Origin of the sequence: Gilliamella bombicola (genome assembly GCF_900094945.1) — a bacterium.
In the GTDB taxonomy this organism is placed as follows: Bacteria; Pseudomonadota; Gammaproteobacteria; order Enterobacterales; family Orbaceae; genus Gilliamella; species Gilliamella bombicola.
In genome coordinates, this window is sequence record NZ_FMAQ01000014.1 from 1,771 (window position 1) to 51,065 (window position 49,295).

Consider the following 49,295-nt stretch of genomic DNA (forward strand, 5'->3'; position numbering starts at 1 on the left):
CGCTCCCGGCGAAGCATAGCCTCGCCAAACATCCTTGTTTGGCGTGCTAACCTCACTCTGTTGTCGGCACATTCTGACGCCGAAATAGGACAAATAACATAATCTTAGGTATTTTGGGTAAATTGTTTTTTTGTTAAAAAGCAATGCAATTACATCCAAAAAGTGGTCAGAAAAGATATTGATTTTATTGAAGTTTTTGTTTTGCCGTTTTCAAGCTAAATCAATCACTTAAACAACCTAAGCAAAGCGCCGACATACAACAAATCAACAAAACCACAAATAGCGCCCTAATAAAAACAATTTAACCGCTCAAACCCTTTTTTTAACAACAATTTAAAATTAAATAAAATCAATAAATTATAAAACACCTTAAAAAAAGGGTTTTCAAAACCAAAATTGTTGTTTATCTTTATACAGCAAGATTTATCAAATCTTGAGTTCTACCTTAACGCCGTATAGGCGGTTTAGAAATAGTAGCCGCCAACGATTGATTGGTTTAGCGACCTTAACGCCGTATAGGCGGTTTAGAAAAGGGGATTGTCAATCATTTTGTCACAGTGAACCCTTAACGCCGTATAGGCGGTTTAGAAAATTACGTCATCAGTGTATGTAACTAGATTAATCCTTAACGCCGTATAGGCGGTTTAGAAAATATAATTCTTGCGTAACTTTGTAACGTCGCCCCTTAACGCCGTGTAGGCGTTTAATCAAAATAAAATCAACGATATAATTATAAAAACACAACAATCTTTCCCAAAAACGATGGTTATGTTGTTTGTCCTATTCCGGCATCAGAATGTGCCGACAACAGAGAGAGGTTAGCACGCCAAACAGGGATGTTTGGCGAGTTTGTGCTGCGTCTGGAACGCATCACAAACGGTGCGTCAAGACCGAGCGACGGCGGAGGGTAGCCGCAGGCCACATTCTGCAGCCAAAGCGTGGGTTGTCAGGGAATTCGCTTTAATTCCCTGACTCGGACGTGGTCACTGTAGCTATTTTATTCACCCAAGGTCAAAACGTCCGAAACCTGCGCACCCAATTTATTCTATTCACCAACCCAAAAAAGGCCTGATTTTCCGCCCAAAAATCAGTCAGAAAAGGTATTGATTTTATTAAAGTTTTTTTTGAGTGTTTTTTCTAAAAAAAACAATCTCCCCCCCACATTACAATTGGTTTTCATTTTGCATCTTGCCCTAATTATCGGTATAGTGACATCATCATTATTGCTCGGCTATCAATCACAAATACAACACCATGTCCATTTATCAAAAAATTGCAATTATTGTTCTTGTGGGGTTAATGAAAGTTAACTTTTCATACGCTGATGACAATCAGCTACTCCAATCCCTACGTCATTCGATCGAAGAACAAGAAAAACGCCTAGCACAGCAAAAAAAAGAACGTACCGAGCTAGTTAATGATCTTAAAGAGCAAGAAACCGAAATCGCGAAATTGTTAACTTCGATTGAAAAAAACGATTTATCACTTAGAAAACTTGATCAAGACATCAATAGCTTAGTTAAACAAATTGATTTACTAACAGTAAAACAAAAACAGCAACGAGCTGTGCTGGCCAAACAGTTAGAAAGCGCATTTAAACTGGGTAATGCGACGGGATTTGAGCTTGTTTTTTCGGGCGAGAAGAGTGAGCGTAATGATCGCATTATTACTTATTTCAGTTATATTAATAATGCACGACAACAACTGATTGCTGAGCTTGAAGATACGCAAACCCAATTGGCCAATAAAAAGCAAGAATTGCAAAAAAAACAGGAAACCCATAAAGCTTTGCAAAGCAAGCAAAAAGAACAGCAAGCTGGGCTTGAAAAGAACCGTCAAAATCGGCAAAAGACAATATCTTCGCTTGAATTGTCAATGCAAGAAAATCAACAAAAATTAGCCAGTTTGCGTAACAATGAAGCCAAATTACAAGCCAAAATTGCCCAAGCAGAAAAGGAAAGCCGACGCATAGCAGAAGAAGAAGCAAGGCAGGCAAAACATATTGAAGAAAAGCAAAAAAATACAAGCTATACCCTTAACCCTGATGAGCGGGCATTGATGGCGCGGGTGAGTGGTATTGGTAAGCCGAAACATCAGTTTAATTGGCCTGTTAGCGGTAGTGTTGCTCACCGTTTTGGCGAATCGCTTCAAGGTGAGTTACATTGGAAGGGGATGGTCATTAATGCTAAAGATGGTGCTCAGGTGCGAGCTATTGCCGATGGACGGGTGATATTGGCGAGTTGGTTGCAAGGTTATGGTTTTGTTGTGGCGCTTGAGCATGGTAAGGGTGATATGAGTTTGTATGGCTATAATCAACGTATTTTGGTTGAGGTGGGCGATAAGATTCAAAACGGGCAAGCCATTGCGTTGATTGGTTCGAGTGGGGGGCAAAATACGCCTGCTTTATATTTTGAAATTCGCCGTGATGGTAAGGCACTTGATCCAAGTGGGTGGTTAAAGTAATGCGCTGTTTTATTGGTCTGCTGGTTATTAGTTTGTTGGTGCTAAATTCGCCCGTTTTATATGCGGGGCAGTTGGTGCTGGTTATTGATGATTTTGGCTATCGTCAACATAATGAGGAGCAGATTATTGGGTTTTCGCCCTTGATTACCATTGCTGTTTTGCCACACTCTCCTAATGCTAAACGTATTGCTACGATGGCTCATGAGCATGGTAATGATGTGATTATCCATTTGCCTATGGCGCCAATGAATAAACAACCGTTAGAAAAGGATACTTTGTTTCCTTCGATGAATGAAAGCGAAGTTAAAGTCATTGTCGATAATGCTGTTGAACGGGTGCCTTATGCCGTTGGGGTTAATAACCATATGGGTAGTTTGATGACTTCGAATCTAAGCGGTATGATAAATGTGATGAAAGCGTTGAGTCGTTATTCAATGTTTTTTTTGGATAGTAAAACTATCGGTAAAACCCAAGTTAAAAAAGCTGCTCTGGACTATAATATACCGGTGTTAACGCGTGATGTTTTTTTAGATGATAAGCAAACCGAAAGCGCAATTAGTCAGCAATTTGATTTGGCCGTGAAATTGGCTCGTAAAAATGGTGTGGCGATTGCTATTGGTCATCCACATCCGCAGACGGTTAATGTGTTAAGAACTAAGTTAGCTAATTTACCTGCAGATATTGAGTTGGTTAAACTCAGTCAGCTAATTACGACGGTGTCAGATTCTGTAAACCATAAACCTAAAATAACGTTGAAAGAAATTATTAAAAAATGTAAACACCGACTTGAGGAAATAGTAAACCTTAAGCTGGTTGATGAGTAGAACTGTTTTTTTAGCGCTTTTCTAACGTTCGGTGACGTATTTGTACTTGTTTGTTTTGTGCTTTAAAAAACGATGCTAATTGTTCAACAATAAAGACTGAACGATGTTGTCCACCTGTACAACCAATGGCGATGGTTAAGTAGCTGCGGTTGTTTTTTTCTAACAATGGTAGCCATTGATTTAAGTAATTGGCTGTTTGGTAGATGAAGTGGGATACTTCGTCATGTTTTAGTAAGTACTCTTTGACAGGTGCATCGAGACCTGTTAGTGGGCGCAAACTAATATCCCAATGTGGGTTGGGTAAAAATCTGACATCAAAGACAAAATCAGCATCAACCGGTAAGCCATGTTTAAAGCCGAATGATTCAAATATGATGGTTAATTCGCGCTCTTTTTTACCTAAAATACGTGATCTTAAAATATCGGATAGTTCATGGACTGAAAGGTTGTCGGTGTTGATGATGAGGCTTGCGTGCGATTTTAATGGCTCTAGGTAAGCTTCTTCAAGGTCGATGGCTTCTTCAAGGGAGTAGTGTTGATTGGTTAATGGGTGGATGCGCCTTGTTTCGCTATAGCGTCGAATTAGGGTGTTGCGACTGCAGTCGAAAAAGATGATCTCTGGGGTTACTGATTGCGGTAAGCGTTGGAAAATGTCGTTATTGAAGTCAAAATTTTCAGGTAAGTTCCGTATGTCAATGCTAATTGCCACGGGTGTGTTGTTGTCTTTTAATGAATTGGCTAATTGTGGTAATAACGCAACAGGGATATTATCAACACAATAAAATCCCATATCTTCTAGCGCTCGTAGGGCTATTGATTTGCCCGAACCGGAGCGACCACTTACTATTAGTAGAATCACAATATTAACTCCACGCCCATTGATGCATTAATTATATACTGTTTGTTTCTTGATATACAATTTTGAATATAAATAATATTGTTAATCATTAATAATCAGTTTTAATTTTGGTAATAAGTTGCTTAAGTGCTTGGCCTCGATGTGAGATTTGGCTTTTTTGTTCTTTGGTGAGCTGTGCTGCGGTGCAGCCTAATTCTGGGATATAAAAAAGTGGATCGTAGCCAAATCCGCCTTCACCTTGTTCTTCATTTAAGATAAAGCCATTCCATTTGCCTAGACAGACGATGGGAGTTGGGTCGGCTTCGTGTCTCATAAAGACAAGTGCGCAATAAAAGTAGGCAGTGCGGGCTTCTTTGGGGACGTTTTGTAATGCTGTAAGAAGTTTTTGATTATTGTTTTTGTCGTTGCCATGTTCACCCGCATAACGTGCAGAATAGATCCCCGGTTGTCCACCCAGCGCATCGACCGCTAAGCCTGAGTCATCAGCAATGGCCGGCAGTCCTGTTAATTTGGCAGTATGCCTTGCTTTTAAAATGGCATTTTCAATAAATGTTAATCCTGTTTCATCGGCATCAGGTACGTTAAATTGGCTTTGTGCAATAATATCAAAACCGGCATCGGCGAGTAATTTTTGCAATTCATTCACTTTACCTTGGTTGTTTGTTGCTAATACAATTTTTTGCATTTTAATTTCCTTTATTTTAATGAGTTTTAGCCATTGGTATAAGCCGGTTTTGTATTTCAAAAATCTGGCTCAGTGCTAAACGTCATACTTTCGCCTGTTTTTGGGTGATTAATCGTGAGTAATTGAGCGTGTAATAGCAGTCTTTTAGACATCGCAAATGCTTCGGGATGTGCATAAAATTTATCGCCTAAAATTGGGTGACCAATGGCTTGCATATGAACACGCAATTGGTGCGAGCGTCCGGTAAAAGGAAATAATTTTACTCGTGTTGTATTGTCGGGATTGCGGGCAATAACTTGATATTCAGTCAGTGCATGTTTTCCATTTTCTAAATCGACCATTTGCCTTGGGCGGTTGGGCCAGTCGCAAATTAGGGGTAATTCAACACGGCCAGTGTCCTGCTCAAGGTGCCCATGAACAACGGCGATATAGGTTTTTTTGGGAATGCGTTCCCGAAACTGTTTTTTTATTTCACGATCGGCAAGTTTCGATAAGGCGGCAACCATGATGCCACTGGTTGCCATGTCTAGTCGGTGTACGGATTCGACATAGCTATATTTTTGTTGCAAACGATGAATAATACTATCAATAAATTGAGGTTTATTCCCTGAAACCGATAAGATACCGGGTTGCTTGTTGACTACGACAATGTGATCATCTTGATATAAAATAGACAGCCAAGGTTCAATAGGTGGGTGATATTCCAAAAGCATTTGTGTGTGACAATTTGTAAAATAAAATTGTCACACATTCTAACAAAATCAACAAAAAGTGCTAGCTTTATAAATAGCGTTACTTGCTCCACATTGAGCTTTTAGGGGCTGAAAATAGCTGTGATACTAATATGGCTAAACCGACAATAAGGTAGCAAGCAAAGATGATGATCATCCATTGTGACATTTCGATAGTTAAAAATGTCCATATCTTATCAGCGCAAGATCCGTAAGCATTAAATAAACTAGGTAACCATGAGTCTAATGGTAACCAAGCTGGAAACTGAGGACTGAGTGAGCAAGTGTCACTTAAGTTTGGTTCGAATTGTAGGTGGGCATGAAATGTTGCTAAAGCAAATCCTTTATAGGCGCTAAAAAGCCAAATTAAAACGGCCGCTAACCGTGCAAGTATGTTTTTAGGTGCAATTAGTCCTATGATGCTAGCTAGCATGATGCCAAATATGGCACAACGTTGGTAAATACAAAGTGTACAAGGTGCTAGCCCTAGACCATGTTGAAAATAAAGTGCGGTTATTTCAAAACTAAGCGTGGAAAAGAACAATAAGAACCAAGCGAATCTGCTTTGTGAGTATTGATTAAGCAGTGACAACATACTATTTTATTCCTCCATATTCCGTTATAATCATTTTTCTTTAATTATATTGGATATCATCTATCGTGATTCTTTAATGTCGATAGTGTAATTTATTTTTGAATAATGTAAACGACTTTATTTATTGATGGCGGATTAATCATTTTTTATGGACTCAAATGCTCCACAAACCAAGTTACAAGTCTCATTTGTTACCATTTCAGAGGAAAATGCGACACAACGAATTGATAACTTTTTAATCACCTATTTAAAGGGTGTGCCAAAAAGTATGATTTATCGTATTTTAAGAAAGGGCGAAGTTCGTGTTAATAAAAAGCGAATTAAACCTGAATATAAATTAAATATTGGCGATGAAATTCGTATCCCTCCTATTCGCGTGGCTGAAAAAGCTACATCAGAAATTTCAACCAAGCTTAATAAAGTCGCTGATTTAGAAAAGGCCATTATCTATGAAGATGATGTCTTATTAGCGATTAATAAACCATCAGGTATTGCCGTGCATGGCGGTAGTGGTTTAAGTTTTGGTGTAATTGAAGGCTTACGCGCGCTAAGACCCGATGCCAAGTTTTTGGAGTTGGTGCATCGTATTGACCGCGAGACATCGGGTGTATTGTTGATCGCTAAAAAACGCTCTACATTAAAAGCGTTACATGAACAGTTGCGCCTTAAACAAATGCAAAAAAATTATTTGGCGCTTGTTAAGGGGAATTGGTCTTCTGAATGTAAGGTGATTCAGGCGCCATTACTTAAAAACGTATTGAAAAGCGGCGAGCGAGTGGTGAAAGTCGATAAAGAGGGTAAGCCATCAGAAACACGGTTTAAAGTTGAAGAGCGTTTTGATTTTGCCACTTTGATTAAAGCCAGCCCTGTGACTGGACGTACCCATCAAATCCGTATCCATACGCAATATGCTAATCATCCAATTGCTTTTGATGATCGTTATGGTGATAGGCAGTTTGATGTATTGTTAGCTGGTACTAAGCTTAATCGGTTGTTTTTACATGCCGCTAGCGTCAAATTTATTCATCCTAAAACTGGGCAAGAGATGCAATTAAATGCACCTATGGATGATGCTTTACAGGGCTGTTTAACCTATCTTAGAAAAGATAAATATCAGCCTACAGAATTTTAAATAGAAAAGGTAGTGAGTACGAATGAAGGATTTAAATTTATATTTAATTAGACATGGTCAAACGCAGTGGAATGTTAAAGATCAGATGCAAGGGTCAAAAGATTCTCCGTTAACCGAACAAGGTATTTCAGGTGCTAAATTAACTGGGCAACATTTAAAAGATGTGCCTTTTATGCAAGCTTATTCTAGTCCTCAAAAACGTGCAATGGATACGCGTAATTATATTGTGAATGAAAATAATATGGCTATTCCTACTTCTGAGCTTGCGGATCTGCGCGAAATGGATTTTGGCCTTTGGGAAGGTAAGCATGTGCCTACTTTAAAACAAGATGTGCCGGAATTTAATGTCTATTTGACTGATCCTGCTAATTTTGATTCATCTGTTAGCCAAGGCGAAAGTTACCCCGATATTTTAGCGCGAATGAAGCAAGGGCTAAATACTATTGTGCAAAATGCCCCTCAAGATTCTGGGAACATTTTAGTTGTGTCACATGGTACGGTATTGCGTATATTGCTTTGTGTTTTAAATGGTGGCGATTGGCGTTTACATCGTGATGAGGATTATTTTCCAAGGATGTTGAATACGAGCATTAGTGTAGTTAACTATAAGCAAGATGATGACCAGTCAGTTGGCAAATTTACGGTGAAATTCTATAATAACGTAGATCATTTGACCCAAGAATAAAGGTCTTTTATACCTCGACTGATGAGTATTTTTATCATGAGTCGAGGCGATATTGTTACAATTTAACCCCGTTATCGTGCGTAAGCTGCATAACGTTTTTGCAGTTGTTGTAATTGGTTGATTCTTGCATCAATTTTCGAAACCATCGTTTGATTACCTTTGGTTTGGTTTTTCGCATTTTGTAATATTGTGATTGCTTGTTTAAAATTTCCTCTTAATGCGCTGATTTCTGCTTGTGCACTCATTTCTTGCGCTCTTGAACGTATTCCTCCATAAGCAGTAACAAGTAAATCCCAACCATTGATATCGTCATTATGGTCGAAAGTGTAACGATGCAATAAACTCACCGCTTGTTGATAATTTTGGTTTTTTATGTACGCATTTGCTAGATTTAATTGCAATGCCGAGCTATCGGGTGCTTTTTTTAACGCCGCTTGTAGGCGAGCAATGGCTGCATTGTTATTATTGAGCGCTAAATCAATATCTGTCATTAAGTCGATATACCAAATATTATTAGGATCACTGTCTAGTAACGGTTGTAATTGTTGTTTAGCTTTTTGGTTATTACCGCTTACGTTGTCAGTTAATGCGTTGCCATAAATAGCGGCAATATTACTTTGTTCATTGTTTAGCTTTTTGTAATCCTGTATGAGTAGTTTACCGGCATTTTTTTTGTTATTGATTAAAATTGCTAATCGTGCTTTTGCTAAATAATAGTTTAATGAAGGTGTTACGTTCTTTTTGTCGTATTGTAATGTGCGGTTGCGAATGTCGGTTATTCGGCTGTTAGGGAGTGGGTGAGTGAGTAATATTTCGGGTGGTTTGCTACTAAAACGACTTTGATCGGCTAGTTTTTGTAAAAACTCCGATGAAGCATAAGGATCAAATCCTGCTTTTGATAGCGTTCTAAGACCAACTCGATCGGCTTCTTGTTCGTTACTTTGTGTAAAGCTAATCATATTTTGCGCCGAACCTGCCATAGTACTTGTTATTGCAGCCATTCCCGCTTCGGGATTTGCTAAAGTCAGTAAGATAGAACCTAATGTTGCTCCCCATACATAAGGGCTGTTGCGGTTTTGGTTTTCCATTGCTCGGGCTAAGTGGCGTTGGGTGACGTGTCCAATTTCGTGCGCCATGACTGAAGCTAATTGACTTTCGTTGTCGGTATCTAATATCAATTGTGAATGAATGACGACATTCCCACCAAAGAAAGCAAAGGCGTTAAGTACATCGCTTTTCATAATGTAAAATTGAAAAGGGGTTTTTACTGATTCTGATTTAGTGACTAATTTTTTGCCTAAGTCATTAATATATTGGTTTAAAACTGGATCGTTAATAATTGGTGCACTGGCACGTAACATTCGTACGTAGTAATCGCCCATTTCCATTTCTTGGCCAATGCTGAGGGTTGTGGCCGCGGCAGTACCCATGTCTGGTAGGTTGATGTTATCAGCATAAACGATAGGTGTGCTTTGTAATAATAACGAGGCAGATAGAGTAAATGCCATGACTTTTTTTAACATTATTTCAACCCATTGAGATAAGATTTATTTTGATTTATTTTAGCTGAAAAAAAACACAATATCACTTTGAATTTGTAATCGAATTTAGCTTTTTAGTGGTTGCTTAGGTAATGATGGTTTGGGGTACGATAAAAAATGCAAAAGCACAACAGTAATTGGTTTATTGCAGTTGTGCTTTTAGGCTGTTTAGTAAGTTATTTGAACGTTAAACTAATTGAGTGCGATGTTTGATAAAGTCGATAATATTATCTGTTTTTACCATTTGTTTGTCGCCACCAGCGCGATGTTTGTATTCAACCTCGCCGTTTTCAAGGTTACGCTCACCAATGACAATTGTGTGTGGAATACCAATTAGTTCCGCATCAGCAAACATTACTCCTGGGCGCTCTTTGCGGTCGTCAAAGAGAACTTCAATGCCAGCAGCTTGTAGATCAGCGTAAAGTTTTTCGGCCGTGGCTTGGACTTTTTCTGATTTGTGCATATTCATTGGAATAATTACGACACTAAATGGCGCAATGGCTTCAGGCCAAACAATACCACGTTCATCATGGCATTGTTCAATTGCTGCTGCCACAATTCGGCTAACCCCAATACCGTAGCAACCCATGATCATGACGTGATTTTGCCCATCTTCGCCTTGTACAGTGGCTTTCATTGCTTGTGAGTATTTTGTACCAAGTTGGAAGATATGCCCAACTTCAATCCCTCGTTTGATTTGTAATGTTCCTTTGCCATCAGGACTAATGTCACCTTCAACCACGTTGCGGATATCTTCAATACGTGGCAGGGCAACGTCGCGTTCCCAATTAATATTGAAGTAGTGTTTGTGGTCAATATTTGCACCCGCACCAAAGTCGCTCATGACTGCAACATCACGGTCGATGATGATTGGCATATTTAAGTTAATTGGTCCTAATGAGCCTGGCCCTGCATTCACAATCGCACGGATTTCTTCTTCGGTTGCAAATTCTAGTGGTGAGGCTACGATATCAATTTTTTCGGCTTTGATTTCGTTTAAGGTGTGGTCTCCACGGACTAATAGCGCAACAAGTTTGTGACCGCTTTCTTTTGTGGCTTTCACCATTAGGGTTTTCACGGTTTTTTCAATTGGTAAATTGAATTGTTCAACTAATTCTTCAATCGTTTTGGCGTTTGGTGTCTCAACCAGTTCCATTGCTTTAGTCGGCGCTGAGCGTTTTTGTGTTGGCGCTTGTGCTTGGGCCATTTCGATATTAGCAGCATAGTCCGATTCTGTTGAAAACACGATGTCGTCTTCACCACTGTCGGCCAATACTTGGAATTCATGTGACCAGTTACCACCAATCGATCCTGTGTCAGCTCGCACTGCTCTAAAGTTTAAACCTGCGCGAGTAAATACAGCGCTATAGGCTTTGTACATATCATCATAAGTTTCTTGCAATGATTCTTGTGTGGTATGGAAAGAGTATGCATCTTTCATAATAAATTCACGCGAACGCATCACACCAAAACGTGGGCGTACTTCATCACGAAATTTAGTTTGAATTTGATAGACATTAAGTGGTAATTGTTTGTACGAACTTACTTCATTACGGAGTAAGTCAGTAATCACTTCTTCATGGGTTGGACCCAACACAAAATCACGATCACCGCGGTCTTTAATCCGCAGTAGTTCTGGGCCATATTGTTCCCAACGTCCACTTTCTTGCCAAATATCAGCAGGCTGCACGACCGGCATTAATACTTCTATTGCTCCTGCTTTGTTCATCTCTTCACGAACAATATTTTCTACTTTTTTTAGTACTCGGTAACCAGTGGGAAGCCAAGTATATAAACCCGCAGCCACTTTACGGATCATGCCGGCACGTAACATTAATTGATGGCTAATGACTTCTGCATCAGCGGGGGTTTCTTTTAACGTTGAAAGAAGATATTTACTGGTTCGCATAAATTTATCCCGAAAATAATTTATTTATAAATATAATAAAAATGTGAGCTAGTTTAGCAGTACCCAACGCAACACTAAAGCAATTTTATTGATAATTATTGTGAATCATAAAGATTAATTGTAAATTATCAGCATGAGTAATAAGAAAAATCGATATGAATAAATTAAATTTATCACGCTTAGTGGCAGCCTTTTTTGTGGTTTTGGTATTATACCAACCAGTTAAATTTATTATCTATTATTTAACTGATTTTAGTTATGAAGAAATGATGGATCTTATGTGGGTGAATGAGCATGAATGTTATTACCCAGGTGAGTTGGACAGCGGCAAGTATCATTATGGCAAAGATTGTTCTATTTGCGAACAAATGAATCCATATAAAAGTAACGGTATTTATATCAAAGATGGGAATGGCTATATTATTGGTAGTGATCTGATGAAAAAAGTTTATTTGAAAAGAAAACCTGATTACATTCCTTTAGAACGATTTACTGGTGGGGAACTGTACGTTAAGGATTTTGAATCAGGCATTACCTGTACCTTTTATTCATATAAGTAATTTAGTAATAAGTAATAAGAAAATAATGAAACTAAAAAAATTAAAAATATCGCATATTATTTATGTGCTATTAGTCTTTGCTATACTCTATTATCCTGTGAAAATAACCAAATATTATTTAATGGATTTAAGTTATGATGAAATTTTGGATTTTGGCTGGCGAGGAGATGGGTGCAAAACTAAAGATGGTAATTGGGTTGATTCTATCGATTGTCCTTGTGGCAGAGGATTGATGGAATCGGATGATCCTTATAATAAAATTAGTGATGAAGGGTATTTTTATTACAATGATGAGCTTTTGGGAAAAGTGACCCTAAAAAGAAAGCCAAGTTATTTTTCTGGTGATGAAATTTTAACAGGTGGCGAGTTAGAAATTGAGCATTTAGAAACAGGAATAATTTGTTATTATGATTCAATTCTTGATTGAAATGCAATCTTTAATAATTAAGCTTTTAAAATTAGTTATTTTATAATTTTGGGATTTTCAACATTATTTTTTGTGCTATAAAGTCTTAAGTTTCAATAGGTTTAATCGCTATATTGTTTATGTCTTTTTTAATAAAAGATACTTTTTATTTGAAATTTCTCTTACTCGTTTTTTGCCAAAATTATTTAAATATTCATTCCAAGCTTAATTATGTTATGGTGAAGTGCATAGTGTTTTCCTGTTATGAATAGATGTTTATTTACTTTAAAAATAAAAGATAATAATTTCAAGGAGTAAAATGAGCTCAGTATTTGAAATATTTAAAATTGGTATTGGTCCTTCAAGTTCGCATACAGTTGGACCAATGAGAGCTGGGAAGGCGTTTGTTGATCAACTAATTAGCAATGATATGATGTCATCGGTTACTAAAATTGTTGCTGATGTTTATGGTTCTTTGTCGTTAACAGGTAAAGGGCACCAAACTGATATTGCTATTATTATGGGGTTAGCCGGTGAAAAACCTGATACTGTTGATATTGATAATATTCCTATTTTTATCGAAAAATTAAGACAAACTCACCGTTTACCGATTTATCATAATCGTTACGAAATCGACTTTCCTTTGGATAGTTGTATGGTGTTTCATTCCAAATTTTTGCCATTACATGAAAACGGCATGACGTTGAGTGCCTATAATGGTGATACATTACTATTTCAAAAAACGTATTATTCCGTGGGCGGTGGTCAAATTGTTGAAGAGGAGCAATTTGGTTTGCAAAAACAAGACTCCGTAAAATTTCCTTATCCATTTTCTTCAGCCGAACAGTTACTAAAACATTGTGAAGATAATTCATTGTCAATTTCTAGTATTATGATGAAAAATGAGCTGCAATTACACACTTATGAAGAAATTGAAGATTATTTTTCGCGAGTTGGGAAAACTATTTTGGAATGTATCAAGCGTGGAATGAATACAGAAGGATTATTGCCTGGACCTCTAAAAGTCCCTCGTCGTGCGTTTTCGTTATATCGTCAATTATCTACAACCAAAGATAAAATTATTAGTGATCCTATGGTGGTTATTGATTGGGTAAATATGTTTGCGCTTGCCGTTAGTGAAGAAAATGCTGCTGGTGGTCGAGTGGTGACGGCGCCAACAAATGGAGCGTGTGGTATTATCCCAGCGGTGCTAGCTTATTATGATAAATTTATTAACGAAGTGACACCAGATATTTATATTCGATTTTTTCTAACTTGTGGTGCGATAGGGCAACTTTATCAAATCAATGCGTCTATTTCTGGTGCTGAAGTTGGATGTCAAGGAGAAGTGGGTGTTGCTTGTTCTATGGCTGCAGCAGGGCTTGCTGAGCTTTTAGGGGGTAATCCTGAGCAAGTTTGCATGGCTGCAGAAATCGCGATGGAACATAATTTAGGATTGACTTGCGATCCTGTCGCTGGTCAAGTTCAGGTACCTTGTATTGAGCGTAATGCCATCGCTGCTGTAAAATCAATTAATGCAACGAGAATGGCTTTAAGGCGAATTACTGCGGCAAAAGTATCGTTAGATAAGGTGATTAAAACCATGTATGAAACAGGAAAAGATATGAATGCAAAATATCGAGAAACATCACGGGGTGGGCTAGCAATTACGGTTCACTGTAATTAATTGGGTGTTATCAGATAAACTTTTTCAATTCTTGCCAATTTTATTCTGCGACATAATATAGCTATTATGTCGATTGCTTCATTCATGATATATTCTGTTTATATGATATGCCCTGTGATAGGCATATCATATGTTGCTATTAATATATCGTTATTAAATTAATGGTTGATCTTCTTGATCTTTTATTTGTTTTTTTTCTAGACTTTCTACAATTTTGTTATGGATGCCATTAAAGCCACCATTGCTCATAATTAAAATTGCATCTGTTGGTCGGGCTGATTTTGTGATCATTTCAACCAGTAAATCAAGGTCGCCAGTCCAGTAAGCCGGTTGAATACAAGCATCTACCACATCAGCAACTAACCAAGGCAGTTGTTCTGGTTGGAAGATGAAAATTTCGTCTGCACGTCCAAGCGATGGGGCTAGCTCATCTTTAGATATGCCTAATTTCATTGTGTTTGACCGGGGTTCGAGAACTGCTAAAATGCGGCGATTAGAGCCGATTTTGCTACGTAAAGCCTCTAATGTTGCTAAAATGGCTGTTGGGTGGTGTGCAAAGTCGTCATAGATTTCGATGTTATTAACTTCACCATAGAGCTCTAAACGTCTTTTTGCATTAATAAACGAACCTAATGCTAAGCAGGCGTCAGCCGGTTCAATACCCACATTATGAGCAGCTGCAATCGCCATTACTGCATTATGCATATTATGTTCGCCTACTAATGAATATTTGACTTCACCTACTTTTTTATTCTTATAGAGAACAGCAAAATGGCTTGCATCATTGCTGATGCGTTGGGCTAACCAACCTGTTTCTGATTCAGTAAATACTTGTTCGCTCCAATAGCCTTTAGCCAATACTTGTTTTAAATTTACATCTTCTTGTGGCGAGATGATTAGTCCTTTACTTGGTACTAAACGAACTAGATGGTGAAATTGTTTTTGAATTGAACTTAAATCATCAAAAATATCTGCATGATCAAATTCTAAATTGTTCATGATCAATGTTTTAGGGCAGTAGTGCATGAATTTTGAACGTTTGTCAAAGAATGAACAGTCATATTCGTCCGCTTCAATAACAAAAAAATTACCTTCACCTAATCTTGCTGAAACATCAAAGTTGCCAGGTACGCCACCAATCACAAAACCTTGTTTATAACCTTGTTTTTCCAAAATCCAATTAACCATCCCTGCAGTTGTGGTTTTGCCATGTGTTCCAGCCACAGCAATCACCCAACGATCACGTAATACATTATCATGTAGCCATTGTGGTGCTGAAATATAAGGAATGTTATTGTCCAAAATATATTCAACGCAAGGATTCCCTCGTGATAGGGCATTGCCGATGATGACTAAATCTGGTGTAGATGTTAGTTGTGATGGTTCATATCCTTCAATGATATCAATATGCTCTTTTTGTAAAAGTGTGCTCATTGGTGGGTAAACATTTTTATCTGAGCCTGTTACTTTGTGACCTAGAGAACGGGCTATTAATGCAATCCCAGCCATAAATGTGCCACAAATTCCAAGAATATGAATGTGCATTTTGTATCCTTAATGTTGTATAAATTTTATATTGATGACATTGGGTACTATTGTCGATCTGGTCAGCAATTAGATGAATATTCAGCGCAACTTTGCAATTATAATCGATCCTAGTTGCTTATGCGATAGGCCATAGATGCTTAATGACTAAATTTAGTGCTTGGTTGCCGCGAAATTCATCAACATCTAAATGATAAATTATTTTTACATTTTTTATTGATTGATCAGGCCATTGCTGTCTATTTACATTAAAACATATCCCCTCAATAAGTGGACCTCCATTTTGGGGCTCTAATACCAATTTAAGGTGTTTGTCGGCCAATAATCGTTGTTGATGAATAATAAATTCACCATCAAAAATGGGAGTACAAAACCCTTCGCCCCATGGGCCCGATTCTTTTACTTGCTTGGCAATTGCGTAAGTAAAATCTTGGCTATCTATTTCACCATCAGTTTCAATAACCTGTTTTAGTAAATCAGGTTTTAATCGTGTGTCTAAGAGTGCTTCAATGCTGATTTTAAAACGTTCTAAATCTTCTTCGCGAATAGTTAATCCAACCGCCATTGCGTGGCCACCAAAGCTGGTTATTAAATCAGGGTGTTGCTGATTTAACTCATCAATAAGATCTCGCAGGTGTAGCCCTTTAATTGAGCGACCAGAGCCTTTTAAAAAACCGTCTTGCGTTGAGGCAAATGATATAACTGGTCGATAATATTTATCTTTTAAACGTGACGATAAAATGCCAATAATACCTTGGTGCCATTCAGGGTGATAAAACACAAGTAAGTTAGGAATGGAGGTGTTTTGTTTTTCAACTTCTTCAATAAACGATAAAGCTTCTTCATGCATCGTTTGTTCAATGAGCTTTCGATCGTTATTGAGATTATCAAGATCTGCGGCTTTGTTGATAGCTGAATCATAATTATCGCAAAGTAATAATTGAACGCCCAATGCCATATTGTCCATTCTACCTGCAGCGTTTAATCTTGGCGCTATATAAAAAGCCAAATCTGTTGAAGTTAAAGAAGCTTGATCTTTTTTAGCGATATGTAATAAGGCTTTGATACCTTCACTACAATATCCAGATCGAATTCTGTTTATACCTTGGTGAACTAAAATGCGATTATTGTGATCAAGTTTAACCACATCGGCAATAGTACCTAAAGCAACTAAATCTAATAAATTTGCCACATTATATTCGGTCAAATTCTTGTCAGCAAACCAGTTTTCTTGTCGTAATTTTGCGCGTAAAGCTAGCATAAAATAAAAAGCTACACCCACTCCGGCTAAATGCTTGGATGGAAAACTACAATTAGGTAAATTAGGGTTGATTATTGCATCGGCATTAGGTAATTGCTCGGGGCATAAATGGTGGTCGGTAATAATTACCGATAAATTTGATTGTTTGGCAAAATCAACAGCCTCAGTGGCAGAAATTCCATTGTCAACGGTAATAATGAGCTGGGCTTTTTGTAGAATAGCTTTTTTTACAACCGATATACTTAATCCATACCCATCGTCAAAGCGATCTGGAATGATGTAATCAACAAATTGACAGCCCATATTTTTAAGTGCTCTAACTGTTAAGGCTGTGCTTGTAGCGCCGTCGGTATCAAAATCGCCAACAATCATGATGTGTTCATTATTCTTCATTGCTGAATAAAGAATTTCAACGGCTTTTTCAATACCTTCTAATTTATTGTAATTGCACAGATTGCGCGTGCTGTAGTCAAGCTCTTGCATGCTAGTAATGCCACGCAAGGCATAAATTCGCTGCAATAATAGCGGAATATCATTAGTAAATTCTGGATATACTTCAACTAATCTACGGTGTATTAATTTATTTTTTTTCATATTTTATATGCTAGCGTGTTGGCGCTAGCATGTATTATGTTTTAATTTTTAACAGAAATAATTTGTTAATTGTTATTTAGTTACTTTTTTATCTAAAGTTTCAATTAATTTATCTGCTGGAACATAACCAGAAACTAATTCTCCATCAGGTAAAATAATCGCTGGTGTACCATTAATTCCGATTTTTCTACCGATATTGAATTGCTGTGTTACGTAAGGCACCATACTGTTAGCTTTAGGAATGGTGTTGCCTTTATAAGCATTCTCAAATGCTGTTTTACGGTCAGTTACACTCCAAATGGATTGCATGTTTTTACCAACATCACTGTCAGCGCCTGCGCGAGGGAAAGCAAAATAGTGTACAGAAATACCCGCATCTAAATATTTATTGATATTTTCATGTAGTAATTGACAGTAATGGCAAGTGTAATCAGTAAAAACTGAAATGATGTATTTTTCATTATTAGCTTTATAAACGATAGCATCGTTTTCAATTGATTTTATTAAGCTAAGATTGTAGCTATTGGCGATATTTTCAGGTTGATCGCCTTGAACGTCATAAATAGGACCTTGACTTAGGTATTTTCCATCATCAGTAACATAAAAAATACCATCAGGTGTTTTGACACTTTTTAAACCGTTTATGGGGCTAGTTGTAATTTTGATATTTTGTTCATTGTAGCCTAATTTACCCATCGAATTAATAATATCGGCATTACTTGCTAGCGCTGTAGTTGATATTAATACCAAACCTAAAACTAATTTTTTCATTTAATTATCCTTATTTTTTCGAGTATTATGCTCGAGGATGATGTTTACTATGTAATTGTTTTAATCTTTCTGTTGCCACATGAGTATAAATCTGTGTAGTTGATAAGCTACTGTGTCCAAGCAACATTTGTACAACACGTAAATCCGCTCCATGATTAAGTAAATGGGTTGCGAAAGCATGTCGAAGCACATGGGGCGAAAGTGCCTCAATATTGATGCCAGTCAGTATGGCATAATATTTTATTCTATGCCAAAACGTCTGTCGTGTCATTTTTTTACCTAATCGGCTTGGGAAGAGAGCGTCAATAGCGCCGTTTTTTAGAAGATCGTTTCGGGCGTATTTAAAATAATATTCAAGCCAATAAATGGCTTCTTCACCCAGTGGTACTAGGCGTTCTTTGTTTCCTTTTCCTATAACTCTTACGACCCCTTGTCGTAAACTAATATCACTAATTTCTAAATTTACTAGCTCGGAAACGCGCAAGCCTGTTGCATAAAGTACTTCTAACATGGCTTTATCTCTTAGTTCGATAGGATCTTCAATACTGGGGGATTCAAGTAACGCACTCACTTGTGATTCGGTTAAATCTTTAGGCAATTTTTGGGGAAGTTTAGGGGATGATAGCACCGCAGAGGGATCATCGGTACGATAATTTTCCTGATATAAATACTGAAAAAAACGTTTAGTTGCACTAAGTAAACGTGCAGAACTACTGGCTTTATAGCCATCTTTTACGCGTTGCATTAAAAATTCTTGTAAATTCTGTGTTTGTGCAGTCAGAAAGGTGACATTTTGTTGTTGTAAAAATTGATTTAATGCCAACAAATCAAGCCTATAAGATTCAATGGTATTTTCAGCTAAGTTTCTTTCTAGCCATAATGAATCTAGAAAACGTTCTATTAACCGTTTATTTTGGGTTGGCGTGTCTTGATTAGACATCAAAATCATCTCTACATTACATTTATTCGTTACATTATATACTATTTGTCAATAAGTTTCTTTTATAACAGCTGTAGCTTATTTTTTATTTTCTTTATTAATTACTATATACTGCGGTTTTGGTTATTTTAATATTATTTATGTTAAAGCGAAGTGTTAATCTTTTTATTGCGTTGTTTGCTATCATTATTATTGCCATGGAAACTTATATTTATTGTCATACTCGATTTCGTCCGTGGCAACCAAGTTCTTCAATAGGGCGATTAGTTTATTATTATAGTTTCTTTACTGTTTTATCGAATTTAATGTTGGCATTGAGTTGTTTTTGGCTAGCTGCCAATCCTAATTGTCACAGGTATAGTTTTAAAGTTATTCGGTTGAATGGATTAGTTGGTGTGATTATCACCATTATTATATATAACTTAGTGTTAAGAAGTATTCATAATCCACCTAATACACTGTTGAAAATAGCTAATGAAAGTTTACATGTTGTCATCCCTATTTTGGGAGTATTAAGTTGGTTTATTTGGGGGCCATTTCGACGAATTAATGTTAAGGTCATCGTTGGATCACTATTATCGATGATTGGATATGGCGTTTATATTTTTATTCGAGGTTATTATACTAATCAATATCCTTATCCTTTTATTAATGTTGTGCAGGTTGGTTATTTTCAAGCGCTATTTGCTGTGAGTAAGATTTTTTTATTCTTTTTGGGATTAGCTTTTTTATGTTGGGCAATTGACTGCTTAAGGAGTCGAAAATGAAACTGTATATTTATGAACATTGTCCTTTTTGTGTCAGGGCTAGAATGATTTTTGGTTTAAAAAATGTATCGGTTGAACTGCAGGTATTACTGAGCGATGATTTTGCATTACCAGAGCGTATGATTGGTGAAAAAATGGCACCTATTTTACAAAAAGATGATGGCAGTTATATGCCAGAAAGCCTAGATATTGTTGATTATGTTGATACCAATTATGGCGGTAGTCCGATTTTAACTGGTTTGAGATCTTCAAATATTGCAAAGAGAATAAAAGAGTTACAACAATATGATTATAAGCTAGTGTGTCCACGTTATATAAAACTGGGTTTAGCCGAATTTGCAACACAAAGTGCTATTGATTATTTTGTCACTAGTAAATCGAAGAAAATGGGGTCGTTTGATGAATGTTTGATGCAAACCGATTCATTAGTTTCTGCCGTTTCAGATGTATTAAATAAACTTGATTCATTGATTGTTTCGCCAAATGCGTGTAATGGTCAATTGTCTTTAGATGATATCTGTTTGTTTCCCATTTTACGAAATTTGACGTGTGTAAAAACTTTAACTTTTCCGCCTAAAATTAAGGATTATATTCAATCAATGGCAGACCGAACGAAGGTTGATCTGTTTTTTGATAGAGCCATTTAATAATCAGGAATGTCGATTTCACTATTTTTTGGATGTTAATCCATCGTTATAAAACGTCACACCATAATAAAGAACGGGGGAAATAGAGATACCCCCGTTTTTTTTGATTTATTAACAACTTATTGTTATTAATTATATTAGATGGTTATGTTAATTACTTAATTTAATATCAATCACTTCAATATTATCTTTACCACCATAGATATCATACCAAGGTGTAGCGTATTGTTTTAATATTTTGTTAAGCTGTTCAACGTTTTCACGACCAGTTTGATCTAACCAACGTTTTAAGCCCTCTTTACCACCATTTGCATAGGCTGCAACACCTTCAAACCATGTTGCACGACCGCCTAAAATACCGCTATATTTAGCACCATGTTCACCGGCAAAAATCAGTTCTTGGTGGAAAGTTTTTGTTGGCACGCCAGCACTTAAGTAAATGAAAGGGCGCGTTGCAGCATCGCTTGCTTGTTTAAAGTAGTCTGCTGCTTGTTTTTGCGTGTAGACAACGATGTTGTTGTCGTTAAAGCCTTCTACATTTTTAAAGAGCACAGGAACTTCGACTTTTAAAATATCAATGTAATATTGCTCTTTAGTAAATTCTTTAATGGTATTAATGACTTTTTGTGGTTTGATTTTTGCAAATTCAGGGCTTTTATCATCAGTTATCACGTTATCATATACAATAGGTTCAACAAAAACTGGAATATCAGCCGCTCTTGCCTCATTGCCTAAACGTTCTAAAAAAGCGTGCTTTTTATCTAAAATATCTTGAGGATCATCAGGATTATAATAAACCAATACTTTTGCAGCATCCGCCCCTTTTTTTATTAAACGTTGTAATGAATCTTCTGGCAAAATATCGGGTAATCGCCCTGGCGTATTGGCGTCATATCCCGTTTTTTCGTACGACATGATTAATCCAGCATTGCTATTTTTGGCTGTCATGCCTTTAAAGCCATATTCTTCATCTAACAAAATTGCACTGACATATTTAGTTAACTCTTGAGAAACAAGTTCCTTAAATTCATACACCATATCAATATGATAACGATCTTTTCCAACGGCCGACTCCATCATCTTAACCATTGAACCTCGTTGATCTATCGCTAATGCAGCGATAACGCCATCTTGGTTTGATAATTGCTGCATACGTGTGAATTTGCCACGAGAAATACATTTTTTAGCCATTTTATAGCTCTCCATTTAGTAAGATGTACTATTGTAGTTTTTTTGTTTGACTATTTATTAATCATTCGTGCTAGTTTTAGCACTATACTTAATTAAAGCGAACTCAATTATTATGTAATGCGATGATGATTGAGTTTACATCATCGTGCGAGCAAAGATTTCCTTTAAAAAAATAAGCGTTAGGGTATAGTAGTTCACAATGTTAAACTGTTTGTAAACAATACTTTACAAGGATCCACATGCAAGATGTAGTAACCCATACACCGACAAGAACTCTAAATGCTCAGGACTATAAAACATTGGCTCTTTCCGCATTAGGTGGAGCATTAGAATTTTATGATTTTATTATTTTTGTCTTTTTTTCAATAACCATAAGTCATCTGTTTTTTCCAAATGATATGCCGGCTTGGCTTAGTCAAGTTCAAACTTTTGGTATTTTTGCTGCTGGATATTTGATTCGCCCATTCGGCGGTATTGTAATGGCGCACTTTGGCGATCTGTTCGGTCGCAAAAAAATGTTTACGTTAAGTATATTACTTATGGCATTACCAACACTATTTATAGGTTGTTTACCTACTTACACGCATATTGGTATTTTTGCACCTCTATTATTGTTATTAATGCGATTGTGTCAGGGATTAGCGGTTGGTGGTGAAGTTCCTGGGGCTTGGACTTTTGTTGCTGAGCATGTGCCGAAAAATAAAATTGGATTGGCATGTGGCATTTTAACCAGTGGATTAAGTCTAGGTATTTTACTCGGTTCGTTAGTTTCAACGGCTATGAATAAATTCCTATCAGCCGAACAACTCATTGATTGGGGATGGCGTATACCATTTATTATTGGTGGTGTTTTTGGATTGATTGCAATGTATTTACGTCGTTGGTTAAAAGAAACACCAATTTTTCTGGAAATGCAAAAGCGTAAACAACAAGAATTGGCTAAAAAAATACCAGTTATTACTGTGTTGACGCAGTATTTACCTCAGACTATTTTGTCAATGCTACTCACTTGGGTGCTGTCTGCGGGTATTATGGTGATTATGCTAATGACGCCAATTTTATTACAAAAGCAATTTGGTTACTCGTCGATCGATGCGTTGCAAGGGAATATATTAGCAATTATTGGGCTCATTATAAGTTGTACTTTTTATGGAATGATGATGGATAAATTTGCTATGGGAAAAGTGATATTTATAGGTTGTACTATTGCAACCATTGTTATCGCTATTTTTTATCTTTCATTAGATAATCCGCATCTTTTATTCGTGACTTATTCATTAACGGGTTTTGTCGTTGGTATTGTTGGTTCTTTTGCTTATTTTATGGTGACCGTGTTTCCTACTCAGATTCGTTACAGTGGGGTATCGTTTTCATTTAATATGGCTTATGCCATTACCGGCGGATTAACCCCTTTGTTGATCTCCTTTTTGAGTGATTTTGTGAGCAAAATGGCGCCTGCCATTTATGTTATTGGATTATTTGGATTTGGTGCATTGATTGGGTTATTTTTATTAATTAATAATAACAGTCAAAAGTATATTGCTAAAGATATTGCATAATAAATACTGATCGTAGAACTTTAATTATTATTTAGTTATATAGGAAAATATCAATGATATGATTGAGAAAATGTAGGCTGGTAAAATTCGAGGTCGTATGGTTGTTGATATGAAAACGAAGAAAAATGAATAATTTTTCAAAAATATAGAGAATAAAAAGTCAGCTCTTGCTGACTTTTTATTTATTTTATCATACTTATTTTTTAAGTTTTTAATTAGGCAAAGTTAATCTTTCTTGTATTTTATAAATAAACCCCTATTATGAATAAATTTTTCACGTTTATTTATATGTTTAAAGGAATCTTTATGTCAGAACATAATTTAGAAAATAAATTGAGAAAAGATCTTGGTTTAGTTTCTGCATTATCACTGGTTGTGGGAATGGTTTTAGGGGCAGGTGCTTTTATGAAACCCCCTGCAGTACTAGAAGTCGCTGGTGATTATTATTATGCACTATTAGCTTGGTTCATTGGTGGTGTTATTTCTATTTGTGGCGGGTTAACACTTTGTGAACTAGGTGTAATGTTTCCAAAAACTGGTGGAATGCTCGTTTATTTAGAAAAAATCTATGGTGCCAAAATTTCTCATCTTTATGGTTGGATGATGACAGTCATTTTTTCGCCTGCTTTAATTGGTGCACTAGTAGGCTATTTTAGTTCGGTGTTTTGTTCATTATTTGAAATTGAAAGTACATACAAAATGGCAGTAGGAGCTGGAGCATTAGGTTTTATTGCTTTTATTAATGCAATTGGTGTTAAACAAGCTGGCTATCTGCAAACTATTGCGACGGCTTGTAAATTGATCCCAATATTGTTACTAGCGATATTTGGATTATGTAAAGGTAATGGGCAAGTTGCATTATTTAGTGCTAGTGGTCAGGGTATTGAGACGTATGCCCCCTTTGCTGTTGCGATCTTAGCTACATTATTTGCTTATGATGGCTGGGCTCAAGTAGCATCGGTTGCGGGTGAAATTAATAATCCAGCTAAAGTATTGCCTAAAGCAATTATTTTGGGAATTATATTTTTAGTCATTGTCTATGCTTGTATCAATATTGCATTATTTAAAATCTTTCCAGTTCAAGAGATGGTCTCATTAGGACATAAGGCTTCTTCTGTTGCATCGCAACGTCTGTTTGGACATTTAGGTGGTAATTTGGTTGCAGTTGGTATCATGGTCTCAATTTTGGGCGGAATTAATGGCTATATCATGACATTATCACGTACTATTTTTAGTATGGCTGAGCGAGGCAATATCGTTGGTGCGCGTTATTTAAGCACAATAGATGAAGACAGCCGTTCACCGGTAAATGCAATTTTAGTGCTTGTCGTTTTTTCATTTTTATACTCGGTATTATTAGATGCCGATCGTTTGTCTGAAATTTCAATGTTTTCGATTTGGGTTTTTTATTTATTAACTTTTATTGGTGTTATTATAGCCAGAAAAAAATACCCTAATATACCAAGATCTTATAAAGTAATTGGTTACCCACTTATTCCTATTATTGCCATTGCAGGTTCTATTTATGTCATTTATGGAATGCTGATTCATCAAACAGAAAATGGTATTGCATCAATTGTGCTGACATTAATTGGTTTACCCATGTACTATTATTATCAAAGTAAGAACCAACATAGAGATCTTTCAGTTGGTGAAGTGAAAAAGTATCGTGTCAAAACCCAATATACTACAGCGCTATTGGCAATCGGTGTTGTTGCTGTGTTAATCATGTATGGTAGTATGGCTAGATAATGGCACCTTAATTACTAATTAAATAGTTTGTTTGATGCTATTTTAAAGTATCAGTAAAAGAAACTTTATTGGCAGAATTAAAAAGCTTATTTTTTGCTAAATAAAAAAATAAACCCCCGATTATATCGAGGGTTTTTCTACAATTAGCATATCTAATATGATTAGCGTTTATGTTAAGTATGCTTAATTTTTTGTATCAACTTTAGGTTTAGCAATATAATTATAAATCACCAATATGGCAAAAATGGCTATAATAATCCCCATTATTATATCTTTATTAAACCATTTAGCCATATTTCCAAGGATGATCCCAATGCCACAGAAGTCGACATCAGAGAAGGTCGTATTTGCAAAACCTAATGATCCTAATACAGGCAATAACACAACGGGTAAAAATGTGACCAATAAACCATTAGCAAAGGCGCCAAGCATTGCACCACGACGTCCTCCCATTGCATTACCAAATACTCCAGCTGTTGCACCACAGAAAAAATGAGGAACTACACTAGGTAGTATAAGTACTGTATTTAATTTGCCTAAAACAAATAGGCCAACTAATCCGCCAAGAAAACTAAATAGGAAGCCAATTAAAACAGCATTAGGTGCATACGGGAAAACCACTGGACAATCTAATGCAGGTTTGGCATTTGGAACTAATTTTTCTGAGAAACCGGTAAATGCAGGTACGATTTCCGCAAGAATTAGTCTAACACCTTGCAAAATAATAAAAACACCAGCGGCAAAGGTAATTGCTTCAATGATTGCATAAACGAGATAATTATCTCCTTTGCTTAAAGAGGTTTCGACGTAATCAGAACCAGCAAATATGGCAAGAATTAAATAGATGATCATCATCGTTAGTGAGATAGAAATTGAACTATCCCTTAAAAAGCTTAAATTTTTAGGTAAATTCATATCTTCAGTTGAACGAGAATTTTTACCCACTAATTTACCAAGATAACCAGCTAGAACATATCCTAAAGTCCCAAAGTGGCCAAATGCTACATCATCATTACCTGTAATTTTGCGCATTTGTGGTTGAGCTAAAGCAGGGAAGAAAGCCATAATAAGACCAAGTACTAATGAACCAGTCAACACTAATTGCCAGCTTTCAAAACCAGCTACAGTTAGAATAATACTAATCATACAAGCCATATAAAAAGTATGGTGTCCTGTTAAGAATATAAATTTCAAACGGGTAAACCGTGCAACGACAATATTGGCAACCATACCAAATGCCATAATTAAGGCAGTTGCAGTGCCATACTTGTTTAATGCCAGAGAGACAATTGCTTCGTTATTCGGAATAATACCTTGCAATTTAAAAGCTTGCTCAAACATCATGCCTAACGGTGTAATTGCGCTAATAAGTACAGTAGCACCACCGCTTAATACCAAAAATCCTAAAATGGTTTTAACAGTACCTTTTACTGTATCAGCAAATGATTTACGTTGAACGACAAGCCCTGCCATTGCAATAAGCCCAACTAATACAGCTGGTGCCTTTAGAATATCAACAATAAATTTTATTATTTCTTGAATCATAGCAATACCTCATAATTTGACTAATGCTTTGCAAAATATTCAACAAGTTTTGCTTCTAAGTCATTGATATCTATTATATTGTTTAAAATTACCAATTTATCGTTTGGAATGCCTGAACTGGCGGCTAAATCTTTTGTCATAACAAACAGATCTGCTTGATCGGGTGTTGCAGATGCAAGATCTGCATGAGTGACTTCTGCATCAATATTTAGTTTTTTAATGACTTTTTTAATATTCATTTCAACCATAAAACTACTACCAAGGCCTGAACCACAAACTGCCATAATTTTCATTGTGTTTATCCTTTTGTTGATTTTAATTGAATTTAATAACGTTCGATAACAGCTAATATTTCATCACGATTTTGTGAATTAAAAATTGTTTGGATATCGTTTGATTCACTGAAGAGTGTTGCCAATTGTGTTAACATCTCAATGTGGCTGGTGCTATCATTGGCTGCTAATAAAGTAATTAAATAGACAGGATCATTCTCTTGAGAGTTAAATTTAACTCCTTGCTTGACTAATAACATGGATAAGCCTAATTGATTTACACCTTGTTCTGGTCTAGCATGGGGCATCGCAATACCCGGTGCCAATACGTAATAAGGCCCTATTGATTCGTGCAGCTCAAAAATAGCCTTAATATAACTTGGTGTAATGGTATTATTTTCTAATAATGGCACAGCACAAAGTTGTATTGCCTCTTTCCAATCACTGACAGAATCGACAACATTAACTGTTTTACAGGTTAACCATGTTTTTAACATTCTACCTCCATTAAAATTGTTATTATTGATTGTTATTAAGCAAGTTAACATACTAAGTAACAATAGGAATTAAAAAATAGTAGAAATGTGATAGCGCTATCAAAAGTAGATAAAAATGTTACCTATTGTGTGATACAGATAACATTTTAAAGAATTAATTCTAAAATAATTTAATATTGGCATAATAATATTATACAGAAAGTGGTAGTTTAAAACTCGTTATACCAGACATAGTTAATAAGTCATTTTCTGTTACTTTTCTATTTTTAAAGCAAGGTTTGCATAAATAAAAACTAAGTTAAATTCAATCGGAATGAAAGATGCAGGATACGAAAAAACGCAGAGGCACAGGGCAAATTACCTTATTTGATGTCGCTAAATATGCTGGTGTGGGAACAATGACAGTATCAAGAGCTTTACGCATGCCAGAAAAAGTTTCTGATAAGCTTCGTCAAAAGGTCCAATTAGCTGTTGATACGTTAGGATATAAACCCAATATAGCCGCGAGTTTATTGGCATCCGCTTCTGCTAATCGCGTTATTGCAGTTATTACAACAAAAATTTATGACCATTCAGCACAAATATTGCTAGGTGTGCTGCAAACACATCTAGCAAAGGAAGGTTATACGACATTAATCATCGAATCTTATCACTACAATAAGTGTGAATCACAATTTTTAGACACACTATACAGTCATAATCTTGAAGCAATATTACTCTTTTATATTGAAAATGATGATCTAATAGAAAAAATTATTCAAAATAAAACAGTACCGATTATGAATATTGGGAAAAAACATGAAGAATTAATAGACATTAATGTTGAATTTGATGATAGTCTTGCAATGTATAAATTAACCGAGCATGTAATTAAAAAAGGTTACCAAAATATCGGATTGCTGTGTGCCAATCAGCAATATCATCTTTTTCAACAACGCTTGCATGGTTGGCACAAAGCGATGCTTACTTATCATTTACCTTCTCATCGGATAGTTAATGCTGCAAAACCTGCTAATTTCAGTACTGGCGCAGAACTGTTACCGGATATACTTTTGAACTGGTCAGAACTTGATGCTCTAATTTGTACTACAGATGAATTAGCTTGTGGTGTACTGTATGAATGTCAGCGGAGACATATTCGTGTTCCTTATCAATTAGCTGTGAGCGGATTTGGTGATAGTGAGTTTAGTCAAGTTAGCTGTCCCCCTTTGACAACAGTGGCATTGCAATCCAAACAAATAGGGGAATATATTGCAATTTTATTATTAAATAAGCTAAAAAACATAGTAAAACAGCATAAGTCAGATTTATCGACATTACTCCCTGTCATTAAATCCCGTGCCAGTTTATAGCTTTGATAAAGATTAGATAGAATAAAGACGATATTAGATGCTAGTTTTTAGTTGCATTGCTGATGCAACGTTATTTTGCTAAGTTATGTTTGAAATATAAATCGGTTGTTATCATTTTGAAATAGAGATAATAAAAAAGCCTGCTCATGTGAGCAGGCTTTTCTAATAAAATTGGTCGGCGAGAGAGGATTCGAACCTCCGACCCACTGGTCCCAAACCAGTTGCGCTACCAAGCTGCGCTACTCGCCGTTAGGAAGCGCATAATACTGCGCTAACTAAAAAGTGTCAATACTTACCGCAAAAAATTATGCCCATTACGTGTTTATTTTGATAAAGGTGCCGGTGTTTTACCTATGCGTTGATAAAATTCGACAACAAAATCTTCGTAACGTTTGTTAGCAACAGCTTCACGAATTTCTGCCATTAAGCGTTGGTAATAACGTAAATTGTGGATGGTATTTAAACGCGCACCTAAAATCTCACCACACTTATCTAAATGATGAAGATAAGATTTTGTATAATTCTTACACGTATAACAGTCACAATGAGGATCAAGTGGTGTGGTGTCGTCTTTATATTTAGCATTCCGGATTTTTATCACACCATCGGTAACAAATAAGTGGCCATTACGCGCATTTCGGGTTGGCATTACACAGTCAAACATATCAATTCCGCGGCGTACTCCTTCAACTAAATCTTCAGGTTTACCTACTCCCATTAGGTAACGAGGTTTATCGGCAGGTAATTGTGGACAAGTACCTTCTAAAATTCGGTGCATATCCGCTTTAGGTTCGCCAACAGCCAATCCCCCAACTGCATAGCCATCGAAGCCAATTTCGGTTAATCCTTTAATTGAGATATCACGTAATTCCTGATGTATACCTCCTTGCACGATACCAAATAGCGCATTTTTGTTGCCTAATTCATCAAATCTCTGGCGACTTCGTTTGGCCCAGCGTAATGACATTTCCATTGATTTTTTGACGTAATCCCAATCTGCTGGAAAGGGCGCACATTCATCAAAAATCATGACAATATCTGAACCTAAATCGTATTGAATTTCCATTGAAATTTCGGGGGATAAGAAAATTGAATCCCCGTTGATTGGATTACGGAAATAGACGCCTTCTTCTTTTATTTTGCGAATATCACCTAAACTAAAAACTTGGAATCCACCAGAATCGGTTAAAATTGGGCCATGCCATTGCATAAAATCATGTAAGTCGCCATGTTTGCGCATGATTTCTTGCCCAGGTCTTAACCATAAATGGAATGTATTACCAAGTAAGATTTGAGCTCCGGTTGTTGCAACCTCTTCAGGTGTCATACCTTTTACGGTTCCATAAGTACCAACAGGCATAAATGCTGGAGTTTCAACAGTATATTCGATCCCTCGTCGATCGAATTTCATGCGACCTCGACGTGCTAACCCGTCGGTATTATCTAATTCAAATTTCATTTTTTTATTAACCTCTTGCGACCAAATAAACAGTTTGGCGCCAATCATTGTTATAATACGTAACTGTATCATTCATTTGCGGGGGCATAGTTTATCGTGCTAGGGCGCAATAGACAATATTGAAAGGAGTTAAGACCTTTGAAACATATTATTTCATTTTTAATGTTATGCTTTTTATTTAGTTTACTGGCTGGTTGTCAAAACCAAAAGAATGAAACTACATTTATTATTACTTCAGAACAAATTAAACAGTTATCTGAACAAGATCTTATGGCTATTGGGGCTCAATCGTGTGCTCAATCAGATAAACGATCTGTTATTGCTAATGAAAATAGTTGGCTTTATAAAAAACTTGAAATGCTAACCCAAACATTACCTAAACAGGTTAATAATATTGAAGTAACTTACAAAGTTTATTTAAATACCGATCCTAATGCTTGGTCTACAGGTAATGGTTGTATTCGTATAAATAGTGGGCTGATGAAATTACTGAGTGATAATGAGCTACAGGCGGTTTTAGCTCATGAACAAGCTCATATTGTCCTTAAACATGCTATAAAATCATTCAGACTCGCCCCTTATGTTGAAATAGTTAATGACGATATCATTGTTCTTATTAAAGAAGATATTGCTCAACAATATGAGTTTGAAGCTGATCATTATGCTTTAGATTTATTAATACGCGAAAATATTAACCCTATGGGGCTTGTCACTATGTTAAAAAAGATGCCGATTCATTCAACAAAAAAAATAACATCACATCCATCAAATACAAAACGTATTGATCGTATTTTAGATAGATTAAGCAGTAAATAAGTATTTATATTGATAGTTTTAAAATAGCCAAACAAGTTTTAGCTACTAAAGCTTAGTTTAACTTTATTTGGCTATTTATTTAACATGCCTTTAAGATTGGTTATCCTGAGTGGTGATAAACATTGCATCACCATAACTAAAAAATCGATATTTTTCATTAACTGCATGTTGATAGGCATCCATGGTATTTTTGTAACCAGCAAATGCAGAAACAAGCATAATCAACGTTGATTCAGGTAAATGGAAATTAGTTATCAGTGAATCAATAACCTTAAATTGATAGCCCGGATATATAAAAATTTGAGTATCAGCAAAAAAAGGTGCTATTTTACCTGTTTTTTGAGCTGCACTTTCTAAAGCTCGAACAGATGTTGTCCCCACAGCGATAACTTTATTGTTTCTTGCTTTACACGCTAACACTGCTTCCACAACAGATTCAGGTACTTCGGCATACTCTGAGTGCATAACATGCGTTTCAATATTTTCAACTCTAACTGGTTGAAATGTTCCTGCACCAACATGTAGAGTGACAAATGCCATTTCAACCCCTTTTTGTTTTAATTTTTCTAATAGAGGTTTATCAAAATGAAGACCTGCCGTTGGTGCAGCAACAGCACCAGGTACTCTGTTATAAACTGTTTGATAAACTTCACGATCTTGTTCATCATCTGGACGATTTATATAAGGTGGTAATGGAATATGACCAATTTTATCTAAAATGTTAAGTACATTATCAGGAAATTGCAATTCAAATAACGCATCGTGGCGTGCTAACATAATAACACTAATGGAGGTATCTTCCCCTAGTATCAGTTCAGCACCTGCTTTTGGGGATTTCGATGCTTTAATATGTGCAAGAGCACGGTTACCATCTAATAATCTTTCAATTAGTATTTCAATTTTTCCCCCTGACGCTTTTTTCCCATATAAGCGAGCAGGAATAACTTTTGTGTCATTAAAAACAAGTAAATCTCCAGGATTGATTTTATCAACAATATCAGTGAATACCTTATCTTCAATTTTACCTGTATGGCTATTAAGAGATAAAAGTCGGCACGCGCTTCTGGTTTTTTTAGGGTGTTTAGCAATCAGCTCTTTAGGAAGATAAAAATCAAAATCGGATAGTTGCATAATTTTTTCCTCAAAAAATGAGGCGTTAGTCTAAAGCTCCCATAATGTCTAATCAAGTAATTATTTATTGATTATTATGATGGTTACGTTAAAATTTCGATTGTCTAACAAAATTTAGACATTAAAATTTATATTAATATAAGGAAAATAATATGAAAAAACATCAAAAAACATTGTTGGTTGCATTGCCTTTAGTCGCTGCGATGTCACTCGTTGGTTGTAAAAATATGGGGGTAGATGATTTAACGAGTCTTGGCATGAAAGGTTTGAAAGCGGCAACTCTAAGTGATAATGATGTGAAAGCATTAAGCCAAAAATCATGTGCTGAAATGGATGCACAATCAAAAATTGCTCCAGCAAAAAGTGCTTATGCTAAACGATTAAATAAAATTGCTAAAGCGCTTGGTAATAACTTAGATGGAACACCAATTAACTATAAAGTATATATTACAAAAGATGTTAATGCTTGGGCAATGGCTAATGGTTGCGTTCGTGTCTATAGTGGTTTAATGGACATGATGACTGATAATGAAATTGAAGGTGTTTTAGGTCACGAATTAGGCCATGTTGCTTTAGGTCATAGTAAAAAAGCAATGCAAGTTGCTTATGCAACTGAAATCGCACGTGATGCTGCGGCAGCATCAGGTAATGCAGCAGTAGCTTCATTATCTAAATCTAAATTAGGTGCTTTAGCATCAGCTGTGATTAATTCTCAGTTTTCACAAAAACAAGAACAAGATGCAGATAATTACTCTTTCGATTACTTAGTTAAGAAAAAAATTAATCCAGCAGGTCTTGCAACAGCATTTGATAAATTAGGTGGCGGTGATGCTTCAATTTTAAGTAGTCATCCATCTTCATCAGATCGCGCTAAAAACATTCGTAAAAAACTAGCTGAACTAAAAAAATAAAAATTATTCTTAGTCTAAAGCGCCATTCATGGCGCTTTTTTTTGCTATTTATCAATTGTTGGATCGGGGAGTAAAGAAAATGCAATCTGATAAAATAATGTCAAACTCTAAGATAGATAAAATTGATGAAATAAAAAAGCCGTTTTTTTGGATTAGTCAACTTTTTATTTTGAACGCAACAGTTGTGGGGGGGGGCTGCTTAGCAGCAAATCAAGGTTATAAACAAGCTGTACAATTCGAAAACATGAGAAGTTATAAAAAAACTCCTACTTTCAGAAATCTTTGCAATTTGAATTAACTGATAATATTGCTATTTTGGGGCACGCAGTTAGCCTTTAAATTTTATACATTTGTTTGGGATAATATGAAGTGAAGTGTTCGTCAACAACGCTAACAACTCAACGTTTTATTGTGAGGTTGCTTGTCTTCATGATGAAATAGTTAAAGGTAATATGGCTATTTTGATTGATGTTACCAAACTACAAGAACAGATAGAAAGAGTTGAAAAAGATCTTTTACTAGCATTACATTCAAGTACTAAAAAATTGAAAAATTATTTGAAGGCACTGATGTCATTTTATAGATATCTTGATTGAACTATTAAATTTATCCCCAGTAAAAACTGGGAATAAATGAATTATCGATTTATTGTTTATAAGAAGATAAGAATTTAGCAAATCGCCCAATAGCATCTTCAAGTTCACCGGAATGAGGTAATGCAACAATTCTAACATGATCGGGTTTATGCCAGTTAAATCCAGTCCCTTGTACAAGTAGCACTTTTTCTTGCAATAAAAAATCCAATACTAATTTTTGATCGTTATGGATATTAAACTTTTTCTGATCTAATTTTGGAAATAGATACAAAGCACCTTGTGGTTTTGTGCATGAAACGCCGGGTATGTCATTAAGTAGTCTCCAGGCCAACATACACTGATCGTATAGTCGTCCTCCCGGCACAATAAATTCGTTGATACTTTGGTAACCACCTAACGCACCTTGAATTGCATGTTGTAATGGCACATTGGCACATAAACGCATTGAAGCCAACATATTTAAGCCTTCAATGTAACCTTTTACGTGTTGTTTAGGACCACAAAGTGCCATCCAGCCTTGTCTGAATCCTGCAACTCGATAAGTTTTTGATAGACCACTCATGGTAATAACAAATAAATCAGGTGCTAATGCGGCGATAGAATAATGCTCTGCATCATCATATAAAATCTTATCGTAAATTTCGTCAGCAAAAATAATCAAATTATGTTGCCTAGCAATTTCCGCGATTTCAAGTAACACATCTTTACTATAAACAGCGCCAGTTGGGTTATTGGGATTAATAATCACTATTCCTTTCGTTTTTGGAGTGATTTTTTGTTTAATATCTTCCAAATCTGGTGACCAGTTTGCTTCTTCATCGCAAAGATAGTGCACAGCATTACCGCCAGACAAGCTAACTGCTGCCGTCCATAATGGATAATCAGGCATAGGAACGAGTATTTCATCACCACTATTAAGTAATGCTTGCATAGATTGCACTATTAGTTCTGATACACCGTTGCCAATGTAAATATCTTCAACATCTAAACTAGTAATTCCCCGGGCTTGATAATGTTGCATGATTGCTTTTCGAGCAGAATAAAGACCTTTGGAGTCACAATAACCCTGTGAGGAAGATAAATTTCTAATTACATCAACTAATAATTCGTCAGGAGCAGCAAAACCGAAAGGAGCGGGATTTCCAATATTGAGTTTAAGAATAGTTTGACCTTCTTCTTCGAGTCGCTTTGCATGTTCAAGAATTGGTCCACGAATGTCATAACAAACATGTTCCAATTTATTGGATTTTTGGAAATTCACCATAATATCGCCCTTTCTATTTATTTTGATAATTTTTTGCTTTAATAAAAAACAATCTACTCCTATTTCGATAATTTTTGAAGATGCTATTATAGTTAGCTCAATAAATACTATTTAACTGTCTAAAATTTGTGCGGAGAGTGTTATGAAAACTATTTTAACAGTCATCGGTAAAGATCAAACGGGAATTATCGCTGGTATTAGTCAAAAATTGTATGAATTAGATATTAATATTTTAGATGTCAGCCAAACCATTATGGATGAATATTTTACGATGATTATGCTACTTGATTTATCTAAAATTAAAGTGTCATTTGATGAGGTAAAAACAACTCTTATCCAAACAGGCGATAAGCTTAAGGTCAAGGTCAACTTACAACGTGAAGAAATTTTTGATGCTATGCATCGTTTGTAATATTAATTCGTTGTTTATTTAAAAGGATAGTTCTAATGGAAACAAAACAGATCCTCGAAACCATTAAAATGATTGAGGAAGAAAAGCTTGATATCCGCACAATAACCATGGGTATTTCTCTTCTTGATTGTATAGATAGTAATGGTGAAAAAGCACGGCAAAAAATTTATGAAAAAATTACACGATTAGCTAAAAACTTGGTCAAAGTTGGCGATGAGATTACCTCAGAATTTGGTATTCCAATTATTAATAAACGTATTTCTGTCACACCAATGTCCTTGATTGCTGGTGCAAGCGATGATAAAGATTATATCGCGTTTGCCAAAACACTGGATGAGGCAGCCAAAGCGGTAGGTGTTAACTTTATTGGTGGCTTTTCGGCACTGGTGCAAAAAGGCTATCATAAAGGCGATGAAATTTTAATTAAATCTATTCCTCAAGCACTAGCACAAACCGAACGAGTTTGTTCATCAGTTAATGTTGGTTCAACCCAAACAGGGATCAACATGGATGCCGTAAAGCAAATGGGGCATATTATCAAGGAAGCGGCGAAATTAACTGCAGATAATAGCAGTATGGCATGCGCTAAGTTAGTTGTGTTTGCCAATGCAGTTGAAGATAACCCATTTATGGCCGGTGCCTTTCATGGTGTAGGGGAAGCTGATTGTGTTATAAATGTGGGTGTTAGTGGTCCCGGTGTAGTTAAGCGAGCGTTGGAAAAAGTTAAAGGTGAACCTTTTGATATTGTTGCTGAAACCATCAAAAAAACCGCATTTAAAATTACACGAATGGGACAACTGGTTGGTAAAGAGGCTTCTGAACGTTTAGGTGTTAAATTTGGAATTGTCGATTTATCGTTAGCGCCAACGCCAGCCATTGGCGACTCGGTTGCCCATATTTTAGAAGAAATGGGGTTAGAAGCAGTTGGCACACATGGTACAACAGCGGCACTGGCTATGCTTAACGATGCTGTTAAAAAAGGTGGCGTAATGGCGTGTGGTCATGTCGGTGGTTTAAGCGGAGCATTTATCCCTGTTTCTGAAGATGCTGGGATGATTGATGCTGTCAATAACGGTGCACTAAATCTTGAAAAACTTGAAGCGATGACTTGTGTGTGTTCAGTTGGACTTGATATGATTGCAATTCCTGGTGATACGCCAGCTGAAACTATTTCAGCAATTATTGCTGATGAGGCTGCAATAGGGGTGATTAACCATAAAACAACAGCGGTAAGAATTATTCCTGCGGTGGGTTTAAACGTCGGCGATAATATTGAATTTGGTGGCTTATTAGGTCATGCACCAGTTATGCCGGTAAGCAAATTTGGTTCATGTGATTTCATCAATCGTGGGGGGCGAATTCCTGCTCCAATTCATTCATTTAAAAATTAATGTATCAATTTTTAATGATCTCGTTATTTCCTTATTCCGTCTGCACTAAAGCAGGCGGAATATCAGAACATCAGCTCATTTATTATTTTCAGAATAACACATTTTTAAATCCTGCTCGGTAAATTGATCTTATTTTTACAACATAGTTATCCCTACGATGAGCAATATCATGGATATTATTTGGTATCAAATCCATTCGTCTCTTTTACCTTAATTTCCTACAATTGATGCTATCAAATTAGTGTTGATTTAATTCTAGCAATAGCAAATTAACAATATTTCTAGAAGTTTGCTGATCACATCATGATGGAGGATGAAATGGGAAATGAATCTAATGACCAAATGTTTTTTGAGGATTTGATTCTTTTAGATAAAGACTTTCAAAATACAAATCAATTTTTCGATTTTACTTTTCCTATTTTAAAAAGTGGTGGTTATGTGAATCATTCCTTTTTAGATGCAATTAAACAAAGAGAGTCTTCATTTCCTACCGCGTTACCAACGGAGCCTTTTGTGGTTGCGATGCCGCATACTGATGTAGAACATGTTATTAGACCATTTATCTTTTTTACTCGAGCCAAAGGAACCATTCCATGGTGTGAAATGGCGAATAATGACAATGTATTAAAGGCTAACTTTGTTTTTTTGTTAGGGTTTAACCAAAAGGATGGGCATATTGATTTATTGCAAAAATTGATGTCTTGCTTTGTGAATTCGCATTTTTTAGGAGCGCTATATCACGCAAAAAACGAACATGAGATTTTTACACTATTGACATCCAATATCAATTTATAGGAGGAATTATGAAAAAAGTTATTGTTGCATGTGGCAGCGGAGTGGCTACATCACAAACGGTCGCCAGCAAGGTTACTCGTTTATTAAAAGAACGGAATCTTGATGAGATAAAAGTAGAAGTTGTTGATCTTAAATCTGTCGATACCCACATTAAAAATAGTGCTGCTTATATAGCGATAACTAAAATTGAAAAACAGTACCCTATTCCTGTCATCAATGGTATTGCATTTTTAACAGGGATGAATATGGAAGCGGAGCTACAAAAAATTATTGATGCCTGTAAATAGGAGTACAAATATGGACTTTCTAGGAACAATTATAAATTATATTTTGAATTTAGGTGCGCCAGTTTTTGTACCATTCATTATGCTAATTGCGGGTTTAATTGTACGCATGAAATTTAAAGATGGTGCTTCGGCCGCCATTACGCTAGGTGTTGCATTTGTTGGTATGAGCATGTTGATTGGCTTTATGGTTGGTGCCATTGGTTCAGCTGCGCAAACTATGATGGAACGAACAGGGATTGAGTTGAGTATTATTGATGGCGGTTGGACTACTATGGCAAACGTATCTTGGGCTTGGCCATATGCTTTTCTTATGTTTCCTTTGCAAGTGGGTGTCAATATTTTAATGTTGGTATTAAAAAAGACTGATACCTTTAACGCAGATTTATGGAATGTGTGGGGGAAAATTTTTACAGCATTTATTGTTGTTGCCGTCGCTACCCCAATTTTAGGTGCTGTTGTAGCTTTGGTCTTGGCCTTTATTATTGCTACTTTGCAGATCATATTAGAGCTTAATTCCGGAGATATTAATCAACATCGAATTGAAAAACTAACGGGTATTCCGGGCGTAACATGTACTCATAGAATGTTATTTTTCAGTGCGATTTATTATCCTTTTGATCTTCTTCTTCGCAAAATACCTATTTTAAATAAACCAATGGACGCAGCAACATTACGTTCCAAAATTGGTATATTTGCTGAAAATCATGTGATTGGTTTCTTATTAGGTGTAATTTTCGGGATTATTGCTGGTTATGATGTTGCCGCTATCTTAATGCTAGGTGTGCAAGCCGCTACTGCGCTTATGTTATTCCCAATGATCTCTAAGTTATTTATGCAGGCATTATCGCCAATTTCTGAAGCAATTAGTGATTATATGAATAAACGATTTGCTGGGCGTAAATTATTTGTGGGTTTGGACTGGCCATTTATGGGTGGTTCAAGTGAGATTTGGTTTACAGTAATTGTTGCTATTCCTTTTACCTTAATTTGGGCTGTTATTTTACCTGGCAACAAACTTCTCCCTTTTGCTGGCATCATCAATCTGGCACTTATTGTTCCTGCATATATTTTAACTAAAGGAAACACATTAAGAATGGTCATTTTAGCCATTATTGGAGTGCCATTCTTTTTATTTGTTGGAACTCAATTTGCACCGATTATTACCGATTTAGGATTAACAACTAAAGCTATTGATATTCCAGCTAATCAGTTAATTTCAAATAGTTCTATCGATGCTCCTATTTTTACTTATGCATTTTCATTTATTTGGCAATGTTTGCAAGGATATTTTGTTCCATTGTTTTTTACTATTTATTGGTGTGTGGGATATTTCTTTTATGCCCGTGAACTGCGTAAAGAGGCTATGCAGGATATAGCAGAAAAAAATAATGAATAAATGAGATCTAAAGTATTCGTTGAGCATATTTTGCAGTAAATCTGGTGGTAATGTTATTTACCATCAGACAACGAACAATAAGGTAATTATTATATGGTTGTCGATAAGCGGATTCATGCTGTTTTAAAAGCATTAATTCATAATCCAAATATGAGTGGTGTAGAGCTTCAATCTGAATTTGGGTTAACCCGTAAACAGCTTAGTTATACCATTAAGAAAATTAATGACTTTCTTGAATCATCTAATCTTGAATTAATTAAACGATTTAAAACTGGTAAGTTTAGTGTTCCCAAATTAGTGATCGAAACATTTAGAGATGAGCCGGTATCGCTTGCTATTGGACGTTATATCTATTCTGAAGATGAACGAGTTCATTTGCTACTCTTTTTTCTATTAATTAGAACAGAAAAGGTGTCGTTAATACATCTTTCTTCGTCCCTTACCGTCAGTCAAAACACCGTTATCAATGATATCAAAAAAGTACAAGCAATGATTGTTCAATATCATTTACAAATAAACTATGACCGTGAAAATGGTTATCGTATTATCGGTGAGGAAATCGACAAACGTTATTTGTTGTTAAAATTAATTCGTCGAATTATTAGTATGCCAATAGCTGATAAGGTTTTTAGAGAAAATGAAATTATAACCCAAGGGCGTTTAGAACAAGTAGGGCAGGTTTTTTGTGAAATAGAAAAAAAATTAAAAATTGTTTTTACTGATGAGCAGTTGCAAGAGCTGACTTACTTTATTTGTTTTATGTTACAGCGCATAGAAACCGATAAAAAAATTGAGTTTTTGCCAGAGAATTATACTGAAGCTGCAAATAGTCGTGATTTTCAATTATTGAAAAAGCTCATTGAAAGATTTGGTATCACTGATTTTAATGAGCAAATCTTTTTAATGGTATTAGTACAAAGCTCTAATATACAAACTCTATCAGATAAATATTTTCATTTAGATGCGGCGCTATTAGAAAGCGTCGTTGAGGTTATTGCTAATTTTGAACAGATTAGTTGCATCACATTTAAAGATAAGAGTGAACTAATTGAACGTATTTATCAGCATTGGAAACCTGCTTATTATCGTATTCGATATCATATTTCTAATATCAACAGTGTATATGACATTGTATTGCAAGAATTTGGTCATTTACATGAAATGGTACGAAAAGCGATTTCTCCTTTTGAAAAAATATTGCATTGTAATATGCCAGATGAAGAAGTTGCTTTTATTACTGTACTATTGGGCGGTTGGTTAACTCGAGAAGGTCTGATTAATCGAATTAAAACAAAGAAGATCGCTATTTTTGTTTGTGAAAATAGTGCAACTGTCTCAACTTATCTTTACCTGACTTTACAAGTATTGCTTCCAGAATTACATTTTTCTGATGCCATGTCTAAACGTGAGTTTGAAAAATATCATCATTATTACGATATTGTTTTTTCTACCTCACATTTATCTACCGATAAGTTGTTATTTATTGTTAATCCTTCACTGAATAATTTTCATAAAAATGCTTTTCGTAATCAAGTGATTGGCACTTTACAAGGTATTGATCCTAGTATTATTCAAGTTGATGAGCTTATGGTAATTATTGAAAAATATAGCAATATCAAAGATCCAAAAGCACTCCAAAGGGAGTTAACTGCATACCTTTATAATGATGAAATGAATGATAACCCCATACTAATAACACAACAGGAAATTCCTTCATTAGCCGATTTAATGCAAAAAGAACATATTCATATTATCGAACAGGTTGAAATAACATGGCAAGATGCACTGGCATTAGCCGCACAACCACTGTTAAACAACCAATCCATAGAAAGTTGTTATCTTGAAAGAATGGTTAACAAAATCCAACTTGAACAACCTTATATTATGCTGGTCGATGGGTTAATTATTGCCCATGCTGGTATTGATGACGGTGTAAATAAAGTCGCTATGTCTTTACTTAAACTATCTGAAAGAATCACTATTTGTGGTTATATGCAAGCTGATTTAATTGTTGTTTTAGCAACAAATAATCCACAAAAACACCTTAAAGCACTTGCCCAATTAAATGAATTACTAGAATTTCACGAAGGCGCAACTCGCATACGAAATGCCAAAAATAGCAATGAAATTTGGGAATTGTTTGCCAATTATCAATGAATATCTTATCAAAATAGGAGCTATAAAATGCTAGAGATACAAAAACAATATGTGGTCGATATGGCTAAAAAATCGAGTGAGTGGGGGCTTTGTAAACATAAAGCAGGTAATTCTAGCGTTCGTGATAAAGAGTCAGGATATGTTCTTGTCACGCCAACAACAATTGATAAAAAGTTGTTAACAATTCGGGATATTGTTGTGATGGATCTTGATGCTAACGTTATTGAAGCCGATTCAGGATTGAGACCAACCAGTGAGTGTTTAATGCATCTTGAGATTTATAAAGCTCGTCCAGATGTTTTTGCTATTTCACACACGCATTCTATTTTTGCAACATCATTTGCTGTATTAGCAAAACCTATTCCAGCCGTTGTTTATGAGTGTGCAATTCTTAATTTAAAAGATGGTGTGATCCCTGTTGCACCCTATGGGCGACCGGGTACACCAGACCTTTCAAATAGCGTTATAGAACCCATAAAACGAGCTGATGCCATTTTAATGGAAAAGCATGGTGCTATTGCCGTAGACAAAGATCCTTATGAAGCTGTATTAAAAGCTGCATATATTGAAGAAATGGCTGAAATATACTATCACGCTTTACTGATTAATGGCGGTAAAGATCCAGGTGGATTTCCGCCAGAGGAGTTACAGCGTTGGGCCTATCCTTCACAAATTAAATTTAAAAAATAATTTTTAGTTTATTTATTTTAGTCAACTGATAGAAAAATAGTGAATCAGTAAAAATTCTATTTTAAAAATTAGATGTTATTTGAATATTTAGACATTTTATCAATAATACTTAGAATATTCTTTTATCGATATTGCGATGAGGATGTCCGCCGATGATATCGGCGGATTTATTGTTTTATTGGGTTTGGATATATTCATTCATATATTTTAAGATATACGCCATTGAAGCCGCTCCCGGATCCATGTGACCAATTGCGCGTTCGCCTAAATTTTTAGTTCGTCCAAATACAGCGATCATCTGTTTCGTTTTTTCTGCGCCTTCCATAGCAGATTGTGCTATTTTAGGGAGTGCATCGATTAACTTCGAAGATGTTAATTGACTTGCGGTTGTTGCACTAGCGGCTAAGGCATCAACCATAGTCTTATCCCCTGGTTTGGCTTTTCCGCGTTGATAGACTGCCTGCCAACCTTCGTTAAGGAGTTTTGATAATACATCAGAATCAAACTCTGTTACGCCTGTAATACTTTTTCCGCCCGCTCTAAATAAAGTACCAAAAATAGCGCCAGAAGCTCCGCCCATACTTATCATTAATTTTGTACCAATTTGCGTAAAAAAATCACCTATATTAGTTGGTTGAAATTTTTCGTCTTGTAGTAGCACCATGATAGCTGTAAATCCACGTTTCATACCGATGCCATGATCACCGTCGCCCACTAATTGATCTAAAGCGGTTAATGTTGGTTCACTTTCGATCATTTTTTGGGCGGTAAATAACATCATTTTACGAACTTGTAATAAATTCATTCTATTTTCTCCATCCTAGTGTTTGGCAAGGTAAATCATAAAGATGTTGTAATTCTTTATCTAATTTCATTAAGCTAATTGAAAAACCAGACATTTCAAGGGAGGTACAAAAATGGCCAACAACGACATCGTGGCTGATTATGCCGCGTGTATCCAGTTCAATACCGACTTTACGTGTTACGATGAACAGTTCGGCGTTACTCAGTGCGCCTAAATTATTAATTAATACACACACGCGGTCGCCTTTTTTAAACGGTAAATCATCACACAGGCTGTCTACCATCTCTTTAACAACTTCATCAGATGATGTTATAGCTTGTCGACGCAACCCAGCTTCACCATGAATACCAATACCAATTTCAATTTCGTTATCATCTAATTCAAAATTGAAATGATTTGATTGAGGTAATGCACATCCATCTAGGGCGACACCGATGGTACGAATGTTGTTGTTTGCTTTTGATACTACTTGGTAGAGATTTTCAAGATTGTATTTTTCAAATTGTGCGGCAGCCCCCGCAATTTTGTATAAAAACATAATACCAGCAACGCCACGGCGATCAGAAATCTTAGATAATGGTGCCGAAGCAATATCGTCAGTTGCTCGAATCGTTTTGATGACAATGTTTTCTTCCCCTAATATTTCTGCTGCAATATCAAAATTCATGCCGTCACCAGAATAGTTGCCAAACAAAAATAGTACGCCTTTTCCTTTTTCTATAGCTTTGGTTACTTCAATAATTTGATCTGGAGATGGCGATGTGAAAACTTCGCCAATTGCACAGCCATCAATGCCGCCTTTACCAATGAATCCTGCAAAGGTTGGTTCGTGACCACTACCACCACCTGAGACAATAACTACTTGATCGCTGGCAATATGGTTACCATAAACGGCACAATGTTCAGAAATTGCAGTCAATCTCCCCTGATAGGCATAGATTAACCCTTGCATGACTTCTTGTCTGACATTATTGGGATCATTAAGTAGTTTTTTAGGTTTGCGCATTCTTTATTTCCTCTTTAATTATAGTTAACAACGTTTTATTGTAGGGAAAATTAATAACTCAAACGAATACAATTAATGACAAATAATATCCTACTTATTGCGCATCATCGGGATGATTTAGTTGATTTTTATGAGAGCTAGAAATTTATTGTTTTATTCTTGAAAAGGTATAGTAACACTAATACTTATTAATAACTTGTTTATAAAATAATATTGCAGTTATAATTTGTAAAAATTTTCAGGAGAGTAGGTGTTTGGCTGTAAGCAGCATCAATCATAATCGATGAATACAGAATCTTATCTTCAACGTTTTAGTGGTATTGCAAGACTTTATGGTCAGTCGGCTTTGCAACGCTTTTCACAAGCGCATATTTGTGTAATTGGTGTTGGGGGTGTCGGCTCTTGGGTTGCAGAGTCACTGGCGCGTAGTGGTATTGGTCAAATTACTTTAATTGATATGGATGATGTGTGCGTGACAAATACTAATCGTCAAATTCATGCTTTAAAATCTAATATAGGTAAAGCTAAAACCTCAGTGATGGCAGAACGTATTTTACAAATTAATCCTGAATGTGTAGTGAATGAAATTGATGATTTCATTAATATTGATAACGTCAGTGAATATTTAGGAACAAAGCAATCACCACGGTATAACTATATTATCGATGCAATTGATAGTGTACATGATAAAGCGGCAGTACTTGCATATTGTAAGCGACAAAAATTAAAAGTAATTACCATTGGCGGGGCTGGTGGGCAAAAAGATCCAACACAAATTAAAATTGCTGATTTAGCAAAAACCATTCAAGATCCATTAGCGGCCAAATTACGTGAGAGGCTAAAGCATCATTATAAATTGAACAAAGATAGTAAAGGTAAATATGCCATTCCTTGTGTATTTTCGACGGAACAATTAACGTATCCAGCTAAAAATGGGCAAATATGCTTTACAAAAAGTGATGCAGAGGGACCTAAAAAAATGGACTGTGAGTCGGGGTTTGGAGCTATTACAACAGTTACAGCTACCTTTGGCTTTGTGGCTGTTAGTTATGTGTTAAATAAATTGTGTAACATATAAATTTTTAGAGCTAATCACTTTTTTCTTCATCATAAATCGAATTAAAGATAACTATTTATTACAAGTAGCTGCTCTTTCGTTTACTGTTTAATAGCTTCTCTTCTTTTTCAGTAGCTCAAAGTATAAATAAATTAGTTACTTTTATTAACATGCTTTTTTTTATTCAATATATTATTGTATAAAGTAAAAATCTGATTTACGATAACGTCAATTTCGTTTTGTTATTATGCTTAAGCATTAAATAGTTTCATGGAAGACGCCAAACGATCCCGATTTATTTTTTAATTTCAAGGAGAAATCTATGGCAGTAACTAATATGAATGAGTTAAATGAGTTAATGGCTCGAGTCAAAAAAGCACAAGAAACTTATTCAACTTATACTCAAGAGCAAGTTGACAAAATCTTTGTAGCAGCAGCAACCGCCGCTGCTGCTGCACGTATCCCTCTTGCACAGCAGGCTGTTGCTGAGTCAGGAATGGGAATTGTTGAAGATAAAGTCATAAAAAACCTTTTTGCTGCAGAGTATATTTTAAATAAATATCGTCACGATAAGACTTGTGGCGTAGTGGCTGAAAATGAACCATTTGGTACTATTACTATAGCAGAACCACTTGGTATTATTTGTGGAATTGTTCCTACCACTAATCCAACTTCTACCGCAATTTTCAAATCCTTAATTAGTCTAAAAACACGTAATGCAATTGTCTTCTCTCCACATCCTAGAGCCAAAAAATCAACGATTGAAGCTGCTCGAATTGTGTTAGATGCCGCAATAAAAGCAGGTGCACCAAAAGATATTATTGGTTGGATTGATGAACCATCTATCGAATTATCCAATGCATTAATGCATCACGATAATGTGGCAGCTATTTTAGCTACTGGTGGACCGGGCATGGTTAAAGCTGCTTATAGTTCAGGTAAACCAGCATTAGGTGTTGGAGCCGGTAATACGCCTGTTGTTATTGATGAAACAGCTGATTTAAAACGTGCTGTGGCTTCTGTACTTATGTCTAAAACTTTTGATAATGGTATGATTTGTGCTTCAGAACAAGCTATTGTTGTGGTAGATTCTGTGTATGATGAAGTGCGTCGTTTATTAACCCAATATGGTGCATATGTCTTAAATGCTAAAGAAACCAAAGCAGTACAAGGTATTATTTTAAATGATAAAGGCGCATTAAATGCTAATATAGTTGGTCAGCCAGCAACAAACATTGCTGAAATGGCAGGCTTTAAAGTGCCAGCTGGTTCAAAAGTACTTGTTGGTGAAGTGAGTAAAGTCGATTTGTCTGAGCCATTTGCCCATGAAAAACTTTCACCAACACTAGCTATGTTTAAAGCGAAAGATTTCTCTGAAGCGGTTGATAAAGCAGAAAAATTAGTTGAAATGGGCGGTATGGGGCATACTTCTGTACTTTACACTGATCAAGATAGTAACCGTGAACGGATTGCTTATTTTGGTAGTAAAATGAAAACTTGTCGTATTTTAATTAACCAACCGGCAGCTCATGGTGGTATTGGTGATTTGTATAATTTTGATTTAGCTCCATCTTTAACATTAGGATGTGGCTCTTGGGGTGGTAACTCGGTATCTGAAAATGTTGGACCGAAGCACTTAATTAATAAGAAAACCATCGCTAAGAGAGCAGAAAATATGTTATGGCATAAACTACCAAGTTCTATCTATTTTAAACGTGGCTCACTACCTGTAGCTTTAAGTGAAGTGATTGAGCAAGGCGCAAAACGTGTATTTTTGGTAACAGATAAATTCTTATTTAATAATGGTTACTCAAAACAAATTACTGATCAATTGGAAGCGCAAGGCGTTATTTGTGAAACCTTCTTTGATGTAGAAGCAGATCCGACTTTAAGTGTTGTGCATAAAGGAACGGATTCTATGCGAGCATTCCAACCTGATACTATCATTGCATTAGGTGGTGGTTCACCAATGGATGCGGCTAAAATCATGTGGGTTTTATATGAGCATCCTGAAACTAAATTCGAAGAATTAGCATTGCGCTTTATGGATATTCGTAAACGTGCTTGCCACTTCCCAAATATGGGTCAAAAAGCAAAATTAATTTGTGTAACAACTACATCAGGTACTGGTTCCGAAGTGACTCCATTTGCTGTTGTTACTGATGATGCAACGGGTCAAAAATACCCATTAGCAGATTATGCAATCACTCCACACATGGCTATTGTTGATGCTAATTTAGTTATGAATATGCCTCGCTCACTTTGTGCTGCTGGCGGCTATGACGCAGTGACGCATGCATTAGAGGCTTATGTATCAGTTATGGCTAGTGAGTTTTCTGATGGACAAGCATTACAAGCTTTAAGCATACTTAAAACTTATTTACCTGCAAGTTATAGGGAAGGTGCTAAAAATCCTGTCGCTCGAGAAAAAGTGCATAGTGCAGCGACATTAGCTGGTGTTGCTTTTGCTCAGGCATTCCTTGGTGTTTGTCACTCAATGGCGCATAAAATTGGTGCGGCTTTCCATATTCCACATGGTGTGGCAAATGCGATGTTAATTAGTAATGTTGTGCGTTTTAATGCAACTGACAAACCGACTAAGCAAGGCACATTTAGTCAATATGGTTATCCTAAAGCAATTGCCCGTTATGCAGAAGTTGCTGATCATTTAGGTTTAACCGCAGCTACTGATAAAGATGAAAAGAAAGTCGAGAAATTAATTGGTTGGTTAGATCAACTTAGAAAAGATCTTGATATTCCATTTTCTATCAAAGAATTTGGTGTGGATGAAAAAACTTTCTTGGCTCAAGTCGATCAATTAGCGGTTGATGCTTTTGATGACCAATGTACCGGTGCAAATCCTCGTTATCCTTTAATTGCAGAGTTAAAACAAATTCTGCTCGATACCTACTATGGTCGTGCATATCAGGACAAAGGGGACATTAATGAGGATGTTGCTATACATACCGCAGCAAAAGGTGCTGAGACCCCTAAGAAAAAAGTCTCTAAAAAGAAATAATCTAAATTAATTTTTTGATTAAAAAAAGGCCTGAAATAGCTCATATTTCAGGTCTTTTTTATATTTTTGATTTTTTTTTAATCAAACAAAATAAAATTTGTTTTTTTTGCTTGCAAGGTTAAATGTTCTAGTCCATAATGCGCAGCACTTAGGCCGGCTTAGCTCAGTAGGTAGAGCAACTGACTTGTAATCAGTAGGTCGCCAGTTCGATTCCGGCAGCCGGCACCATATTCCTAAGTAAACAGTTTATAAAGATTCGGGGTGGGGTTCCCGAGCGGCCAAAGGGAGCAGACTGTAAATCTGCCGTGTCACACTTCGAAGGTTCGAATCCTTCCCCCACCACCATCATCTAATATTAGCAATAGCTAATTGAAGCATTTAGGTAGCCGAGTTTGAACATGCGGGCATCGTATAATGGCTATTACCTCAGCCTTCCAAGCTGATGATGCGGGTTCGATTCCCGCTGCCCGCTCCAATTGCTGATATAGCTCAGTTGGTAGAGCGCACCCTTGGTAAGGGTGAGGTCGGCAGTTCAAATCTGCCTATCAGCACCATTCTTGTTAATTTCCTAAACTTCTAAAAATATCAAATTTGGCTGCTTTAAAGCTTGTCACTTGATAGCTTTATCTGTTATTATTCAGAGCTAATTTTAAGTTAGTATTATGTTGATATTGAATATGATACTTGGTTAATGTGGTGACTCACCACCGATTTGTATTACATTGAGGGACGATAAATGTCTAAAGAAAAATTTGAACGTACAAAACCCCACGTTAACGTTGGTACAATCGGCCACGTTGACCATGGTAAAACAACTTTAACTGCGGCAATTACTTCTGTACTTGCTAAAAAATACGGCGGTCAAGCTCGCGCATTCGATCAAATCGATAACGCACCAGAAGAAAAAGCACGTGGTATCACCATCAACACTTCACACGTTGAATATGACACACCAACTCGTCACTACGCACACGTAGACTGCCCGGGCCATGCTGACTATGTTAAAAACATGATCACTGGTGCGGCACAAATGGACGGTGCTATCTTAGTAGTAGCAGCAACAGATGGTCCTATGCCACAAACTCGTGAGCACATCCTTTTAGGTCGTCAAGTAGGTGTTCCTTACATCATCGTATTCTTAAACAAATGTGATATGGTTGATGACGAAGAGTTATTAGAATTAGTTGAAATGGAAGTACGTGAACTTCTATCTCAATATGATTTCCCAGGTGATGATACACCAGTTATTCGTGGTTCAGCGCTAAAAGCGTTAGAAGGCGAAGCAGCATGGGAAGACAAAATTGTTGAATTAGCTGAAGCATTAGACAGCTAC

44 protein-coding genes and 5 tRNA genes are annotated in these 49,295 nt (G+C 36.1%); 29 read left to right on the top strand and 20 right to left on the bottom strand.

Annotation, left to right across the window (positions count from 1 at the left end):
• Positions 1-1,254: 1,254 nt before the first annotated feature.
• Both envC and GA0061081_RS09390 read left to right on the top strand, forming a co-directional pair.
• Positions 1,255-2,463: a murein hydrolase activator EnvC gene (gene envC / locus GA0061081_RS09385; protein WP_091350289.1), complete on the top strand. Its 1,209-nt coding sequence runs from the start codon at positions 1,255-1,257 to the stop codon at positions 2,461-2,463.
• A complete protein-coding gene (locus GA0061081_RS09390; protein WP_091350292.1) occupies positions 2,463-3,287 on the top strand; it encodes a divergent polysaccharide deacetylase family protein in 825 nt (274 codons plus the stop codon). The genes envC and GA0061081_RS09390 overlap by 1 nt, the downstream gene beginning before the upstream one ends.
• Positions 3,288-3,297: 10 nt before the next feature.
• Here GA0061081_RS09390 and rapZ read toward each other — a convergent pair whose 3' ends face one another.
• The 4 genes from rapZ to dsbB all read right to left on the bottom strand — a co-directional run bounded on the left by rapZ (position 3,298) and on the right by dsbB (position 6,157).
• Positions 3,298-4,146 carry an RNase adapter RapZ gene (gene rapZ, locus GA0061081_RS09395; RefSeq protein ID WP_091350295.1) on the bottom strand — a complete coding sequence of 283 codons (849 nt, stop codon included), beginning with the start codon at positions 4,144-4,146 and terminating at the stop codon, positions 3,298-3,300.
• An 88-nt stretch (positions 4,147-4,234) separates the two neighbouring features.
• Positions 4,235-4,831 carry an XTP/dITP diphosphatase gene (locus tag GA0061081_RS09400; RefSeq protein WP_091350298.1) on the bottom strand — a complete coding sequence of 199 codons (597 nt, stop codon included), beginning with the start codon at positions 4,829-4,831 and terminating at the stop codon, positions 4,235-4,237.
• A 56-nt stretch (positions 4,832-4,887) separates the two neighbouring features.
• Entirely contained in the window at positions 4,888-5,544 is a 657-nt protein-coding gene (rluA, locus tag GA0061081_RS09405) for a bifunctional tRNA pseudouridine(32) synthase/23S rRNA pseudouridine(746) synthase RluA (protein WP_091350301.1), read from the bottom strand.
• 79 nt (positions 5,545-5,623) lie between these two features.
• On the bottom strand, positions 5,624-6,157 hold the full coding sequence (gene dsbB, locus GA0061081_RS09410; RefSeq protein ID WP_091350304.1) for a disulfide bond formation protein DsbB: 534 nt from the start codon (positions 6,155-6,157) through the stop codon (positions 5,624-5,626).
• A 148-nt stretch (positions 6,158-6,305) separates the two neighbouring features.
• On the opposite strand from dsbB, the gene rluC reads away from it, so the two are divergent.
• Positions 6,306-7,289, top strand: coding sequence for a 23S rRNA pseudouridine(955/2504/2580) synthase RluC (gene rluC, locus GA0061081_RS09415; protein ID WP_091350306.1), 984 nt, complete (start codon positions 6,306-6,308; stop codon positions 7,287-7,289).
• Between the two features lie 22 nt (positions 7,290-7,311).
• Positions 7,312-7,974, top strand: a complete 663-nt coding sequence (locus tag GA0061081_RS09420; protein ID WP_091350309.1) for a histidine phosphatase family protein — start codon at positions 7,312-7,314, stop codon at positions 7,972-7,974.
• Between the two features lie 71 nt (positions 7,975-8,045).
• Here GA0061081_RS09420 and bepA read toward each other — a convergent pair whose 3' ends face one another.
• Both bepA and proS read right to left on the bottom strand, forming a co-directional pair.
• Positions 8,046-9,497 (bottom strand): beta-barrel assembly-enhancing protease, encoded by a 1,452-nt coding sequence (bepA, locus tag GA0061081_RS09425; RefSeq protein ID WP_091350312.1) that lies wholly within the window; start codon positions 9,495-9,497, stop codon positions 8,046-8,048.
• Positions 9,498-9,702: 205 nt separating this feature from the next.
• Complete coding sequence (gene proS, locus GA0061081_RS09430) at positions 9,703-11,424, bottom strand: proline--tRNA ligase (RefSeq protein ID WP_091350316.1); 1,722 nt, start codon at positions 11,422-11,424, stop codon at positions 9,703-9,705.
• A 155-nt stretch (positions 11,425-11,579) separates the two neighbouring features.
• On the opposite strand from proS, the gene GA0061081_RS09435 reads away from it, so the two are divergent.
• The 3 genes from GA0061081_RS09435 (at position 11,580) to GA0061081_RS09445 (ending at position 14,077) form a co-directional block, all read left to right on the top strand.
• A complete protein-coding gene (locus tag GA0061081_RS09435; RefSeq protein WP_091350319.1) occupies positions 11,580-11,984 on the top strand; it encodes a hypothetical protein in 405 nt (134 codons plus the stop codon).
• 25 nt (positions 11,985-12,009) lie between these two features.
• The gene (locus tag GA0061081_RS09440; RefSeq protein ID WP_091350323.1) at positions 12,010-12,411 is read left to right on the top strand and encodes a hypothetical protein; all 402 of its coding nucleotides are present in this window, start codon (positions 12,010-12,012) and stop codon (positions 12,409-12,411) included.
• A gap of 298 nt (positions 12,412-12,709) precedes the next feature.
• A complete protein-coding gene (locus GA0061081_RS09445; RefSeq protein ID WP_091350326.1) occupies positions 12,710-14,077 on the top strand; it encodes an L-serine ammonia-lyase in 1,368 nt (455 codons plus the stop codon).
• 153 nt (positions 14,078-14,230) lie between these two features.
• Here GA0061081_RS09445 and mpl read toward each other — a convergent pair whose 3' ends face one another.
• The 4 genes from mpl to xerD all read right to left on the bottom strand — a co-directional run bounded on the left by mpl (position 14,231) and on the right by xerD (position 19,188).
• Complete coding sequence (gene mpl, locus GA0061081_RS09450; RefSeq protein WP_091350329.1) at positions 14,231-15,622, bottom strand: UDP-N-acetylmuramate:L-alanyl-gamma-D-glutamyl-meso-diaminopimelate ligase; 1,392 nt, start codon at positions 15,620-15,622, stop codon at positions 14,231-14,233.
• A gap of 118 nt (positions 15,623-15,740) precedes the next feature.
• The gene (gene recJ, locus GA0061081_RS09455) at positions 15,741-17,477 is read right to left on the bottom strand and encodes a single-stranded-DNA-specific exonuclease RecJ (RefSeq protein ID WP_091350332.1); all 1,737 of its coding nucleotides are present in this window, start codon (positions 17,475-17,477) and stop codon (positions 15,741-15,743) included.
• A 72-nt stretch (positions 17,478-17,549) separates the two neighbouring features.
• Positions 17,550-18,248 carry a bifunctional protein-disulfide isomerase/oxidoreductase DsbC gene (dsbC, locus tag GA0061081_RS09460; protein WP_091350336.1) on the bottom strand — a complete coding sequence of 233 codons (699 nt, stop codon included), beginning with the start codon at positions 18,246-18,248 and terminating at the stop codon, positions 17,550-17,552.
• A 25-nt stretch (positions 18,249-18,273) separates the two neighbouring features.
• Entirely contained in the window at positions 18,274-19,188 is a 915-nt protein-coding gene (gene xerD, locus GA0061081_RS09465) for a site-specific tyrosine recombinase XerD (RefSeq protein ID WP_091350339.1), read from the bottom strand.
• A 140-nt stretch (positions 19,189-19,328) separates the two neighbouring features.
• On the opposite strand from xerD, the gene GA0061081_RS09470 reads away from it, so the two are divergent.
• Positions 19,329-19,955, top strand: coding sequence for a Pr6Pr family membrane protein (locus GA0061081_RS09470; RefSeq protein ID WP_091350341.1), 627 nt, complete (start codon positions 19,329-19,331; stop codon positions 19,953-19,955).
• Entirely contained in the window at positions 19,952-20,602 is a 651-nt protein-coding gene (gene grxB / locus GA0061081_RS09475; protein WP_091350344.1) for a glutaredoxin 2, read from the top strand. The genes GA0061081_RS09470 and grxB overlap by 4 nt, the downstream gene beginning before the upstream one ends.
• A gap of 150 nt (positions 20,603-20,752) precedes the next feature.
• Here the strand turns inward: grxB and GA0061081_RS09480 are convergent, their stop codons facing one another.
• Positions 20,753-21,793, bottom strand: a complete 1,041-nt coding sequence (locus GA0061081_RS09480) for a tagatose 1,6-diphosphate aldolase (RefSeq protein WP_091350348.1) — start codon at positions 21,791-21,793, stop codon at positions 20,753-20,755.
• Between the two features lie 239 nt (positions 21,794-22,032).
• Here GA0061081_RS09480 and GA0061081_RS09485 point away from each other — a divergent pair, with 239 nt between their 5' ends.
• Both GA0061081_RS09485 and GA0061081_RS09490 read left to right on the top strand, forming a co-directional pair.
• Entirely contained in the window at positions 22,033-23,352 is a 1,320-nt protein-coding gene (locus GA0061081_RS09485) for an MFS transporter (protein ID WP_091350351.1), read from the top strand.
• 306 nt (positions 23,353-23,658) lie between these two features.
• Positions 23,659-25,104 (top strand): APC family permease, encoded by a 1,446-nt coding sequence (locus GA0061081_RS09490; protein ID WP_209435402.1) that lies wholly within the window; start codon positions 23,659-23,661, stop codon positions 25,102-25,104.
• Positions 25,105-25,287: 183 nt separating this feature from the next.
• On the opposite strand, the gene GA0061081_RS09495 is transcribed toward GA0061081_RS09490, so the two are convergent.
• From GA0061081_RS09495 to GA0061081_RS09505, 3 genes are read right to left on the bottom strand one after another with little or no spacing between them, the layout of a single operon-like run.
• Positions 25,288-26,649: a PTS ascorbate transporter subunit IIC gene (locus tag GA0061081_RS09495; RefSeq protein ID WP_091350355.1), complete on the bottom strand. Its 1,362-nt coding sequence runs from the start codon at positions 26,647-26,649 to the stop codon at positions 25,288-25,290.
• Between the two features lie 20 nt (positions 26,650-26,669).
• Entirely contained in the window at positions 26,670-26,942 is a 273-nt protein-coding gene (locus GA0061081_RS09500) for a PTS sugar transporter subunit IIB (RefSeq protein WP_091350357.1), read from the bottom strand.
• 32 nt (positions 26,943-26,974) lie between these two features.
• Positions 26,975-27,418 carry a PTS sugar transporter subunit IIA gene (locus tag GA0061081_RS09505; RefSeq protein WP_091350360.1) on the bottom strand — a complete coding sequence of 148 codons (444 nt, stop codon included), beginning with the start codon at positions 27,416-27,418 and terminating at the stop codon, positions 26,975-26,977.
• A gap of 320 nt (positions 27,419-27,738) precedes the next feature.
• Between GA0061081_RS09505 and GA0061081_RS09510 the strand changes: the two genes are divergently transcribed.
• On the top strand, positions 27,739-28,770 hold the full coding sequence (locus GA0061081_RS09510; protein WP_091350363.1) for a LacI family DNA-binding transcriptional regulator: 1,032 nt from the start codon (positions 27,739-27,741) through the stop codon (positions 28,768-28,770).
• Between the two features lie 172 nt (positions 28,771-28,942).
• Here GA0061081_RS09510 and GA0061081_RS09515 read toward each other — a convergent pair.
• Together GA0061081_RS09515 and tgt are read right to left on the bottom strand one after the other, a co-directional pair.
• A tRNA-Pro gene (locus tag GA0061081_RS09515) sits at positions 28,943-29,019 on the bottom strand.
• 73 nt (positions 29,020-29,092) lie between these two features.
• Positions 29,093-30,229, bottom strand: a complete 1,137-nt coding sequence (gene tgt / locus GA0061081_RS09520) for a tRNA guanosine(34) transglycosylase Tgt (protein ID WP_091350412.1) — start codon at positions 30,227-30,229, stop codon at positions 29,093-29,095.
• A 138-nt stretch (positions 30,230-30,367) separates the two neighbouring features.
• Here tgt and GA0061081_RS09525 point away from each other — a divergent pair, with 138 nt between their 5' ends.
• The gene (locus GA0061081_RS09525; RefSeq protein ID WP_141683365.1) at positions 30,368-31,045 is read left to right on the top strand and encodes a M48 family metalloprotease; all 678 of its coding nucleotides are present in this window, start codon (positions 30,368-30,370) and stop codon (positions 31,043-31,045) included.
• Between the two features lie 90 nt (positions 31,046-31,135).
• Here the strand turns inward: GA0061081_RS09525 and queA are convergent, their stop codons facing one another.
• Complete coding sequence (gene queA / locus GA0061081_RS09530) at positions 31,136-32,176, bottom strand: tRNA preQ1(34) S-adenosylmethionine ribosyltransferase-isomerase QueA (protein WP_091350368.1); 1,041 nt, start codon at positions 32,174-32,176, stop codon at positions 31,136-31,138.
• 152 nt (positions 32,177-32,328) lie between these two features.
• On the opposite strand from queA, the gene loiP reads away from it, so the two are divergent.
• Positions 32,329-33,087, top strand: coding sequence for a metalloprotease LoiP (gene loiP / locus GA0061081_RS09535; protein WP_091350371.1), 759 nt, complete (start codon positions 32,329-32,331; stop codon positions 33,085-33,087).
• 79 nt (positions 33,088-33,166) lie between these two features.
• Positions 33,167-33,385, top strand: a complete 219-nt coding sequence (locus tag GA0061081_RS09540; RefSeq protein ID WP_141683366.1) for a hypothetical protein — start codon at positions 33,167-33,169, stop codon at positions 33,383-33,385.
• A gap of 347 nt (positions 33,386-33,732) precedes the next feature.
• Here GA0061081_RS09540 and GA0061081_RS09550 read toward each other — a convergent pair whose 3' ends face one another.
• Positions 33,733-34,947, bottom strand: coding sequence for a pyridoxal phosphate-dependent aminotransferase (locus GA0061081_RS09550; RefSeq protein WP_091350378.1), 1,215 nt, complete (start codon positions 34,945-34,947; stop codon positions 33,733-33,735).
• A 142-nt stretch (positions 34,948-35,089) separates the two neighbouring features.
• On the opposite strand from GA0061081_RS09550, the gene GA0061081_RS09555 reads away from it, so the two are divergent.
• From GA0061081_RS09555 to GA0061081_RS09585, 7 genes are all read left to right on the top strand, one after another.
• On the top strand, positions 35,090-35,359 hold the full coding sequence (locus tag GA0061081_RS09555) for an ACT domain-containing protein (protein ID WP_091350381.1): 270 nt from the start codon (positions 35,090-35,092) through the stop codon (positions 35,357-35,359).
• A 35-nt stretch (positions 35,360-35,394) separates the two neighbouring features.
• A complete protein-coding gene (locus GA0061081_RS09560; RefSeq protein ID WP_091350383.1) occupies positions 35,395-36,750 on the top strand; it encodes a PFL family protein in 1,356 nt (451 codons plus the stop codon).
• Positions 36,751-37,068: 318 nt separating this feature from the next.
• The gene (locus tag GA0061081_RS09565; protein WP_167349346.1) at positions 37,069-37,545 is read left to right on the top strand and encodes a PTS sugar transporter subunit IIA; all 477 of its coding nucleotides are present in this window, start codon (positions 37,069-37,071) and stop codon (positions 37,543-37,545) included.
• An 8-nt stretch (positions 37,546-37,553) separates the two neighbouring features.
• Positions 37,554-37,832, top strand: coding sequence for a PTS sugar transporter subunit IIB (locus GA0061081_RS09570; protein ID WP_091350389.1), 279 nt, complete (start codon positions 37,554-37,556; stop codon positions 37,830-37,832).
• Positions 37,833-37,842: 10 nt separating this feature from the next.
• Positions 37,843-39,228: a PTS galactitol transporter subunit IIC gene (locus GA0061081_RS09575; protein WP_091350393.1), complete on the top strand. Its 1,386-nt coding sequence runs from the start codon at positions 37,843-37,845 to the stop codon at positions 39,226-39,228.
• A gap of 93 nt (positions 39,229-39,321) precedes the next feature.
• Entirely contained in the window at positions 39,322-41,385 is a 2,064-nt protein-coding gene (locus GA0061081_RS09580; RefSeq protein ID WP_091350396.1) for a BglG family transcription antiterminator, read from the top strand.
• Positions 41,386-41,412: 27 nt separating this feature from the next.
• Positions 41,413-42,075, top strand: coding sequence for a class II aldolase/adducin family protein (locus GA0061081_RS09585; protein ID WP_091350399.1), 663 nt, complete (start codon positions 41,413-41,415; stop codon positions 42,073-42,075).
• A gap of 175 nt (positions 42,076-42,250) precedes the next feature.
• On the opposite strand, the gene dhaL is transcribed toward GA0061081_RS09585, so the two are convergent.
• Complete coding sequence (gene dhaL / locus GA0061081_RS09590) at positions 42,251-42,880, bottom strand: dihydroxyacetone kinase subunit DhaL (RefSeq protein ID WP_091350402.1); 630 nt, start codon at positions 42,878-42,880, stop codon at positions 42,251-42,253.
• Position 42,881: 1 nt separating this feature from the next.
• Positions 42,882-43,886, bottom strand: a complete 1,005-nt coding sequence (locus tag GA0061081_RS09595) for a dihydroxyacetone kinase subunit DhaK (protein WP_091350404.1) — start codon at positions 43,884-43,886, stop codon at positions 42,882-42,884.
• 283 nt (positions 43,887-44,169) lie between these two features.
• Between GA0061081_RS09595 and tcdA the strand changes: the two genes are divergently transcribed.
• From tcdA to GA0061081_RS09630, 7 genes are all read left to right on the top strand, one after another.
• Positions 44,170-44,964: a tRNA cyclic N6-threonylcarbamoyladenosine(37) synthase TcdA gene (tcdA, locus tag GA0061081_RS09600; protein WP_091350407.1), complete on the top strand. Its 795-nt coding sequence runs from the start codon at positions 44,170-44,172 to the stop codon at positions 44,962-44,964.
• Positions 44,965-45,265: 301 nt separating this feature from the next.
• Positions 45,266-47,962, top strand: coding sequence for a bifunctional acetaldehyde-CoA/alcohol dehydrogenase (adhE, locus tag GA0061081_RS09605; protein ID WP_091350409.1), 2,697 nt, complete (start codon positions 45,266-45,268; stop codon positions 47,960-47,962).
• Positions 47,963-48,114: 152 nt separating this feature from the next.
• Positions 48,115-48,190 (top strand) — tRNA-Thr (locus tag GA0061081_RS09610).
• Positions 48,191-48,222: 32 nt separating this feature from the next.
• Positions 48,223-48,307 (top strand) — tRNA-Tyr (locus tag GA0061081_RS09615).
• A gap of 55 nt (positions 48,308-48,362) precedes the next feature.
• Positions 48,363-48,437 (top strand) — tRNA-Gly (locus tag GA0061081_RS09620).
• A gap of 3 nt (positions 48,438-48,440) precedes the next feature.
• Positions 48,441-48,516: transfer RNA gene (locus GA0061081_RS09625), tRNA-Thr, on the top strand.
• A 182-nt stretch (positions 48,517-48,698) separates the two neighbouring features.
• Positions 48,699-49,295, top strand: a 597-nt coding sequence (locus GA0061081_RS09630) for a GTP-binding protein (protein ID WP_141683367.1), incomplete at its 3' end; no start/stop codon positions are given.

Excerpts from the sequence above, each read along its gene's own strand:
- GA0061081_RS09505 (WP_091350360.1), bottom strand. The coding sequence starts at position 27,418 with ATGTTAAAAACATGGTTAACCTGTAAAACAGTTAATGTTGTCGATTCT.
- proS (WP_091350316.1), bottom strand. The coding sequence starts at position 11,424 with ATGCGAACCAGTAAATATCTTCTTTCAACGTTAAAAGAAACCCCCGCT.
- dsbC (WP_091350336.1), bottom strand. The coding sequence starts at position 18,248 with ATGAAAAAATTAGTTTTAGGTTTGGTATTAATATCAACTACAGCGCTA.
- rluC (WP_091350306.1), top strand. The coding sequence starts at position 6,306 with ATGGACTCAAATGCTCCACAAACCAAGTTACAAGTCTCATTTGTTACC.
- GA0061081_RS09420 (WP_091350309.1), top strand. The coding sequence starts at position 7,312 with ATGAAGGATTTAAATTTATATTTAATTAGACATGGTCAAACGCAGTGG.
- GA0061081_RS09580 (WP_091350396.1), top strand. The coding sequence starts at position 39,322 with ATGGTTGTCGATAAGCGGATTCATGCTGTTTTAAAAGCATTAATTCAT.
- GA0061081_RS09585 (WP_091350399.1), top strand. The coding sequence starts at position 41,413 with ATGCTAGAGATACAAAAACAATATGTGGTCGATATGGCTAAAAAATCG.
- GA0061081_RS09560 (WP_091350383.1), top strand. The coding sequence starts at position 35,395 with ATGGAAACAAAACAGATCCTCGAAACCATTAAAATGATTGAGGAAGAA.
- tcdA (WP_091350407.1), top strand. The coding sequence starts at position 44,170 with ATGAATACAGAATCTTATCTTCAACGTTTTAGTGGTATTGCAAGACTT.
- envC (WP_091350289.1), top strand. The coding sequence starts at position 1,255 with ATGTCCATTTATCAAAAAATTGCAATTATTGTTCTTGTGGGGTTAATG.
- GA0061081_RS09570 (WP_091350389.1), top strand. The coding sequence starts at position 37,554 with ATGAAAAAAGTTATTGTTGCATGTGGCAGCGGAGTGGCTACATCACAA.
- GA0061081_RS09445 (WP_091350326.1), top strand. The coding sequence starts at position 12,710 with ATGAGCTCAGTATTTGAAATATTTAAAATTGGTATTGGTCCTTCAAGT.
- GA0061081_RS09510 (WP_091350363.1), top strand. The coding sequence starts at position 27,739 with ATGCAGGATACGAAAAAACGCAGAGGCACAGGGCAAATTACCTTATTT.
- GA0061081_RS09490 (WP_209435402.1), top strand. The coding sequence starts at position 23,659 with ATGTCAGAACATAATTTAGAAAATAAATTGAGAAAAGATCTTGGTTTA.
- dhaL (WP_091350402.1), bottom strand. The coding sequence starts at position 42,880 with ATGAATTTATTACAAGTTCGTAAAATGATGTTATTTACCGCCCAAAAA.
- recJ (WP_091350332.1), bottom strand. The coding sequence starts at position 17,477 with ATGAAAAAAAATAAATTAATACACCGTAGATTAGTTGAAGTATATCCA.
- grxB (WP_091350344.1), top strand. The coding sequence starts at position 19,952 with ATGAAACTGTATATTTATGAACATTGTCCTTTTTGTGTCAGGGCTAGA.
- tgt (WP_091350412.1), bottom strand. The coding sequence starts at position 30,229 with ATGAAATTTGAATTAGATAATACCGACGGGTTAGCACGTCGAGGTCGC.
- GA0061081_RS09480 (WP_091350348.1), bottom strand. The coding sequence starts at position 21,793 with ATGGCTAAAAAATGTATTTCTCGTGGCAAATTCACACGTATGCAGCAA.
- GA0061081_RS09435 (WP_091350319.1), top strand. The coding sequence starts at position 11,580 with ATGAATAAATTAAATTTATCACGCTTAGTGGCAGCCTTTTTTGTGGTT.
- queA (WP_091350368.1), bottom strand. The coding sequence starts at position 32,176 with ATGCAACTATCCGATTTTGATTTTTATCTTCCTAAAGAGCTGATTGCT.
- GA0061081_RS09575 (WP_091350393.1), top strand. The coding sequence starts at position 37,843 with ATGGACTTTCTAGGAACAATTATAAATTATATTTTGAATTTAGGTGCG.
- loiP (WP_091350371.1), top strand. The coding sequence starts at position 32,329 with ATGAAAAAACATCAAAAAACATTGTTGGTTGCATTGCCTTTAGTCGCT.
- GA0061081_RS09495 (WP_091350355.1), bottom strand. The coding sequence starts at position 26,649 with ATGATTCAAGAAATAATAAAATTTATTGTTGATATTCTAAAGGCACCA.
- bepA (WP_091350312.1), bottom strand. The coding sequence starts at position 9,497 with ATGTTAAAAAAAGTCATGGCATTTACTCTATCTGCCTCGTTATTATTA.
- dsbB (WP_091350304.1), bottom strand. The coding sequence starts at position 6,157 with ATGTTGTCACTGCTTAATCAATACTCACAAAGCAGATTCGCTTGGTTC.
- GA0061081_RS09485 (WP_091350351.1), top strand. The coding sequence starts at position 22,033 with ATGCAAGATGTAGTAACCCATACACCGACAAGAACTCTAAATGCTCAG.
- xerD (WP_091350339.1), bottom strand. The coding sequence starts at position 19,188 with ATGTCTAATCAAGACACGCCAACCCAAAATAAACGGTTAATAGAACGT.
- GA0061081_RS09440 (WP_091350323.1), top strand. The coding sequence starts at position 12,010 with ATGAAACTAAAAAAATTAAAAATATCGCATATTATTTATGTGCTATTA.
- mpl (WP_091350329.1), bottom strand. The coding sequence starts at position 15,622 with ATGCACATTCATATTCTTGGAATTTGTGGCACATTTATGGCTGGGATT.
- GA0061081_RS09390 (WP_091350292.1), top strand. The coding sequence starts at position 2,463 with ATGCGCTGTTTTATTGGTCTGCTGGTTATTAGTTTGTTGGTGCTAAAT.
- rluA (WP_091350301.1), bottom strand. The coding sequence starts at position 5,544 with ATGCTTTTGGAATATCACCCACCTATTGAACCTTGGCTGTCTATTTTA.
- adhE (WP_091350409.1), top strand. The coding sequence starts at position 45,266 with ATGGCAGTAACTAATATGAATGAGTTAAATGAGTTAATGGCTCGAGTC.
- GA0061081_RS09595 (WP_091350404.1), bottom strand. The coding sequence starts at position 43,886 with ATGCGCAAACCTAAAAAACTACTTAATGATCCCAATAATGTCAGACAA.
- GA0061081_RS09400 (WP_091350298.1), bottom strand. The coding sequence starts at position 4,831 with ATGCAAAAAATTGTATTAGCAACAAACAACCAAGGTAAAGTGAATGAA.
- GA0061081_RS09500 (WP_091350357.1), bottom strand. The coding sequence starts at position 26,942 with ATGAAAATTATGGCAGTTTGTGGTTCAGGCCTTGGTAGTAGTTTTATG.
- GA0061081_RS09555 (WP_091350381.1), top strand. The coding sequence starts at position 35,090 with ATGAAAACTATTTTAACAGTCATCGGTAAAGATCAAACGGGAATTATC.
- GA0061081_RS09540 (WP_141683366.1), top strand. The coding sequence starts at position 33,167 with ATGCAATCTGATAAAATAATGTCAAACTCTAAGATAGATAAAATTGAT.
- GA0061081_RS09470 (WP_091350341.1), top strand. The coding sequence starts at position 19,329 with ATGTTAAAGCGAAGTGTTAATCTTTTTATTGCGTTGTTTGCTATCATT.
- GA0061081_RS09565 (WP_167349346.1), top strand. The coding sequence starts at position 37,069 with ATGGGAAATGAATCTAATGACCAAATGTTTTTTGAGGATTTGATTCTT.
- GA0061081_RS09550 (WP_091350378.1), bottom strand. The coding sequence starts at position 34,947 with ATGGTGAATTTCCAAAAATCCAATAAATTGGAACATGTTTGTTATGAC.